Source organism: Bradyrhizobium sp. 76 (assembly GCF_023073025.1).
Taxonomy (GTDB): domain Bacteria; phylum Pseudomonadota; class Alphaproteobacteria; order Rhizobiales; family Xanthobacteraceae; genus Bradyrhizobium.
The window spans coordinates 391,300-448,970 of sequence record NZ_JADPIS010000059.1; the positions used below are offsets into that span (position 1 = coordinate 391,300).

Below are 57,671 nucleotides of genomic sequence, written 5' to 3' on the forward strand. Positions count from 1 at the left end.
CGTAAAACCGCTGCGCAGGGAAGGCCGGACGTTTTGGCTTCACCTGTATGCCGCTGTGCAGATTTTCTTACTGCAACTTCGCACAGTGGACCGCGGGTGCCAGCCGGCGCCCGGTCTTCCCTGCGCCCTCTTTCTCAAGAGGGCAAGGCGATGAAGAGCAAAGCTCGGGCGAAAACAAGCCGCGAGGATGCGAAGGTGTGTCTACGAAGAAAGCGCGAGCCGAAGGAGCGACAGTGCTACCCAGAAACGCCGTCATTGCGAGCGCAGCGAAACAATCCAGAGTCTTTCCGCGGTGGGATTCTGGATTGCTTCGCTGCGCTCGCAATGACGATGTTGAAGCAGGTGTGCCCGAAAACTCGGTCTCGTGCCCCGGACGCAGCGTAGCGCTACTTCAGCGGTGCGCTGCAGAGCCGGGGCCCATGTTGCAGCGATGGCTGTGGCTTCCTGGCTCCCGGCTCTGCGCAGCAACGCGAAGAGGCGTTGCAGCGCGTCCGGGACACGGGCGAAAAGCGCTTACAGATACCGCGTCAGCTCTGCTTTGGCCTGGCCGTAGACCGCGTCCTCGATCTGGCTGCGCGTGATCCCGATGTCGCGCAAGGCGCGGTCATCGAGGTCGTTCAGCGTCTTGACGGCGGAGCGTTGCTCCAGGCGGTCGAACAGCGCATAGGCGCCGTTGGCCAGCTTGCGGAAAAATCCGTCCGACGAGGATGAGCGTAAACTCCGCCCGGCGGTCTGCGAGATCGTGGTCATTGTCCTTCTCCGGCCTGTTGTCCACGCGGCGAAGCGGATGCCGTTGGCGCACGCGCCCGAGCGCCTGCACCTCATTTGCCTCGGATTGCTCTCGCTCTCCTCAGCTCAATCGTGAAGCTTGATGGAACTTAAATGCTCCACTACACTACTCGGAGCAAGTGAAACATTGCTCTCGGTGCAATAATGTCCAAGTTCGAATACGTGAAGCTTGCCGATGCCATTGCTCTCGATATCTCTAACGGCACGTTAAGACCGGGCGATCGGCTGCCGCCGCAGCGCAATTTTGCCTATGACCGTGGCATCGCGGTCTCGACCGCGAGCCGGGTTTATACGGAGTTGCTCCGCCGCGGCCTCGTCGTCGGCGAAGTCGGCCGCGGCACCTTCATCTCCGGCGCCATCAGGCGCGAGGTCGAGGCGCTGAGCGAGCCGCGCGACGCGCGGATCGATTTCGAGGTCAATTACCCGCTGCTGCCGCAGCAATGGGCGATGATCGCCAAGAGCCTTGCGGGCCTCGAGCGCGTCGACGCGCTCGAATCCGCGCTGCGCGTCTCCACCAGCACCGGGACCAAGAGCGCGCGCAATGCAGCCGCCGCCTATCTCGCGCGCAAGGATTTCGCCCCGCAGGCCGAGCAGATCGTCTTCACCGCCAACGGCAAGCAGTCGCTCGCGGCCGCCCTCGCAGCCCTCGTTCCCACCGGCGGCCGCTGCGGCGTCGAGGCGCTGACCTATCCTTACGTCAAGAGCATCGCCGCGCGGCTCGGCGTGACGCTGGTCCCGATACCGATCGACGAATTTGGCGCGCGCCCCGACGCCATCCAGAAGGCGCATCGCGAGGCGCATCTGTCGGCGCTGTATCTCCAGCCCATCATCCAAAACCCGCTCGGCGTCACCATGAACGCGACACGGCGCGCGGACATCATGCGCGTCGCCGAGAAACTCGATCTCACCATCATCGAGGACGCCGTCTACGGCTTCCTGGCCGACGACACGCCGCTGGCCGCGCTTGGCCCCGACCGCTGCATCGTGATCGACAGCCTGTCCAAGAAGGTCGCGCCGGGCCTCGCGCTCGGCATCCTGGTCGCGCCGCCACGACTGCGTGAGAGCGTGATGAGCGCGGTCCGCACCGGCGGCTGGATCGCGTCCGGCCATGCGCTGGCGTCCGGGCAGCGGCTGATGGCAGACGGCACCGTCGCCGAGCTGACGCGGCTGAAACGCGTCGACGCCGCGCGCCGCCAGCAGGCTGCGGCAAGGCTGCTCGCCGGCTACCAGCTCGCCGCCGATCCGCGCTCCTATCACCTCTGGCTCACGCTGCCGGCACACTGGCGCTCGCAGACCTTCGTCGCCGCAGCAGCCCGGCGCGGCATCGCGCTGACACCGTCCTCGACCTTCGCGATCGCCCATGGCCACGCACCGAACGCGGTGCGGCTCGCGCTCGCCCCGCCCTCGTTCGAGCAGCTCGATTCCGGCCTGCGCACGATCGCATCGCTGCTCGGCACCAAGGAAGAGGATTTCGACTCGACGGAGTAGCTAAAGCATTCTCGAGCGAAGTGGGTACCGGTTCGCGTCAAGAAAACGCGTCAAGCAATAATCTGATGCCGTTCCCCCGCTCAGGCCTCCGGCCATTCCGCGATGAAGCCCTTCGCCTTGTAAGGCTCGATCTTGTCCCATTCGTGCAGCATGCGGCGGCAAAATTCGGGATCGGTGTGCCAGAGCGCGCGCGGCGTCGCAAAGCTGTCGACAGTGAGCAGCATTTTCTCGACCTCCGGCCAGTGCCGGTGCAGCGTCATCGGATAGCGCCGCGCGGTCCAGGTGTTGCCGAGGCAGATCACGCTGCGGACATTGTGCAGCCCGAGCGCCGCGTCAATGATCGGCAGCGAGAGGATCACGTTCTCGCCGGTGTTTTGGGCACGATGTTCCTCGAGAATTCGGTCGGCCGGAATGCCCGCCGCGACCATCGCCGCCTTGATGATCATGCACTCGGATTGCTCCGAGCCCGCCGTCACGCCGCCGCTGACAATCGACCAGCGGAAATAGCCCTGGCGCCATAGTCGCGCCGCCGTATCGGCCCGCAGCGTGACGTCCTCTCGGGTGCCGAACATGAACAGGAGGTCCGCCGGCTGCAGCGGCGCATCGATCAGATGTGCGCGGTTGATCTCGGAGATCTCATCCGCCGAAGGCCTACGCGTGCCGCGGTCCATGGTTGACATGGCAGCACGATGCGACACCGGGGCAACGGCACGAAGTCACGTTTGGTTGCGGCCCATTGCACCCAAGGCAGCAAGGCCATTTAGGGCAGCAAGGCGCGCGGCACGCGATCGAAGCTGTAGCTCCGCGGCTGGTTGCGCCGGACGAACCCGCCGATCTGCCAGGCGAACAGCGCGGCAAAGCCGATGATGAACAGCGCCCCGGCGAATTCGCCGATCGCGAGCGCGCGGATCAGGAGCCCCGTCATCGCCACTGCAAGCACCGCAAGAAAAGCCAGCATTGTCGCGTAAGTCCTTCGGCCGAGGCCCGCGGTCAACTCGGCGTGGCTGCCGGCCTGCGCCATGCGCGCGTGCAACGCGACGATGAAGTCGCGAAAACCATTGTCCTGCGGCGCCATTAGGGCCGCGGTTTCCCAGCTCGTCGAGAGGATCGCCATGCGGCCGCCACCGGTGTGGCTGACATCGGCGCGAAAGCGGTGCTGCTGCATCGACACCGGGCGGAACGACAGCCGGATTGCACTGATCTCGTCATAACGCCACAGGGCCGAACGGCCGCCGATGTGCCAGGACAGCCCCTCCTCCGTCAGTTCGAAGCGATGCGCCGAGCCGATCAGCGACGCCTTGTAGGCGTAGCTCGCGCCCGCAGCCGCCTCAGCTCCCGAATCCTGCATCTTCACAATCGATCCAATCCGGGCGATCCCATCTGCGATCCGCTTGCGTGAGCGCCCTGCCCCATCCTACAAGCGGGACATGGCTGAGACGATTTTTTTTCCGCGCCGTCTGATTCTCGGCGCCGCCGTGATCTCGGGCGTGCTGCTCGCGCTCGCCGTGCACATGCTGGGCGCGCGCTACGGGCTCGACCTCGGCGGCCTCTGGCACTCGGATACGCACGAGTTCATACCGGCGGGCGCGGCGATCGCCTGGTGGCTGATCGCCTCCGTCGGCTTCTCCGGCGGCTATTTCACGGCGACATTGATGCAGAGCGCCGTCTCGGGCCAGATCCCGCAACGGATGCGGCAATTCCTGATCGCGGTCGGCGTGCTGCTGCTTGCGGGCGCAGGCCAGGTGGCCTCGGCGCCGAGCCCGGTGCCGACGGTCTCGGGCGTGCTGGCGGGGATTGCCGCGCTAGGCCTCGGTGCCGTGATGGCGTTCTGCGGCGCGCATTTCGCACTGCGCCGCGGCTAACCTCAGGCGGTCGCGCGCAACGGCGGTCGGTCCAGCATGATCGCGACATCCGCAGCGGGCCGCGGCTTGCTGAACAGATAGCCCTGCGCCTGGGTGCAGCCTTCGCGCCGGAGCAGCTCGAGCTGCGCGTCGTTCTCCACCCCCTCTGCCGTGGTGACGATGCCGAGGCTCCGGCCCAGCCCGGTCACGGCGCGGATGATCGCCATGGAATCCTCACGCGTCGCAAGTTCCGACACGAAGGAGCGGTCGATCTTGATCTTGTCGAAGGGGAAGCTGCGCAGATAACTCAGCGATGAATAGCCGGTGCCGAAATCGTCGAGCGAGATGCGTACGCCCATGGCGCGGAGGTCGTGCAGCGTGGCCAGCGTCGCCTCGCTGTTCTGGAGCAGCACGGATTCGGTGATCTCGAGCTCGAGACGGCGCGCGTCGAGTCCGGACGCGACCAGCGCCTCGGTCACGGATGCGATCAGGTTCGGATTCTTGAACTGCACCGGCGACAGGTTGACGGCGACGTCGACATCGTCGGGCCAGGTGGCCGCGTCGGTGCAGGCGGAGCGCAGCACGAACTCGCCGAGCTGGATGATCAGTCCGGTCTCTTCGGCCAGCGGAATGAAGTTCATCGGCGCGATCAGGCCGCGCTCCGGATGGTTCCAGCGCAGCAGCGCCTCGAACGCGACGACGCGACCGCTGACGACGTCGCGGATCGGCTGATAGTAAGCCTCGAACTCGTCGCGTTGCAGGGCGGCGCGCAGGTCCATCTCCAGCAGACGCCGCGCCTGCGCGCGCGCATCCATGCCGGTCTCGAAGAACCGATAGGTGCCGCGGCCGTCAGCCTTGGCGCGATACAGCGCGAGGTCGGCGTTCTTCAACAGCTCGTCGGGATTGCTGCCGTCCTGCGGCGACAGCGAGATGCCGATCGAGACGCCGATGATGATCTGATGGTCGTCGATCTCGTAGGGCGCCGAGATCACCTCGACCAGGCGGCCGGCAAGGGATCTTGCCGCGGTTTCCTCCGAACGTCCGATCTGGACCACGGCGAACTCGTCGCCCCCGAGCCGCGCCACCGTGTCGCTCTCGCCGACGGTGGCCTTCAGCCTGCGCCCGACCTCCTTGAGCAGCGCGTCGCCGATGGGATGGCCGAGGGAGTCGTTGATGTCCTTGAAGTGATCGAGATCGAGACAAAGCACCGCGAGCTGGTCGCCCGATCTGGTCCGGCGCAGTCCCTGCACGAGCTGCTCGTGGAACAGCACACGGTTCGGCAGGCTGGTCAGCGCGTCATGGCGGGCCATGTGCGAGATCTTGGCCTGGGCCTCCAGCCATTCGGTGATGTCCTCGAAGGTCGCGACCCATCCGCCGCCCTGCATCGGCTGGTTCACGACCCGGATGGAGCGGCCGAACCTGGTCACGACGTCCGTCGTGGTGCGGCTCTCGCGCGCGTCGGCGACGAGGCGGGCGAAGAATTCGCCGGCATCGCCCTGCCACTGACCCTTGGCCTGCTCCTCTCGCAGCACGTCGACCAGCAGCCGGCCGGTGAGCAGGATGTCGGTGCGGCCGAGCATCGCGGCATAACGCTCGTTGAACAGGATGATCTTGCCGTCCGCATCGAACATGCACAGTCCCTGCGACATGTTCTCGAGCGCCGTGTCCAGCACGATCCGCTGGCGGCCCAATTCGCCCTTGGCGCGGCGGTCGAGCAGCGCGGCCACGAGCGCAATCGCGATGATCGCGACCGCGGCACCCGCTGTGAAGAAGGACAACGAGGCCGCCGGGATCGATAACCCGCTGGTCGCGAGCGTCGGATCCGGCGTCAGAACGACGGCGCCCATTGCGGTGAAATGATGTGCGACGATGGCGACCGTCAGCAGGGTGCTCGCGGTTAGCGCATGGAACAGGTCGTCGCGCCGCGCAGCGACAAACAGCGCGAGCGCCGCAAAGACAATTCCGAACAGCACCGAGGCGGCAACCGTGCTCCCGATCCAGTCGACGCGTGCCGGCATCTCCAGCGCCGCCATGCCGGTATAATGCATCGTCGCGACCGCGGTGCCGACGATGGCGCCGCCGAGCACGATCCACGGCGCGCGCGCGGAGGATGCCGCCAGACTCAGCCCCACGAAGGTTAAGGAGATCGCGAAGATCAGCGAAAGGATCGTCACCGGGATGTTGTAGGCGCCGGCGCCGCCCGGCCCGTAGGCGAGCATCGCAATGAAATGCGTCGCCCAGATGCCGCATCCGCTGACGGCGGCATCCAGGGCGATCCAGACCAGGCGCCCGGAGCCGTGTGTCGCGCGCGCCCGGTGAAACAGGCTGATCGCCGCCGCGCTTGCGAGCAGGCACACCGCGCCGCCAAGCGCGACGAGCCGCCAGTCGTGCTCCTCGGTAAGACAGTAGAGAACTTGATACATTGCGGGCCCCTATCGACCCGCACTTGAACCGACAGAGATGGACAGTCGGTAACCGGCTACGCGCCTGTTTCGGGGATGGTGAACGGAAGCTGTGTGCATTCGCTCGGATTGTTCATCCGCGCGCCGGCGCGCCGAGGCCGATCACGGCGGCGGCGAGCAGGAGCACGGCCGCCGACACGACCAGCGACAGGTGCAGGCCCGTCATGAACGCGCCCTCCGAGGCCACCAGCGAGCCGAACAGCGCGACGCCGAGCACGCTCCCGGTTTGTCGCGTCGCGTTCAGCACGCCCGCAGCGATACCGGAGCGTGCCTTCTCGACGCTGCCCAACAAGGTCGAGGTCAGCGGCGGCACCAGCAGCCCAAGTCCGCTGCTGATCGCGATCATCTGCGCAAAGATCGCCCAATAGCTCGTGCCGGCTTCGATCCAGAGCAGGCCGACGCAACCGAGCCCCGAGACGCAGGCGCCGACGACGATGGTCGGGCACGGGCCGATACGCTCGGCGAGGCGCGGCGCCAGCAGATTGACCGGCAGCACCACGCCCATCATCGGCACGAAGGCGAGACCGGTCCACCATGCCGACAGCCCGTTGATCCTCTGGAAATACAGGCTGAGCACGAAGATCAGGCCGTAGATCGCGATGTTGACGAGCAGGCCGACGAGCGAGGTCAGCGCGAACAGCCGGTGGCTGAACAGCGACAGCGGCAACATCGGCTGTGCCGCACGGCTCTCGCGCCAGACGAAGAGCACGGCGAGAATTGCGGCTGCGACGAAGGCCGCGACCACGGCTGGATGGTCCCAGCCAAGCGCGCCACCTTCGATGATCGCGCCGGCGAGCGCCCCCAGCGCACCAATTGCCGCGAGCTGGCCCGGCAGATCGATCTCGCGCGAGCGAGCCCGCGTGGTTTCGCTGGCGTAACGCCAGCTCAGCCACAGGCCAATGAGTCCGACCGGCAGATTGACCAGGAAGATCGCGCGCCAGCCGACCAGCGTGATCAGCGCGCCGCCGACGAAGGGGCCGGCAGTGAGCGCGAGGCTCGCACCGGCGGCCCAGATTGCAACGGCGCGGCCGCGCTCGCGGTCGTCCGGATAGGCATGATTGAGCAGGGCAAGAGAGTTCGGCACCAGGATCGCCGCCGCCAGGCCCTGGACTAGCCGCGCCCCAATCAGCACGGTCGCATTGGGCGACAACGCGCAGGCGAGCGAGGCCACGGTGAAGATGGCAAATCCCGCCATGAAGACGCGCTTGGCGCCGATGCGGTCGCCGAGCGCGCCGGCCGTCAGGATGAATGCGGCAAATGCAATGGTGTAGGCGCTGACCACCCATTGCAGCTCGGCGACGCCGCCTCCGAGCGTCCTGCCCATCGCATCGAGCGCGGTGTTGACGATGGTGACGTCAAGCTGCACCACGCCATAACCAAGGCTCATCGCGGCAAGGGTGAGGGATGTCGCAAGGCGCGAGCCGGCATGCGGCGCGCCGGCTCCGAAGGCTTCGTATTTGACGGTGCTTACTCGCATGCTGCCATCTCGGTTGCAGCCCCATGCGAACGATACGCATCCAACCCGCCGTCATGTTACGACAACGATCGAATGATGGATGCATGATGGGATGTGATGCGCGAGCGTCGCGCGGACGGCCGCGCGACGCTCTGTCCTGATCCAGGCCGCGCCTGGCCCTAGCTCGCCGCGCGCAGGTTCACCTTGCTCTCGGCGAGAGTGGTCAGCTTCTTGTCGGTCGCTTTCTCTTCTTCCAACGTCTTGGCGAGCACGCTGGCGCAGTCGTTGCGGCCGAGTTGCTTCGCCCAGGCGATCAGACTGCCGTAGCGGACGATCTCGTAATGCTCCGCCGCCTGTGCCGCGTTGATCAGCGCCGCGTCGAGCACCGCCTTGTCGGCCACTTCGCCGGCGGTCTCGTCGGCTTCCTCGATGATGCCGTCGATCGCCGGGCAATCGACCGCCGTCACCTGCGCACCGTGCATCTTGAACACTTCCTCAAGGCGCTTCACGTGCTCTCTGGTTTCTTCGAGGTGCGTCAAAAAGCCCTGCTTCAGCTGCGGATCGGTCGCCTTATCCGCCATTTTCGGCAGAGCCTTGGTGAGCTGCTGCTCGGCGTAATAGATGTCCTGGAGTTGATGAACGAACAGGTCGTTCATGGTTTTGATGTCTTTTGTGAACAATCCCATCGGTCCGATCCTCTCGGGTTGTGGGAACACAGAGGCGCCGGCTTGCAGGAGAAGCCGGTTATTCCGCCATGTTCGATTGCTGATGCGGCACTAACCAGCGCAGGGCATCGTCGTTCCAAAAAAGCCCGCATCCCTTGCGCTGGAACAATGTTGGCCGTGCAGGATCTGAGACCATGTCACAGACGGACGCGACCGATCCCACGACTCATATGCTTAACGCGCGTCCGATGTGAACCGCGTATGACAAAGTGGCTGGTCCAAGCTGGTCCAAGGCAGAACCTATCCTTGTCAAGGGCTGCACAAGTCACTGTTTTTGCCTTAAATGAGCTACATCATGCCTAGCGATCCAAGCCCACATCGGGCACTGATCGCATCCGACTGGCCAATGTCTGGCCTGGTCGGTCTTGCCCCCCGCCGGGAGGATGAATGCACGGACTGCTGACCGCGCTGAAGCGCGGCTTCAAGAGATGGATCGGCTGGCGGCGCCTCGGCGTTGCGGCGAGCGTCTTCATCATTGCGTTCGCGATCACCACGCTGGTACGGACGCTCAAGGGCATCGACACCGGGGTCATCCTGACCGCGTTGACCGAGATCCCCCGCGGTAACATCGGGCTGGCGGCGATCTGCGTATGCTTCGCGTTCTGTACGCTGACCTTCTACGATTTTTTTGCACTGCGAACGATCGGCAAGAAGCACGTGCCCTATCGCATCGCAGCGCTCTCCAGCTTCACATCGTATTCGATCGGCCACAATATCGGCGCAACCGTCTTTACTGGTGGCGCGATCCGCTTCCGGATCTATTCGGATTACGGGCTGAATGCGATCGATGTCGCAAAAATCTGCTTCCTGTCGGGCCTGACCTTCTGGCTCGGTAACATCTTCGTGCTCTCGATCGGCATGGCCATCCATCCGGATGCCGCCTCCTACATGGATCAGCTGCCGTCGTCGATCAACCGGCTGATTGCGCTCAGCGGCCTCGCCTCGATCGGCGCGTATCTGGTCTGGCTGTGCATGGGCGAGAAGCGCCGCGAGCTGGGCCAGAAGGGCTGGAAGGTGGTGCTGCCGTCAGCGCCGCTGACGCTGGTGCAGATCCTGATCGGCGTCGTCGATCTCGGATTCTGCGCGCTGGCGATGTACCTTCTGGTGCCGGCCACGCCGCAGATCGACTTCCTTTCGCTCTCCGTGGTGTTCATTTTGGCGACATTGCTCGGCTTTGCCAGCCACGCCCCCGGTTCGCTCGGCGTGTTCGACGCCGCCATGCTGGTGGCGCTGCCGGAGTTCGGCCGCGAGCAGCTTCTGGCCACGCTCCTTGTCTTCCGCATTCTCTATTTCGTGATCCCGTTCGGACTGGCCATCTCCATCATGGGCACACGCGAGCTCTGGATGAATGTGGTGGAGCCCTGGCAGGAGCGCCGACGGCTGGCGGAGGCCTGCGCGCAGGCCAACCTGCCCAAGCAGGTGGCAGCGATGGAGCGCGAGCGGTCGCTGCGGCAGGCCAGCAAGCGCTGAGCATGATCCGAAAAAGTGCGAAGCGGTTTTCCGGAAAGATCATGCTCCAACGATAGTCCGCTAGACGCCGGCCAGCAAAACCGTCAGACCGATGTTGCAGGCGGAGAGCAGCTCTCTTATTTCCGCCTCAACTTTGCCGTTGAAAATGCGGGCCATGACCCCTGTATCCCTTCGCCGTTTCCTCGCTGGTGCCCTGCTGCTCGCCGGGCTCCTCACCGCCCTGCCGCTGGAGCGGGCGGCCGCGCAGGACGCGGGCGCCATGCAGATCAGCTGGGAGGTGCGCAACCGCTTCCGGCTGTTCCGCGAAGAGCGCGACTTCCTGCTCCATGTCGAGAACGCACGTAACCGCAGCATCCTCGCCGCCGAGCAATCGCTGGAGCTCCAGAGCGAGGGCCGCGGCTGGGCCCGCAACATGGTCAACCGGCTCTGCATCGACCTCCAGGGCCGGGTCAACCAGCCCTGCACCCGCGACAACACGAAGGAAAACTATCTCACCCCCCTCGACCATCCCGTCACCGTGCGTCTCGCCGGCGCGGTGCCGGTCGGCGCCACCTGCGCCTGGTCGTTCGACGACGGCGACGGGCCGCAACAATCCACCTTCGACTGCGCCGAGCCGATCAATCTGCGGGTCCGCTACGGCAAGCAGACGGTCGCGACCGTCGACGTCTCCTCCGGCTCCGATCCAACCCAGCGGGTCCAGACCGAGATCCAGGTCCGCGACATCTTCGTCGCTGGCCTCGGAGACAGCATCGCCTCGGGCGAAGGCAATCCGGACCGGCCGCTGGCGCTGTCGGACGAAGGTTTTTGCTTCCGCTCCTATCTCGGCACCGCCGGCGCGCAGTATTACCGGCCGAGCCGCGCCGGCTTCAAGGGCGGCCGCGCCTGCGAAGCGCCGGATACGCTTGCCAACTGGCAGCGCTACAGCGCGCTCTGGTTCAACTCGCCCTGCCATCGATCGCTCTACAGCTACCAGGCCCGCACCGCGCTGGCGCTCGCGGTACGCTACACCCACGTCGCGGTGACGTTTCTGCCGCTCGCCTGCACTGGCGCCAGCATCAGCGACGGGCTGCTCGGCTCGCAGCGTGCCCGTGAATGCCCGCCCGGCAAGACCGGCGTCTGCAACGTCAGCGTGAACGCACAGGTCGCCGAGCTGCGCGAGGCGCTCACCGCTGCCAGGAAACGGCAGCCAGAGCGCACGCTCGACCTCGTGCTGCTCTCGGTCGGCGCCAACGACGTCTATTTCTCCGGCCTCGTCGCCGACGTGATCGTCGAGACCGCAACCGAGCGCGCGATATTCCGGCGCTCCGGCGTGATGGCGAGCGTCGATGATTCCCGAGATGCGCTGGCGCGCGAACTGCCGCAGAATTTCGTCAAGCTACGCGAGGCGCTGAAGCCGCTGGTCGGTGGCGACCTCTCGCATGTGGTCTACGTCTCCTACGCCAACCCGGCGCTCGCCGATGGCGGCGTGCCTTGCCGCGGCGGCCGCGCCGGCTTCGACATCCATCCGTCCTTCAACGCCGATCCGCAGCGCCTCGCCCGCGTGTCGACCTTCGTCGACACCGAATTCCTGCCGCAACTGAAGGGGCTCGCCACCTGCACCCGCGGCGCGCTGTGCCGCGATCCCGAGGCCGACCGCATGACCTTCGTGGATTCGCATCAGGCGGCGTTCGCCGATCACGGCTTCTGCGCGCATTCGGGCAACGATCCCGAATTCGACCGCACCTGCTTTGCCGAGAACGGCCAGAGCTTCAATCCTGACATCGTGAGCGCGGCGAGCCAGCCGATGCTGTGCGGCCGCGGCGCCTCCGAATTCCGCGCCTATCTGCCGCGCGCGCGCTGGATCCGCGACGCCAATGACAGCTATTTCGCCGCGATGACCTATCCGCAAGGCTTGCCGGCAGCAAGCCAGCCGACCGACATCCACGACGCGACTTGGGGCGTGCTCTCCGCCGTCTATGGCGGCGCCGTGCATCCGAGCGCCGAAGGCCACGCCGCGATGGCGGACGCGGCACTGCCGGCCGCAAGCGCCGTGCTGGGGCTGGATGCGGCACCGCCGGGCGTGACACGCGGGCTGCTCGCGCCGCTGCCGGCGGCGCAGCAGTAGGCATCTGCGCCAAAATGGCGCAGGCGACCTCTCCGGCCTAAATTGAATGCACGACTTCGCCAATGCACGCTAAAGTTGGGCGCAGGGGCTTGGGTCAGACCAAATGCTCGCACGCCCGCCTACGTCACACGGAGGAGGCTGCCTTGGCGAAGCGATCAGCGAGAGGTCCGGCCAAGAAGCGACCGCGAGGTCCCACGCAGCGTAGCAGATCGGCGACCCAAGCTTCGCGAGGCCGGGATCAGGAATCACCGCGTCTGTCCGAGGACACTTGGCGAAGCCTCATTTTCAGGACATTTGGTCACCAGCGCTTCACGCAAGATAGCCCCATCCTGCCGGACGTGTGGCTGGCCTACGCCAAGGCCGACAAGGGGGTGCGCGTCGACATCATCCTAACTCCCAAGACGGGACACGCGCCCGGTGCCATTGCGCAGTCGCTTGAGCAGCGATTGCTGCGCTATCACAGGAACTCCGGCAGAACGACCAGCACGCTCAAAAGCGAGACGATGATCGCGTACAGCAGGTCCTCGGTCGTAGCCAAGCTGACATTTGCAGAGCTGATGCGCGTCGTCATTCCCATGACGAACTGGTGGCGTGACCTTCCCATGCAATTGCGATCTTTCCAGGAGGTCGAAGAGCGGCTGTCGCAACTGGAAACGCAGCGAACGAAGTTCAAGACCGTCGTCAATACCAGCCAACAATGGGATTACTTCCGCTTCATTGTCTTGGCTGGGTTCATCGACAGTTGGCGCGAGCGTCCCGATCCCGAAGACCTGGCCGAAGTTCTGCAAACCGACGCCAATAATTTTCGGGATATCAGGAGCATCACGGAAGGATTTCTGAGCCAATTCCGCCGGTTCAAGCAAATTCCCGGCGACGAGGACGGAAAGCTGATTTGGAGCATATCACTCAATCGCCGCACGACTGTGTCGCTGTTTCAGTCCCGGCAAGCCGTGAAGGCGGACGCGGCACACAACTTGTTCAAGATCAATACGAAGGGGATCGCCTGGGCCGTCATCGACTGCGGCATCGACGCCACCCATGTTGCTTTTCTTGACCGCGCTAAGAGCAAGTATTCAGAGCCCGGACAGGGCATTCTGCCCGAGCACTCGAGGATCAAGAAAACATATGACTTCACATACTTGCGAACGTTGCTCGCGCTTCAAAGTGGCCGCTTCAAGACCTCGGGCGGGCGACAAGTCGTCGTCACCCAACAGCAACAGCAGGAGCTTGTGGATCTTACGCGCCGGGTCAACCTTGGCCGGGAAATTGATTGGGACATGTTGCTGCCACTGATTACGGTCCCTTACGACAGGTACGAGCCACCCTCGCAAGAGCACGGCACACACGTTGCCGGCATTCTGGCGGGAAACTGGCCCGAGCAGGACAATGACGATAACGGTCCTCTCTTCGGAATCTGCCCCGACCTTACCCTTTACGATTTTCGTGTCTTTGACCAGAACGGTGAGGCGGAAGAGTTCGTGATCATGGCGGCCCTGCAGGTCGTTGCGCATCTCAATCGCTTTCGCGCAAATCCGGTCATCCATGGCGTCAACTTAAGCCTCTCGATACGGCACGAGGTCATGAGTTACGCCTGTGGACGTACTCCGATCTGCGACGAATGCTCCAGACTTGTCGGCGACGGGGTGGTGGTGGTCGCGGCGGCCGGGAATCAGGGATTCAACCAGCATCCCGAAACAGGCGGCGGCGACTTTGGAAGCTACCGCGTCGCGAGCATCACGGATCCGGGGAATGCAGACGCCGTGATTACGGTAGGTTCAACTCATCGCAGCGAGCCCCACACATACGGCGTGAGCTACTTCTCGAGTAGAGGGCCGACCGGAGACGGACGGCGCAAGCCGGATCTGGTCGCTCCTGGAGAGAAGATCACGGCTCCCATACCGAATCTCGGTTCAAAGCGCATGGATGGGACAAGCATGGCAGCGCCGCATGTGAGCGGCGCAGCGGCATTGCTGATGGCGCGCCACCGCGAGCTGATCGGCAGGCCAACCATGATCAAGCAAATCCTCTGCAAGACGGCCACTGATCTCGGCCGCGAAGTTAGCTTCCAGGGGGCAGGCATGCTCGACGTGCTACGCGCGCTGCAATCCGTCTAGGAGCCGTCATGATCCGATTTGAGGCCTTGAATGCAAAGCACGGCGATGCCCTGCTTATTCAATACTCCTGGAAGAACAGGAAGCGTCTCTGGATCATCGACGGCGGGCCGAAGGGAGTTTGGAAACAGACATTGAAACCGCGATTGGAAGAGTTGCGAGGCGACGATTCCGAACTGGCGGTCGATCTTGCCATGCTGAGCCATGTCGACGAAGACCACGTCACTGGAATCTTGCAGATGACCAAAGGGCTCGCCGAACAGGAGGACGGCGCCGCGGACTTTCTCGAAATCAAGCGATTTTGGCATAACAGCTTCCGTGACATCGTCGGCAGTTCCGCCAGCTTGCAGGCAGGTATGACGTCTCTCGCCGGCACGCAAGCGAAGGCTGAGGCGGCGATGACCAGTGCCGATCCCCAACTCAACATAGGCAACGGCTCGCTCGACCAGCGCGCGGTTGCCGTTCTTGCCAGCATCGGCCAGGGCCGTGAGCTGCGGGACTATCTGACTAAACTTCAGCTCAGCGGAAACGACCCGTTCGGTGGCACCTTATCCTCGAAGAGCGGGAGCAAGGTCGTGGACGGCGCCAAGGTCACGCTCGTAGGACCGATTAAATCGCGGCTGGACGCATTTCGACAAAAATGGAAGAGCGAATCCGGCAACGCCGCAGCGCTCGCTGCGTTGTTCCGCGACGATCTTGACGAGTCGCCAACAAACCTGTCGAGCCTCGTGATGCTGGTCGAAATCGCCAAACGTAAGATCTTGCTGACCGGCGACGCGCGCGGGGACGACATCGTCGACGGCTTCAAGGACGCAGGTTTAGATCTGCCTTCGAAGCTCGACATCTTGAAGATGCCGCACCATGGTAGCGACCGCAACATCACCGAGAAGTTCCTCAGGTCGTTTCCCGCAAAGCACTACGTGATCTCGGCTGACGGCAAGTACGGGAACCCGGATAGCGATACGATAGAGAACATCGTGAGTGTCCGAGGCGACGGCGACTATACGCTGCACTTCACAAATGATGTGAAGGGCCTCAAGACGCAACTGACGAAGTTGCAGAAAACGCGGTCATTCGAGTTCGAAATCCGCGCAAAGAGCGCTCCATCCCTCGCTATAGAACTCGGATGACGTCGACTCCCGTTCCATCAATCCAAAATCGGCATCGATCGATACTGCCTTGAACTTGGACACTTTGCCGCGCGCACCTCTAGGAGTCGCAGTGGGGAAACGTTTCGAGTTCTAAGGAGGCGCGCAATGAGCGCAGTGATGTCCGCAGCGGACGTGAGAAGGTCTCGCGTCAGGCTGTTCATCGTGACCATGTTGTTCCTGGTCACGACCGTCAATTATGCCGACCGCGCCACGCTGTCGATCGCGGGCCCCGCGCTCTCCAAGGAGCTACATCTCGACCCCGTCGCGATGGGCTACATCTTCTCGGCGTTCGGATGGTCCTATGTGATCGCACAGGTGCCGGGCGGCTGGCTGCTCGACCGCTACGGCTCCCGCCTCGTCTATGCGTTCAGCATCATCGTCTGGTCGCTGTTCACGACGCTGCAGGGCTGGGTCGGATTCTTCAGCGCCGGCACCGCGATCGTCGTGCTGTTCGGCTTGCGCTTCCTCGTCGGTATCGCCGAAGCGCCCTCGTTCCCCGCCAATGCTCGCATCGTCGCGGCCTGGTTTCCGAGCAACGAGCGCGGCACCGCCTCTGCGTTCTTCAATTCCGGGCAGTATTTCGCCACCGTGATCTTCGCGCCGCTGATGGGCTGGATCGCGCACGGCTACGGCTGGCGCTACGTGTTCTTCGTGATGGGTGCGCTCGGAATCATCATGGGCATGGTCTGGATCAAGACCGTCTACGGGCCGAAAGAGCACCCCGGCGTCAACGAGGCCGAATTCGACTACATCAAGGCAGGTGGTGCGCTGGTCGACCTCGACGCTCCCAAGGACGACCTGAAGCATGAACGCGCGGCCGCTTCCGGTCCGGGATGGGACCATATCCGCCAGCTGCTCTCCAACCGCATGATGCTCGGCGTCTATCTCGGCCAGTACTGCATCAACACGCTGACCTATTTCTTCCTGACCTGGTTCCCGGTCTATCTCGTCAAGGAGCGCGGCCTCTCGATCCTGCAAGCCGGCTTCGTCGCGACGCTGCCGGCGCTGTGCGGCTTCATCGGCGGCGTGCTCGGCGGCGTCATCTCCGACGCGATCCTGCGCAAGACCGGCTCGTTGACGATGGCGCGCAAGATCCCGATCGTCGGCGGCATGCTGCTGTCGATGTCGATCATCGCCTGCAACTATGTCGACGGCCAGGCGCTGGTGGTCGGCTTCATGGCGCTCGCCTTCTTCGGCAAGGGCATCGGCGCGCTCGGCTGGGCTGTCGTCTCCGACACCTCGCCGAAGGAAGCCGGCGGCGTCTCGGGCGGCCTGTTCAACACCTTCGGCAATCTCTCCTCGATCAGCACTCCGATCGTGATCGGCTACATCCTGGCCGCGACCGGCTCCTTCAACGGAGCGCTGATATTCGTCGGCGCCAATGCGCTGGTGGCCGCATTCGCCTATCTCGTGGTCGTCGGCAAGATCGAGCGCGTGGTGCTCAAACGTTCCTCCTGAGGGCCCCCATGGGAGCTTGACCAGGCAACTTAACGGCGGCTTCACGGCCGCCGTCTTTGTTTTGGGAGTAATCGATGCTAGAAGCGCCGGGGAAACGCCTTATCCATCTAAGGCATGTATCGATGTTCGACCTCAACCAGCTCCGCTGTTTCGTCACGGTGGCGGAGGAGTTGCATTTCGGCCGCGCCGCCGCGCGGCTGAACATGACCCAGCCGCCGCTGTCCCGGCAGATCCAGGTGCTCGAGCACATCATCGATGCGCCGCTGCTGGAGCGTACCAGCCGCTCGGTGCGTCTGACGCCGGCCGGGCGCAGCTTCCTGCCGGAAGCGCGGCGCATCCTGAAGCTTGCGGAAAGCGCCTCGCAGGTCGCCCGCCGTATCGCGCTCGGCAAGTCCGGCTCGCTGAAGATCGGCTTCACCGCGGCCGCTGCCTACGGCTTCCTCCCCGAGCTCGTCGCCGCCTGCCGCGCCAAGCTGCCCGAGGTGGACTTCTCGCTGAAGGAGATGGTCTCGGGCGACCAGTTCGAGGCGCTGACCTCGGGCCAGATCGATGCCGGCCTGCTCAGGCCCCCGATCGCGCGCCCCGAAATCGCCAGCCGCCGCGTCGTCGCCGAGCCCCTGCTCGCCGCGATCCCGAAAAAGCATCCGCTGGCGAATGCCGAGACCATCACGATCAAGGATTTCGACAACCAGCCCTTCGTGATGTATTCGCCCTATGAGAGCCGCTACTTCCACGACGTACTGGTGGCGCTGTTCACCCGCGCCGACATCCTGCCGCGCTATGTCCAGCACCTGAGCCAGATCCACTCGATCCTCGCCATGGTGCGCGCCGGCCTCGGCCTTGCCATCGTGCCGGCGGCGGCGGCGAGCCTGAAGATCGCGGACGTCCGCCTGCGGCCGCTGAAGCTGCGCACCCGCGTCCCGGTCGAGCTGTTCATGGTCTGGCGCCGCGACGACGAGAATCCGCTGCTGTCGGCGCTCGTCAAAATCGCGAGCGAATTGTCCTCGGCGGAGGTGATGGAAGATTGATGCTGAATTCGCATCGGTCGATATAGGCTTTGGCTTGGACCCGCATCGAACGGTCTCCTAAACCACGGCGCATGGACGCGCAGCCTTTGCGTCCTCCACAACATGAGACCAGGGAGCAGCGCCCATGAGCAAGATGACCCCGCAGGAAATGGCCCAGAAGATCGGATCCGGCCTGCTGTCTTTCCCCGTCACGCCGTTCAAGGCGGACTACTCCTTCGACGAGACGACCTACCGCGCCAACATGGACTGGCTCTGCGGCTATGACGTCGCAGGCCTGTTCGCCGCCGGCGGCACCGGCGAGTTCTTCTCGCTGACGGCCGCCGAGGTTCCGCAGGTGGTCAAGATCGCCGTGGACGAGACCAAGGGCCGCGTGCCCGTCCTCGCCGGCACCGGCTACGGCACCGCCACCGCGCGCGAGATCGCGATCGGCGCGGAGAAGGCCGGCGCCGACGGCTTGTTGCTGCTGCCGCCCTATCTCACCCATGCGGAGCAGGATGGCCTTGCTGCCCACGTGGAAGCGATATGCGCCTCCGTGAAGATCGGCGTCATCGTCTACAACCGCGACAACGCCATCCTCCAGCCCGATACGCTCGCCCGCCTCGCCGAACGCTGCCCGAACCTCGTCGGCTACAAGGACGGCATCGGCGACATCGAGCTGATGACCCGGGTCTACACCAAGCTCGGCGACCGCCTGACCTATATCGGCGGCCTGCCGACCGCGGAGACCTTCGCGCTGCCCTATCTCGACATGGGCGTGACCACCTACTCCTCGGCGGTGTTCAACTTCGTTCCGGAATTCGCCACCAACTTCTATGCCGCCGTGCGCAAGCGCGACCACGCGACGATCCACGCCGGCTTGAAGGACTTCATCCTGCCGCTGATCGCGATCCGCAACCGTAAGAAGGGCTATGCGGTCTCGATCATCAAGGCCGGCATGAAGGTGATCGGCCGTGATTCCGGCCCGGTCCGACCGCCGCTGACCGACCTCACCGAGCAGGAGATCGCGGAAGTCACGGCGCTGGTGAAAAATCTCCCCGCCATCCGATCGTCACAACAGGCTGCAGAATAACAGACGACAACAGGGAGAAGCCTGCGATGGCCAAGACCGAGATCACTGGCGCACCGGTCGTCACCGCGATGCAGGTGATCCCGGTCGCAGGCCGTGACAGCATGCTCCTCAATCTGAGCGGCGCGCATGCGCCGTTCTTCACCCGCAACATCGTCATCCTCACCGACAATGCCGGTCACACCGGCGTCGGCGAGGTGCCTGGCGGCCAGAGGATCTGGCAGACGCTGCAGGACGCCCGTGATCTCGTGATCGGCAAGACCGTCGGCGCGATGAACAACATCCTCGCCGATATCAGGACCGCATTCGCCGATCGCGATGCCGGCGGCCGCGGCAAGCAGACTTTCGATCTCCGCGTCATGATCCACGCCGTCACGGCCGTGGAGTCGGCGCTGCTCGATCTGCTCGGTCAGCATCTCAACCTGCCCGTCGCAGCCCTGCTCGGCGAGGGCCAGCAGCGCAACAGCGTCGAGACTCTCGGCTATCTCTTCTTCGTCGGCGACATCAGTAAAACCAAGCTCGACTATGTCAGCGGCGAGACCGGCAAGGCCGAATGGTTCAACCTCCGCCATCAGGAGGCGATGACGCCGGAAACCGTGGTGCGGCTCGCGGAAGCCACCCACGACCATTACGGCTTCGCCGATTTCAAGCTCAAGGGTGGCGTGCTGCGCGGCGAGCAGGAGATCGAGGCCGTCACCGCGATCGCCAAGCGCTTTCCGAATGCGCGCGTGACCCTGGATCCGAACGGCGCATGGTCGCTCGACGAGGCTGTCAGCCTCTGCAAGGACATGCACGGCATCCTTGCCTATGCCGAGGACCCCTGCGGCGCCGAAGGTGGCTTCTCCGGTCGTGAGATCATGGCCGAGTTCCGCCGTGCGACCGGCCTGCCGACCGCGACCAACATGATCGCGACCGACTGGCGGCAATTGTCCCATGCGCTGCGCCTCGGCGCGGTGGACATTCCGCTGGCCGATCCCCATTTCTGGACCATGCAAGGCTCGGTGCGCGTGGCCCAGACCTGCCGCGACAACGGCTTGACCTGGGGTTCGCACTCCAACAACCATTTCGACATCTCGCTCGCCATGTTCACCCATGTCGGCGCCGCCGCCCCCGGCAAGGTCACCGCGATCGACACGCACTGGATCTGGCAGGACGGCCAGGCCCTGACCAAGGAGCCACTCCAGATCAAGGGCGGCAAGATCGTCGTGCCTGAGAGGCCGGGCCTGGGTATCGAAATCGACAGGGCCGCCATCGACGCCGCGCATGACCTCTACAAGCAGCATGGACTCGGCGCCCGCGATGACGCTATTGCCATGCAGGACCTGATCCCCGGCTGGACCTTCGACGACAAGCGTCCCTGCCTCGTGCGTTAGAAAATTCGGAGGAAGAGATATGACTGCGATCCTGAAGAACTTCATCGGCGGCGAATGGGTCGATGGCTCCGCCGTCACCAAGAACATCAACCCCTCCAACACGAACGACGTCGTCGGCGAATACGCCAAGGCCGACAAGGCACAGACCGAGAAGGCCATCGCAGCCGCCAAGGCCGCCTTCCCCGCCTGGGCGCAGTCGACGCCGCAGGCGCGCTACGACGCGCTGAACAAGATTTCGCTCGAGATCATCGCCCGCAAGGAAGAGCTCGGCCGCCTGCTCGCCCGCGAGGAAGGCAAGACGCTGCCGGAAGGTATCGGCGAGGTCGCCCGCGCCGGCCAGATCTTCGCATTCTTCGCCGGCGAGGCGCTGCGCATGATCGGCGAGAAGGGTGCCTCGGTGCGTCCCGGCATCGACGTCGAGCTCACCCGTGAGCCGATGGGCGTCGTCGGCATGATCACGCCCTGGAATTTCCCGATCGCGATCCCCGCCTGGAAGATCGCCCCGGCGCTCTGCTACGGCAACACCGTGGTGTTCAAGCCTGCCGAGCTGGTGCCGGGCTCGGCGCATGCGCTGTCCGAGATCATCACCCGCTCCGGCATCCCGTCCGGCGTGTTCAACCTCGTTGTCGGCTCGGGCTCCGTGGTCGGCCAGACCCTGATCGAGCATCCCGACGTCGCCGCGATCACCTTCACCGGCTCGGTGCAGACCGGCCGCAAGATCGCGCAGGCCTGCGTGACCTCGAGCAACATGAAGAAATTCCAGCTCGAGATGGGCGGCAAGAACCCACTGGTGGTGCTCGACGACGCCGACCTCAAGACCGCCGTCGAAGTCGCCGTTAACGGCGCCTATTTCTCCACCGGCCAGCGCTGCACGGCGTCCTCACGCCTGATCGTCACCGAAGGCATCCACGACCGTTTTGTTGCGGCGGTGACCGAGCGCCTGAAAGGCCTCACGGTGGACGACGCGCTCAAGGCCGGCGTGCATATCGGCCCGGTGGTCGACCAGAGCCAGCTCGACCAGGACCTGCGCTACATCAAGATCGGCCAGGACGAGGGTGCCAAGCTCGCCTGGGGTGGCGAGTTGCTCAAGCGCGAAACGCCCGGCCACTACCTGCAGCCGGCGCTGTTCACCGAGGCCAACAACAACATGCGCATTTCGCGCGAGGAGGTCTTCGGCCCGGTCGCCGCCGTCATTCGCGCCAAGAACTACGAGGAGGCGCTGGCGATCTCCAACGACACCGAGTTCGGCCTTGCCTCCGGCATCTGCACCACCAGCCTGAAATACGCCTCACACTACAAGCGCAACAGCGAGTCCGGCATGGTGATGGTCAATCTGCCGACCGCCGGCGTCGACTATCACGTGCCGTTCGGCGGCCGGAAGGGTTCGAGCTACGGCGCCCGCGAACAGGGCTCCTATGCCCGCGAGTTCTACACGACGGTGAAGACCGCCTATACCTTTCCCGGCTAACCACGGGCAAGATATCGTAGGGTGGGCAAAGCGAAGTGTGCCCACCGCCTTACGTTCGGTGTGAAGATGGTGGGCACGGCGCGTTGCGCCTTTGCCCACCCTACGGCTTCGGAGGCAAGCGCAGATGGACCAGTCAGTCGCAGCGAAAGAACAGCCTCGCTACATCAAGCTCAACGAGCGCGACAACGTCGCGATCGTGGTCAATGATTTCGGGCTTCCCGCCGGCTCCCGCTTCGCCAGCGGGTTGACGCTGCGCGCCTTCGTGCCGCAAGGCCACAAGACGGCACTGGTCGACATCCCGCAGGCCGCCCCGATCATCCGCTATGGCGAGGTGATCGGCCATGCGCTCGCGCCGATCCTGGCCGGCGAATGGGTGGACGAAGCCCGCATCCGCATGCCGGACGCCCCTGCCCTCGACAAGCTGGAAATCTCGACCGCTGTGCCCGCGCCGCTGCCGCCGCTGGAAGGTTTTACGTTCGAGGGCTTTCGCAATTCCGACGGCTCCGTTGGAACGAAAAACATCCTCGGCATCTCCTCATCCGTGCAATGCGTCAAGGGCACGATGGAATATGCGGTGAAGCGCATCCGCGCCGAGCTGCTGCCGCAATACCCGAACGTCGACGACGTCGTGCCGCTGACGCATGCCTATGGCTGTGGCGTCGCCATCAACGCGCCCGACGCCGTGATTCCGATCCGCACGCTGCAAAACATCGCGCAGAACCCGAACTTCGGCGGCGAGATCCTGGTCATCAGCCTCGGTTGCGAGAAGCTCGCGCCCGAGCGTCTGGTGCCGGAAGGCGTCAGCAACGCCATCGTGCGCATGCAGGACGAAGCCTTCGACGGTTTTGGCGCCATCGTCGACGCGATCATGACCCAGGCCGAAGCCCGCCTGAAGATCCTCAACAAGCGCACCCGCGAGACCTGCCCGGCCGCCGATCTCGTCATCGGCCTGCAATGCGGTGGCAGCGACGCCTTCTCCGGCGTCACCGCCAATCCTGCCGTCGGCTTCGCCGCCGACCTGCTGGTGCGCGCCGGCGCCACCGTGATGTTCTCGGAAGTCACCGAAGTGCGCGACGCGATCCAGTTGCTCACCCGCCGCGCCATCAACGAGGACGTCGGCCGCGCGCTGGTCCGCGAGATGGCCTGGTACGATTCCTATCTGGCCCGGGGCGGCGCGGACCGCAGCGCCAACACCACGCCGGGCAACAAGAAGGGCGGCTTGGCGAATATCGTCGAGAAGTCATTGGGCTCAATCGTCAAGTCCGGATCGTCCGCAATCACCGGCGTACTCTCGCCCGGCGAGAAGGCGACGCAGAAGGGCATGCTGTTTGCGGCAACGCCGGCGTCCGACTTCATCTGCGGCACGCTCCAGCTCGCCTCCGGCATGACGCTGCAGGTGTTCACCACAGGCCGCGGTACGCCCTATGGCCTTGCGGCTGCGCCCGTCATCAAGGTCGCGACCCGCACCGAGCTGGCCCGACGCTGGAAGGACCTGATCGATTTCGATGCCGGCGGCATCGCCACCGGCGACAAGACCATCGAGGAGACCGGCTGGGACCTGTTCCGCCTGATCCTCGACGTCGCCAGCGGCCGCACGCAACCCTGGTCGGATCGCTGGGGCATCCACAACGATTTGACGCTGTTCAATCCGGCGCCGGTGACCTGAGCGCTGGGCGCGGACGCTGTCTCGCCGCGCGGATGCGTTGGTGCGAGAGCCTCGTTTCGGCGCTACGCATCGCCTGGGATGACGCTTCCGTTTACGTCATGCTGCCCGGCATGAAGCAGCGCACGCGTGGATGGCCGTCGATATAGTGCTTCCACACCATGGTGCGGCCGATCTTGTTCGGCTCGGTGATGACGGCGCCTTCGGGCACGACGACCCATTCGCCCTCGAGATGCACGCGATAGCGGCCCCTGTCGGATTCCCAGTCGACATCCGCGACCACATAGCCGTCGGCATCCGAGCAGCATTGGCCGTATTCGCTGTGCAGGCTCTCGAACCAGGGCTTTAACGGCGAGTTGGCGTAGCGGCCGTCATCACGCGCCATCGTCGGGGCGGTCAGCAGCACCGTCAGAACCAGCAGCATGGCGGCACGCGGTATTGCACGTCTCATGTCGTCTCCGCGGATCGAGGTCATCGCCGCGGGGCGATAGTTGCCGTCCGCCTCCGCGACTTGGCGAAGGCGTCAAGGATGGCGACTCATTCCCCCAACAGCTTTGCGCATAGCTATGCAAATCCGGCGCCACCGCGCATTCCGGGGAACTACTGGCGCGCGTCCGGCACGCATTGGTCTTTCGACGGGTATGACCGCTGCTCGCGCGCCAAGGTCTCCGCTGTCTCAGCCGGCCGCATCCGCGATTGCGCACGGGGGCCACGGACACCGCGCAAGAACACGGAGAGGCTGCGGCGGACTGGAGTCCCCCGCCTTCGCGAGCAATGACGGCGGTGTGTGGAGCTACGGAAGTCCAGACGGCACAGTGCGCGACGTAGACCCTACTGCTTCGGCGTCGGCGCCATCATCGCGCCGCCCTTCTTCGCCGGCGCCGCAGGCATCGGCTTGGTCGCGGCGGTCGCTTGCGCCGGAAGATATTTCGCGACGATGGCGGGATCGACCTGCGCGATGTTGGTGTCGGGAAGACGCGTCCAGGTTTCGTCCTTGCCGAACAGGGAAATGCCGAGGAAGCCGCGCATCGTCAGGGTCTGCCCATCCGGGCTGACCGTCATCTTGGCCTTCCAGATGTTGCCGTCGCGCGGATTGACCACGTTGCCGCCGTCATACTTCAAGCCGTCGCGCTTCATATCGCGGATAAAGGAGAGCCCGAGCACCGGCGCGTTCTTGCGATCGTCCGTGCATTTCGCGCAGATCTCGTTCGGGTCGTCGCCGGGCCGCGGGAAGGTTTTTGCGATGACACCTTCGAAGATGCCGTTGTGGTCGATGAAGAGGAACCATCCCACCGTCTTGCCGTCTTCGACCTTCTGCCAGAGACCCGCGGCGGTCGGCTGCTGCACTTGCGCCGCAACGGGGCTCACCGCACCGAGCGACATCGCGAGCGCGAGGAGCGAGAACAGCCGAAAGCTGGAAAAGAAAGTCCGCATTATGATCACCTTGCTGAGCCAATCGCCTTGCCAAGCCGCCTACCGCAATGGCCGCAGACTACGGCGATTTCGCGAACTGTTCCAGCACCAGAAACATGGGGCATCGCCCGCCGCCGTCAGTTGACGCCGAGCTTCTTTTGCAGGCTGGAGGACGAGGTCGTGTACTGGAACACGAGCCGCTTCTCCGGATAGACGTAGCGATGGGCTTTTTGCGACATCAGCGCGCCCTCGTGGAAGCCGCACAGGATCAGCTTGATCTTGCCGGGATAGGTGTTGATGTCGCCGATCGCGAAGATGCCTGGCACGTTGGTCTCGAACGCGGACGTCTCGACCGGCACCAGATTGTTCTCCAGCGCGATGCCCCAGTTCGCCACCGGACCGAGCTTCATGGTCAAGCCGAAGAACGGCAGCATGGTGTCGCAGGTGATTTCGGTCACGCTGTTGTCGTTGCCCTTGACGGTGGCGCCGCTCAGCTTGCCCTCGCTGCCCGACAGCGCGGTGACCTGGCCGAGGCGCAGATCCATCTTGCCGGCGGCGACCAGCGCGCGCATCTGCTCCACGCTGTGGGGCGCGGCGCGAAAATCGTCGCGACGGTGCAAGAGCGTGATGCGCTTGGCGATCGGATGCAGATTGAGCGTCCAGTCGAGCGCGGAATCGCCGCCGCCCACGATCAGCACGTTCTTGTCGCGGAACGTTTCCATCTTGCGCACGGCGTAGTGCACCGAGCTTCCTTCATAGGCTTCGATCCCCGGCACCGGTGGACGCTTGGGCTGAAACGAGCCGCCGCCGGCCGCGATCACCAGCACCTTGCATTCGAACACCTTGCCGGCGTCCGTGGTGCAGCGGAACAGGGGATCGCCGATCTTCTCCACGGTCTCGATCATCTCGCCGAGATGGAAGGTCGGATGGAACGGCTTGATCTGCTCCATCAGCGCGTCGGTGAGGCCCTGCCCCGAAACCTGCGGAATGCCGGGAATGTCGTAGATCGGCTTTTCCGGATAGAGTTCTGCGCACTGGCCGCCGACCTTGTCGAGGATGTCGACGAAATGCGTCTTCATGTCGAGAAGGCCCAGTTCGAAAGCGGCGAACAGACCGCAGGGGCCGGCGCCAATAATCAACACATCGGTTTTGATCGCGTCGCTCATGTCGTCTCTTTATCGGTCGATATCGGTGGGACGGCGCCCTGTGGGCCGAGGTGACCCTGCCTGTCTAGCCAACGGGGATGGATCAGGGAAGGCATAAAAGCGGGAGCGCCCCGCAGCCGGCCCCACTTGCCGGGTCAGGATAACTGGGCTGTAACCAGCAACGATATGACGGAGATCAATCGGTGAACGCACCAAGCCGCCTCGATACGACGCCGCGCCTGGAGGACTATCCTTTTCGCCTCAGCGACAACGTCCGCTTCGGCGATCTCGACCCCAATCAGCACGTCAACAACGCGGTCTACGCCACCTATTTCGAAACCGGCCGCGTCACGCTGATGAAGCTCCCGGAATACGGCCTGACGCCGCCCGGACTTGCCTGGATCATGGTGCGGCTCGACATCCATTTTCGCGCGGAGCTGCACTGGCCGAACACGATCGAGCTCGGCCTCGGCGTCGCGAAGCTGGGACGAACGTCGGTGACGTTCGAGCAGGTGGTGTTTTCGGAAGGGAAGTGCATTGCATCGGCGACATCGGTCGCCGTGATGATCGACGAGGCGTCGCGCCGGCCAACGCCACTGATCGCGGAAGTGCTCGAGAAGCTCAGGCCCTGGCACAAGCGCGGCATCGAGGTCGCGCCGCCGAGCACATGAATAGCTAAGAGAGTTAGGCCTGGCGTTCCGGCGTCGCCACCACGAGGCCGTCGAGATCGTCGGAGACCTTGATCTGGCAGGACAGGCGCGAGTTCGGGCGCACGTCGAAGCCGAAGTCGAGCATGTCCTCTTCCATCGGCGTCGGGCTGCCGACCTTCTCGCGCCACGCTTCGTCGACATAGACATGGCAGGTGGCGCAGGCGCAGGCGCCGCCGCATTCGGCCTCGATGCCGGGAATGCTGTTGCGGATGGCGGCTTCCATCACAGTCGCGCCGTTCTCGACGTCCACCGTACGGGTTTCGCCCTTGTGATCGACAAAGTGAATTTTGGCCATGTGTGCTCGTGCTGCCGCGATCTAGGGAATGAAGGAGGGTCCGGGCTGTCCTATAACGGGTCGGTCAGCCCGGCGCCATAGCGTTTTGTTGAAGTCGAGAATACCGCTTCGCGGGAAGAAAACCCGTCAAAACAAAAGACTAGAGCAGGGGTCTGGCCCTGTCGCCCTAAGGGTTGAGGATTGCCTCGATGGCGACGCGCGCCTCGGTCACCGCCTCTTTCAGCGCGGCGAAGGCGTGAGGCCGGCCTTGGCCGGTCTGAATCGCAGTCTCCAGGCTGGCTGCGGCATCCGCCACCGCAAAGGCGCCGATCCCGCGCGCCGAGCCCTTGAGCTTGTGGGCGAGTGCGCCAGCCTCGGCCGGCAGCGCTGCCATTGCCGCGATCAGGCGCACCGCCTGCTCGGCAAACATCGTCAGCACTTCCTGTTCCAGCTCGGAATCGCCGAGCGTCATGCGGGAGAGATGATCGAGGTCGAGCGGGCTGTCGATGGGTGCAAGCGGGGGCGAGGGCATCCAGTCCATCCGTTGCAGTTCAGGCGTCATGGCGCAGGCCCCGGCATCGCGCGATGTCCGCCGGTCTGGCGGTCAAGTTCCCTCCACCCAAGCACGGAAATGGTTAACGAAATGTTCCGGCTGCTTTACGCAAATCTGCCTGCTTGTTGACGAAAAGTTGCCGCAATCCGCCGAGTTCGGTGGAGAATTGCATTTATTGCTAAGGCCTTACGGCACGTTCCTGTTAACGATGATTAAGAATGTCTTAATCGCGGGCATTTCATTCGCGACGCTCTGCCAATAGGATGTTGGAGAAATTGGCGGACAAGCCGTCCGGGTGGGGATGGCTCGGAGATCCGCGCAAGCGGCATGATCCGGACTGTGGGCTTGCGTAGCGCGCAGAGCTCGCGGGGGGACGCGTACAAGTAACGAGGGCTCGGACTGAACATGGCAAACACTCCGAAAAAGGTCAAAGACCCCACAGAAGATGCGCTTTCTGCAATCCAGGAAGCCCTGAACATCAGCGACACGGCCGCGGACACCAGCCGCAACGCCTCGATGCGCAGCGAAACGTCGCCCCCCGTCGCGCCACCGGCGCCCCCGATGTTCGACGAACCGAGCTTCGACGCGCGCCCCGCCGCGAACGAACGCGCGATGTTCGACCAGATCGAGGAGCCGCGCTCCTCGCGCCGCGCCGCCAATGACGACCGTGCGACCATCGGCCAGCTCTTGCAGACGTTGCAGACGGGACGCCCGACCCGCAACATCTACACCGGCGCGACAATCTTCACCGTCATCTGGCTGGCGGCCTGCGCCGCGCTGACGGTCGGCTTCCTGCCTTCGATCCAGGCGGCGATGGGCCAGAGCGGCGGCGTGTTGGCCATTGCCGGCCTCGTCACGATGTTCTTCGCGCCGATCATGCTGTTCTTCTTCCTGGCGAGCCTCGTCTGGCGCGGCCAGCAAATGAGCTCGGTCGCGCAGGCTATGGCCCAGGTTGCGATCCGCTTCTCCGAGCCGGAAGGCTCGGCTTCGGATTCCATGGTGACCGTCGGCCAGGCCATCCGCCGCGAGGTTGCGGCGATGGGCGACGGCATCGAGCGCGCCATCGCGCGCGCCGGCGAGCTCGAGACGCTGGTCGCCAACGAGGTCGCGGCGCTCGAACGCGCCTATTCCGACAACGAAGTGCGCATCCGCGCCCTGCTCCAGGACATCGCGCATCAGCGCGACAATCTGGTCGGCCAGGCCGAGCAGGTCCGCAGCGCCATCTCCGGCGTGCAGATCGATTTGCGCCATGACATCGCGCTGATCTCGGACGCGATCGCCTCGCGCGTCGACGAGGTCGCCAAGTCCATCACCGGCGCGCTCGAAGAGCGCGGCGCCCACATCACCGGTGCGCTCAGCAACGCCGGCGACAACATGATCCTCGCGCTCGGCGAGCGCGGCGGCGACCTGCTCGACCGCCTCGAGGAGGCCAGCAACGAGACCACGCGCGCCGTGCTCGACGCCAGCGAGCGGCTGACTACCAGCCTCAATTTCAAGACCGGCCACGTTCACGACGAGTTCGTCGATCTCGCCGACCGCGTCCACGAAATGCTGAACGAGCGCATCGACCGCATCACCGGCGAGTTCGAGCAGCGCTCCGCCGCGATCGTCGACGGCATCTCCGAGCGCACCGAGCAGGTGCACGACAGCCTGAAGAATTCGTCGGACTCGCTGCTGCTCGAGCTCGAGCTGCGCTCCAACGACCTCTCCGCCAAGATCGACGACGCCGGCAACCGCCTCGCCGGCCACATCATGACCTCCGGCGACAAGGCCAGCGAAGCGCTCGACGCCACTGTCAACACGCTGGTCGCCAAGGTCGTCAGCCAGACCGAGACCGCGCACGACTCGCTCTCGCTCCAGATGAGCGCCTTCGATGAGCTGGTGAAGAACCAGGGCACCGAGCTGGTCGAGAAGTTCGCCCGCGACTCCGGCACGCTGGGCGCGCTGATCACCCGCCACATCTCCGAGTTCGACCGCACCGTGAAGACCTTCGGCGGCGAGATCGTCGATCGGATGGGCCAGCGCACGCAGGACATCCATGAGTCGCTGAAGACCTATGTCGACAATTTCGACACCCGCTTCACCTCCAACGGCGGCGCGATCACGGCTGTGCTCGACCAGCGCCTGGTGCAGTTCGAGACCACGATCGGCGAACGTGTCACCAACCTCGACGCCTCGCTGAACGGCAAGATCTCCAGCCTCGATTCTACGATCGACGGTCACATCAAGACCTTCGACGAGCAGCTCGTCGGCCGCGTCGCCGCGCTCGAACAGTCGTTCGATACCCGCGCGAAGTCGGTCACCGAGACCATCGACGGACGGCTCAACACCCTCGCCTCGTCGCTGACCGACGGTGCCGCGCAGGCGATCCAGTCGATCGACTCCCGCCTCACCCACCTCACTTCCTCGCTGACCGATGGCGCGTCTCAGGCGATCGAGACCATCGACAACCGCCTCAACCACCTCACGATCTCGCTGACCGATGGCGCATCGCAGACCATCCAGTCGATCGACACGCGCCTCACGCATCTGACGACCACCCTCACCGGCGGCGCGTCGCAGGCGCTCGAATCCATCGACACGCGCCTCACCTACCTGACCACCGCGGTGACGAACGGCGCCTCGCAGGCCGTGCAGTCGATCGATACCCGCCTCACCCTCCTGACCTCGACACTCACGGACGGCACCGCCCAGGCGGTCGAGGCGGTCGACCGCCGCATCACCGGCGTCACCGAGATCATCGACGGCCGCAGCATGCACCTGACCGACACGGTCACTGCGCGCTTCCAGGACATCCAGCAGGCCATCGAGACCAAGGTCGGCTCGGTCGCCAGCGACATCGACGTGCGCGTGGCGCAGTTCGAGGACCTGCTCGGCTCGCGCGTCGAGGCCGTCGCCGGCCGCATCGAGAGCAGCGGACGCCAGGCCAGCGAGGACATGATGTCCCGCGCCGAGATGATCTCGACCGCGATCCGCTCGCATGTCGAGGACGCCGAGCGCTCGCTCACCAATCTCGTGGTCAACACCAGCGAGACCATCCAGACCGGTGCGCGCACCGCGCAGCAGTCGCTGATGACGGTCTCCTCCGACGTCAACGCCCAGCTCAAGATGACCTCCGCCGAGGTCGAGCGCGCGCTGACCGCGGTCGGCACCGGTGCCGCGAACTCGATCCTGACCAGCGCCCGCGAAGCGCAGTCGACGCTGGTCGCGGCCTCGGGCGATGCCTCCAACCAGATCAAGGGGCTCGCGGCCGACGTCGAACGCACGCTGTCGTCGGCAGGCTCGGCGACCGCCGCCTCGATCCTGGCCGGTGCCCGCGAGGTGCAGACCACGCTCGTCACGGCGTCCTCGGACGCGGCCAACCACGTCAAGACCCTCACCGCCGACGTGCAGCGTTCGCTGTCCATGGCCGGGACCACCACGGCGGAATCGATCACCGCCGGCGCCCGCGATGCGCAGAGCACGCTGATCGCGGCCTCGAGTGAGACCGCCAACCAGATCAAGGCGCTGTCCTCGGACGTGCAGCGCTCGCTCTCGATGGCTGGCACCGCGACGGCAGAGACCATCATGACCGGCGCCCGCGAAGCCCAGAGCACGCTCGTCAACGCGTCCTCGGATGCGGCGAGCCAGGTCAAGTCCCTCGCCGCCGAAGTGCATCGCTCGCTCTCGCAGGTCGGTCAGTCGACCGCCGAGACGATCACGACCAGCGCCCGCGATGCCCAGAGCACCCTGCTGGCGGTCTCCGCCGAACAGACCGGCCAGGTTCGTTCGCTGGCGGCCGAGATGCAGCGCGCGCTGGCGACCGCCGGCGGCGCCACCATCGAGGCGCTCACGAGCGGCGTACGCGAAGCCCAGGGCACGCTGATCTCCGCCTCGACAGACGCTGCAAGCCAGATCAAGTCGCTGACCATAGACATCGAGCGCACGCTGACCTCGGTCGGCGCCGACACCGCCTCGACCATCCTCAACAGCGCGCGTGAGGCGCAGACCTCGCTGACCTCGACCTCGGCGGATGCCGCAAGCCAGATCCGCACGATCTCGAGCGAGATCGAGCGTACGCTGAGCACGGCCACCGCGAACGCGACCAACGACATCCAGACCAGCGCACTCAACGCCCAGAACGCGTTGATCAACGCCTCCAACGAGGCGAGCTCGCGCGTCAAGTCGAGCTCGGCGGATGTCGAGCGCTCGGTGCTCGCCGCCAGCAGCAGCTTCGGCCAGGCCATGACCGGCAAGACCGACGAGATCGTCACCTACGTGCAGCAGCAGTCCGACCGTCTCGCCAACATGATCGACGCCAAGCGCGGCTCGCTCGTGGACGCGATCGGCTCGAAGACCAGCCAGCTCACGCTCGACATCGACCGCGTCACGTCCGACGCGCTGAAGTCGATCGAGACGCGCGGACATGCGTTCTCGCAGACGATGATGGGCAACGGCTCCGAGGTGGCGCGGACCATCAACTCGGCGAGCGAGATGGCGACGGGTGCCGTCAACAAGTCGCTCAAGGACCTCGAGCAGGCCTCCCGCGCGGCAATCGACCAGTCGCGCCAGGTCTCGATCGCGGCCGTCACCGAGATGCAGGAGACCAGCAAGATCCTGCGCACCGACACGGTCGCCCTGTTCGAGCGCCTGCGCGAAGGCAACATCCTGCTCCAGGAGGTGCTGACCGGTGCGCACGACAACCTCAACTCGCTCGAGCGGGCGCTGGTGACGCGCGTCGCCGACTTCGTCTCGGCGATGAACGACGTCACTTCGCGCAACGGCGCTGCGACGCAGAACCTGGAAGACCAGCTCAACGTCTTCAACAGCAAGACCACGCGGGCACTTCAGGATCTCGGCGAGCTGTCGACCCAGTTCGACGCGCACGGCAAGGCACTGGTCGAGGCCGCGCAGGTCGTCGAGCAGAGCAACAAGAACACCACCGCCTCGCTCGCCGAACGCAAGGAGGCGTTGGAATCGCTCGTCACCACGATCGACCTGCGCACCGCCGATCTCGACCAGCGCCTGTCGCGCTTCACCGGCCTGCTCGATGAATCGCTGGCGGCCGCCGAAGAGCGGGCCCGCGACATCGCCCGCGTCGTCGCGGAGACCGCCGGCGCCGGTTCCGCCGCGATCACCCGCCAGTTCGAGGCGGTGCGGTCGGCCTCCGAAGAAGAGCACCGGCAGACCGTCGAGGCCATGCACGACATCTACCGCCAGACCACCGACGAGGCGGATGCGATGTTCAAGCAGTCGACCGAGAAGTTCACCAACCTCGTCTCCAGCATGAAGCAGATGGCGTTCGAGATGCACAACGAGCTCGAAGCCACCCGCAACGAGCTGCGCCGCGGCGTGCTCGAGATGCCGCAGGAGGCCGCCGAGAGCACTGCGCAGATGCGCAAGGTGATCGTCGACCAGATCGAGGCCCTCGCCGAGCTCAACCGCATCGTGGCCCAGCACGGCCGTGGTCTCGACGTCTCCACGACGGGCCGCGCCAGCGTGCAGCGGCAGGAAGAGCCGATGCTGGCGGCCGTCGGCGCGCGCAGCACCGAGACGCGCATGCGCGAGAGCGCCAGCGCCTCGACGCTGCCGCCGCCGGACCTCGGCATGCCGGCCTCCTCGCGCCGCACCGAAGCGCCGCCGGTGGCGCCGGCCGGCAACGACCAGGGCCGCGACGGCTGGTTGTCGGACCTCTTGAGCCGCACGGACGCCAACCAGGGTGCGCCTGCCGGACGTGAGCCGCAGCGCGGCCGCCAGGCTGCACCGGCTCCGCAGCCGCAGGCTCCGCAAGGTGGCGGCAATCCGCTGGAATCCTTGTCGCTCGACATCGGCCGGCTGATGGACCGCAACCTCGCCTCCGAGATGTGGGACCGCTACCAGCGCGGCGAGAACAAGGCCTTCACCAAGCGCCTCTACACGCCCGCCGGCCAGAAGGCCTTTGACGAGGTCGCCCGCAAGTATCGCTCCGACCGCAACTTCAAGGCCACGGTCGACCGCTATGTCGCCGAGTTCGAACGCCTGCTCGACGAAGTCGCCCGCGACGGCCGCGGCCCGCAGGAGCTGCGCAACCATCTGACCTCCGAGACGGGCCTGGTGTACACGCTGCTCGCGCACGCAGCGGGCCGGCTGGGGTAAGCGGTTCGCAGCGATAGCGAACAGCGAATGAAAAACGGAGCCCTCGCGGGCTCCGTTTTGTTTTGGGGAACGTCGCTGCGCCTCTACTCGTCATTGCGAGGAGCTCTTGCGACGAAGCAATCCAGACTGCTTCTGCGAGGCAGTCTGGATTGCTTCGCTTCGCTCGCAATGACGAAGGAGAGGGTCGAGTGCAACGCGCCTACTACCGCCTGCGCTCCGGCACGGCGGGCTTCGGCGGCTCGGGCGGCGGTGGCGGCGCGGCTGGCGGCGCGTTGTTGCTGGCGCCGAACAGGACGCGGGTCGGGTTGCGGTCGAAATTGTTGACGGCGCGGCTGATGTCGCCGAGCGTGCGGCGGCCGTCGGTCATCAATGCGCCGGAGCGCTTGTCGAAATCGTCGGCCAGTTCGCGGATCGACTTCACCGCCAGAAACAGCTCGCCGCCGTCCTTGCCGCCGGCGAGCGTGTTGAGGCCGAGCATGAGGCTGTCGGCCTTGAGCATGACGCCGTCGACCTTGGCCATCACGCCGTCGATCTTCTCCGAATTGCGGGCGAGCGAGTTGGTGAAGGTCTCGAGATTCTTCAGCGAGTTCTTCACCGACTCCTGATTGTCGGCGACGATCTTGTTGATGTTCTGGAGCGTGCCGCGGATCGCCTCGGTGACGTCCTGGAGCTTGTTGGGATCGGCCGTCAGCGTGGGGATGCCGTCCTCGTCGAGCGGCGGCGACGGCGCGGCCTCCTCGCCGCCCTTGAGCGAGATCGCGGCGACGCCGGTCAGGCCCTGGAATTCGAGGCCGACCAGGGTGTCCTTGCGGATCGGGGCGTTGTTCTCGACCATGGCGAGTGCGACAACCCGCCGCGGGTTGTCGAGCTTCACCGAGACCACCTCGCCCACCCGGATACCGTTGAAATTGACACTGCCGCCGTTGCGCAGGCCCGCAGCCGGGCCCTCGAACACGACGCGCAGGGGGCTGCGCTGCTTGGTCGTGTGCAACGACTGAAACCACAGCACGAAGCCGATCGCGGCGGCGATCACCGCCAGCGTGAACGACCCGATCAGCACGTAATTTGCGCGCGTTTCCATCAGCTACTCCGGCACCTCAGCCCATCACCGCGCGAGCGCGCTTGCCATGGAAATATTGCCTCAGCCAGGGATGCTGCGAGGCCTGCATGTCGGCGATCGACCCTGCCGCAATGATCTTACCGTTGCCTAAAACGGCGATGCGGTCACATGCTGTGTAAAGGCTATCGAGGTCGTGGGTTACCATGAAAACGGTCAGCCCCAAAGTCCGCTGCAACGTCCTGACCAGCTCGTCGAAGTCGCCGGCGCCGATCGGGTCCAGGCCCGAGGTCGGCTCGTCCAGGAAGACGAGATCCGGGTCGAGCGACAGCGCGCGCGCCAGCGCCACGCGCTTGATCATGCCGCCCGACAGTTCAGAGGGAAAGCGATCGGCGACCTCAGGCTTGAGACCCACCATGGTGAGCTTGGCGATGGTGATCTCGTCCATCAGCCGCTGCGACACCCGCAGATATTCGCGCATCGGAAACTGGATGTTCTGCCGCACCGTGAGCGAGGAGAACAGCGCGCCCTGCTGGAACAGCACGCCCCAGCGCCGCTCCACATTGCGACGCTGCGACGTATTGGAGGCATCAAGGTCGACGCCGAACACCTCGATGCTGCCTGCGACCTTCGGCACGAGGCCGATGATCGTGCGTGTGAGCACGGACTTGCCCGCGCCGGACGGGCCGACGAAGCCAAGAATCTCGCCGCGCTTGACGTCGAGGTCGAGCCCGTCGAGCACGCGCGTCGCGCCGAATTGCACGGTGATGTCGCGGACGCGAATGATCGGGTTCTGAATTTCGGGAGCCATCGTTACATCCCGATCGCGGCGAAGAAGATGGCGAACACGCCGTCCATGACGATGACGAAAAAAATGCCTTTCACGACAGACGACGTCGTGTGCTGCCCGAGCGATTCCGCGCTGCCCTGCACCGCGAGCCCCTCGACGCAGGCGACGATGCCGATCACCGCGGCCATGACAGGTGCCTTGACGATGCCAACGATGAAATGGTCGATCGAGATGGCGTCGCGCAGCCGCAGCAGGAAAGCCTCCGGCTGCACGCCGCCATAGAGCCACGCGACCAGACCGCCGCCATAGAGCGCGGCCATCGCGCCGAGAAAGGCCAGGATCGGCAGCGCGAGAACGAGCGCGAGCATGCGCGGCAGCACCAGCACCTCGATCGGATCGAAACCCATGGTGCGCAGCGCGTCGATCTCCTCGCGCATCTTCATCGAGCCGAGTTCGGCGGTGTAGGCGCTGCCCGAGCGGCCCGCGACCATGATCGCGACCAGCAGCACGCCGATCTCGCGCAGCACCAGCACGCCGAGCATGTCGACGACGAACAGGTCGGCGCCGAACCTGCGGAAATGGAAGATGCCCTGCTGGGCGATGATGCAGCCGATCAGGAAGGTGATCAGCACCACGATCGGCACGGCGCGCCAGCAGACCTGCTCGAGATGATGCACGGTCGAGGTCAGGCGGAACGAGCGCGGATGAATTAGGGTGCGCGCGACCGCCGCGAGCACCGCGCCGAGCATGTCGATCAGGCCTGCGACCGTGCCGGCAACACCGGCCACGGCCCGGCCGATCTGCTCCAGCATGCCGGTGATGGTGATCGTGCTGGCGTCGATGACGGGTGTCGCCCTGACCCGTCGCACCTCGTCCACGAGGCTCGAATAATTGGCGGACAGCCCCGCGATCTGCGCCTCGACGGCGCCCTGCGTCAGGCTGCGGCGCAGCCGCTCGATCAGCCAGGCACCAAAGGTGTCGAGCTTGGAGACCTCGGAAACGTCGATGAAGATGCTTTGTGGGCCGCCGGCAAGCTTCTCGGCGTCAGCCACCATCCGCTCCAGGACCGGCGCGAAGCTCGCGGTCCAGGTTCCGGTGGCGCAGAGTGCCAGCGCATTGCCCTTCGCAATCCGTTCCAGCTTCGGATCGCCGTTCAAGATGTCCGCTCCCGTGCCGGGGCGCGAGAAACGGATGAAATCAGATGGTTGCGCACGCGCCCTTACCCAGAGAAGGTATCCCCAACTGGTTAACCTTAGTTGCTAGAGGTAACCAGCAGGTTCAGATTTCGCCAGAGTTCAAAATGACTTCCAGCAAAGTTCCTGCCCTTGCCGCGCGAATCGAGCGCTTTCCCATCGCGGGCAGTTTCACCATCAGCCGGGGCGCCAAGACCGAGGCCGTGACGGTCGTGGCAGAGGTCAGCCGGGACGGCCTGACCGGCCGCGGCGAATGCGTGCCCTATTCCCGCTATGGCGAGACGCCCGAGGCGACCCTTGCCGCCGTCCAGGCCATGCAGGCGGCCGTGGCCCGCGGCCTCACCCGCCAGGCCCTGCAAGCCGCCATGCCGCCTGGAGCGGCCCGCAATGCCCTGGATTGTGCCCTGATCGATCTGGAAGCCAAGACGGCCGGCGTGCGGGCCTGGAGCCTGCTCGACCGCCCGGCGCCGGGGGAGCGCACCACGGCCTACACGATCTCGCTGGGCACGCCCGAGGCCATGGCGGCGGCGACCGCCAAAGCGGCGCACCGGCCGCTGCTCAAGATCAAGCTCGGCGGCGACGGCGATCCGGAGCGGATCACGGCGGTGCGCGAGGCGGCGCCCGAATCCGAGTTGATCGTGGATGCCAACGAGGCCTGGACCGAGGCCAATCTGGAGCACAATCTTGCCGCCTGCGAGGCCGTCGGCGTCACCTTGGTCGAGCAACCGTTACCCGCCGGCAAAGACGACGCGCTGGCGCGGATCAAGCGGCCGCTCGTGGTCTGCGCCGACGAAAGCGTGCACGACCGCAACTCGCTCGCAGCCTTGCGCGAGCGCTACGACGCCGTGAACATCAAGCTCGACAAGACCGGCGGCCTCACCGAAGCGCTGGCGATGGCCGATGCCGCTCAGGCGCTCGGCTTCGAGATCATGATCGGCTGCATGGTCGCGACCTCGCTGTCGATGGCGCCTGCGATGCTGGTGACGCCGCAAGCGCGCTTCGTCGATCTCGACGGCCCGCTGCTGCTGGCGCACGACCGCGATCATGGCCTGCGTTATGATGACAGCCTGGTCTATCCGCCGGACTCGTCGCTCTGGGGCTGAGCTTTCAGCCGGTGCCGCGCCGACCAGATCACAAGCGCGCCGCCGGCGGCCATCGCCGCCATGACGTAATAGAGGCCGTCGCCAATGCGGGCGTAGATCGCGCCTGACACGATCGAGGTGGTCGCACCCAGCAGCCCGTTGCACGCGGCGTAATAGCCCTGCCCCCGCGCGATCTGATGCGACGGCACGCGCTGCACCAACAGGCTCATCGTGCCGAGAATGGTCATCCCGAAGGTCAGGCCGTGGCCGAGTTGCACGACCGCCAGCAGCGCAAGCGGCGGATCATGCGCGGTGACGACCCAGCGCACGACCGCGCTCGCGCCTCCGATCGCCATGAGCGCGGACGGATGCAGCGAGAAGCGCGGCGACAGCGCGAACACGATGATCTCGGCGATCACCCCCAACGTCCAGAGGCCCGCGATCGTCAGCCCGCCGAGGCCCTGGACCTGCCAGTTAATGGCCGAGAACGTATAATACGCGACGTGACTGCCCTGGATCAGCGCGGCCGAAACGATGATGGCCCAGAAGCCGGCATCGCGCAGCAGCGCCTTGCTGGCGTGGACCGCCGTCGTCCTTCGCCTGACATCGTCGAGCGGCTGCAGCAGCATGCCGGCGGCGACCGCAACAACAGCCCAGGCGACGATGATCCAGATCAGATCGCGCGCCGCGATATGGTCCACGAGATAGCCGCAGGCGAGCGAGCCGGCCGCGAAGGCTGCCGAACCCCACAGCCGTACCGGCCCGTAATCGAGCCCGTAGCGGGCGACGCCACGCAGCGCATAGGCGTCGGTTAGCGGCATGGTCGGCGTCCACATCATGCAGGTCAGCGCATAGATCAGGAACAGCGCCAGCGGCTGCTGCTGCAAGCCGACCGCCGTGAACCCGATCGCCGTCGCCAGCACGGAGATCATCATGCCGGCGCGAATCGCATGTCGCTTTTCGGCAAAGGCGGTGATCTGCGGCAGCGTGGTGAAGCGTGTCATCGCCGGCAGCGCGTTGATGAGGCCGATCCAGGCCGCGTCGATACCGATCGCCTTCAGCCATACGGGAAAGAACGGCAGATGCGTTCCCGACACCGCGAACACCGCCGAATAGAACAGCGCGAGGCTGACGGCGAATCGCCGCTTCCGAGATGCTGCGATGGGGATTTGTGATTCGCCTGCCATCAAACCAATTGCGATTCGGCCGATATCGTGGTGATCGTTACAGTAACGCGTACTGATTTGCGCGACGAGATTGACATGGCCAACGAAGCATTCGCCCTCTCGCCTATGTCTGCCCGTGCGGCCGAGCCGAACGAGCAGGATTACGACGCGATCCGCGAAGCCTTCATGGAGACCGCGCGCGGCCGCTGGTTCCTTGGCGAATATGCCAAGCGCAACCGCAATGCGGATACCCGCATGGTGCTCGACGCGGTCGCGAAAATCGAAGAAACCCTTGCGGCACAGCGCCAACCCGTCGTCGAGGATCGGCTGCCCGAGGCGCTGGTCGCGATCCGGCACGCGATCCGCGAAGCCGAGACGATCGCGATCGCGGCGTTCGATCCCGGGGCGATCGAGGCGAGCCTCGCGCCGATCCCGCGCGGCCTGCGCATCATCAAGGAGATCTCCTGGCGCTGGCGCGAGATCGGCGCCGACGGGCGAATCTGCGACCTGATTGATTCGCAGCTCGCCTCCATCGAGGCGGCCTGCGCGCAGGTTTCGACCATCGACCCCCGCGCCGACCTCAAGGCCGCATTCGATCTGCTCAAGGAGCGGATCGACCAGACCGACGCCGACGCAACGCCGCAGCCCGCGCGCCCCTCGCCGGCTCCGGTGCAGGAGGCACCCTCGCCCGTTGCGGAAGCTCCGCCTGCGGAGGCCGTGCCTGCGGCGATGGCCAGCGAAGCAGCCGTGGCTTTTGCGGAGGCGCCGCAGGACATCGCAGAGGCGATCGAGCCCGAAGCAGCCGTGGAGACGGCTGGCGTGGCTGACACCTTCTCTATTGCCGAGCAGGCGACGGACGCCGCCCTGGAGCAGGCGACCCTCGCCGAGAGCCGGATCGCGCCTGAAGACATCGCTTTTGAAGAGCCGGCCACTGAGGCCTTCGCGGAAGTGACGGACGAATTTTCGCTCGATGCCGCCGCCGAAGCCGAGGACGAAGCCATCCTCGAGGCCATCGCGCTGGAGATGGCCGCGCCAGATCCGGAATTCGACGAGATCATCGAACCGGTCGAGATGGAAGCGACGGTTCCGGAGCCGGTCGTTGCGGAGGCCGCAGCGCCCATCGCAGCCGAGATACCGGAGCCGATCGCACCCGAGCCAGTCGCCGCCGCAGCGATCGTGGAGGAGCCTGTAGAGGAAGCGCCGATCGCGATGGAATCGCTGGCGCGCCTCACCAACGCCATTGCGGAAGCCGCCGCCGAAGTGATGGAGCAGCCGGCGCCGGTGATGGTCGCCACCGCGACATTCGGCGCGGCGCAGGCCACGACGCTGCCGATGCCCTCGCCGGTTCCGGAAGCCTCGCTCGGCGCCACCATCCTCGCCAGCGGCATCCTGCAAAAGCCCCGCGCCGCCGCCAACGACCCCATGGCGCCCATCCGCCGCATGACCCAGGCCGAGAAGATCGCGTTCTTCTCGTAAGGGGGACGCCTGCTCGAGTATCCCGGACGAGCGAAGCGCAGACCCGGGACCCAGGAGCCACAGCCTCCGTCGCAACATGTGCCCCGGCTCTGCAGCGCACCGTCGAAGAGACGCTGCGCTGCGTCCAGGGCACAAGAGCGGGTGAGGAAAACACTCTCTCCTCGACGTCATTGCGAGCGCAGCGAAGCAATCCAGAATTTGTCCGCGGAGGCACTCTGGATTGCTTCGCTACGCTCGCAATGACGGAGGCTCAGCCCATCATCCGCAATTCCACACCGCACCGATCGGCGTCCGCGTCCAGCATGGCCCAAAACTGCCGCCATTGTAGCGGCCGCCGCCGAAGCCGGGCCGGCCGAAATAGCGCCACTCACCATCCCAGCCGTAATATTGCGGGACCGGATCGATGTACCAATGGCGCCGGTCGCTAGGCGACATCCGCCGCATCGCTTCCTTCTGCTTGTAGAGCGGAATGCTGTTGCTCAGCGGCTGGCGATAGCCGGGCAGGAAGCCATAGCCATGCCAGGCTTGCTTGGGACGCTTTTGGATCGAAGCAGCCGGCGCGACAGCCGGCAGCAGCGACAGGACAATAGCGACAGATAGACACATAAGGCGCGACATGGACCGACCATAAACAGTCGGATGCCGGCAGGCCATTCAAATTCGGGTGGGCGATGTAACAAAGCCCATCCCGAAACCGAAGAGATCGAGAACGGAAATCCATCACCGAGGGTCAAGGAAACATGATTGGTGAAGTGATTGTCATTGGCGATCTGCAATTGCGTGACGGCGCCTCTGTCGGCGAACACGACCGACTCGGCGAGCGCATGTACGACATCGTCAGCCGTCTTCCCGGCTTTCTGTCGGTCAAGTCGTTCAAAGCCGACGACGGCGAGGAGCTCACCGTGTTCCGTTTTGCCTCGGAGGAAGCGCTCGAAGCCTGGCGCACCCACCCCGAACATGTCGAGACGATGAAGCGGGGACATGCCGAGTTCTACGCCAGCGGCTTCCTGCAAATCTGCAAGGTGATCCGCGAGGTCGGACCGTTCGAGCACGCGTGACGCAGTCTCGCATCGTTCGATCGTGCGCTTCTAGCTGATCACACCCTTCCTGATCAGGAAGCATCCGTAACTGCTGCTGTCGCCGACCTGCACGACGCCAAAGCTCGCCGCCGCCGCGCGATAAAAATCCGGCCGGGAGAGTTTTCCGGGCGTGACCGGCCGGCCGGCGGCGCGTTCGATCTCGGCGAGCACCGCGCGCTGCACGTCGGGGACGCGATCGGGATCGTCGACCGGCATCATCACGCGCACCGGATCGGGATCGAAATCGTCGAGCGGATAGACCGACATGATGGCGCGGATCGCGGTCTCCATGCTCATGCCCGGCAACTGGATCAGGCGCCGCGAGTGCGTGCTCTGCGCGATGCGTGCCGCCGGGTGATTGGCATCGACGAAAACGAGGTCGTCGCCATGGCCCATCGAAGCCAGCAGCCAGAGCAGGTCGGGCGTGAGGATCGGATCGATCGATTTCAGCATGTGACGACTGTCCTCCCATCGTGCACCCACCCCGGCGGGTTCCAAGCGTGATTCAGATCACGCAGCCTACCATGGTGATGGCGATCACGGACCTCAAACTCGAACGCGGCCAAGCTCCCGGGCAACCAATCTCGTATCGAGATCAGTGCCAAAGGAGCACGCCATGTTCCGCCTAAAACCTTTCCTGATGACGGCCAGCCTGCTGGGAAGCCTGTTCGGCTTCGCCTGCGGCCCTGTTTCCGCGCAAGTCGCTCCGGTCGAGCCGGCCCCCACCGCGCTGCAAGGCCCGGAACAGCGCGTGGCGCTGGTGATCGGCAATTCGAACTACCAGAACGCGCCGCAGCTCGCCAACCCCGACAATGACGCGGAGTCCATGGCGAAATTCCTGAATTCGGCCGGGTTCGAAGTGGTCGCCGCGACCGACCTGACCCAGAACGACATGCTTCGCGTGGTGCAGGACTTCTCCGCCAAAGTGTCGGCGCGCGGTCCGAACACGGTGGCGATGGTCTACTACGCCGGTCACGGCGTGCAGCTCGCCGGCGAGAATTACCTCGTTCCCGTCGACGCCAAGGTCTCGAGCCAGACCGAGCTCGTCAACAACTCCGTCCGTCTGGTCGACGTGATGTCGACGCTGGAGACGATCCCGAGCCGCATGCGCATCGTCATTCTCGATGCCTGCCGCAACAACCCGTTCCCGAACGTGAATGATGCCGGCCGTGGTTTGGCCATCGTCGATGCCCCGAACGGTTCGATCGTCGGTTACTCGACTGCGCCGGGCGCGGAAGCGCAGGATGGCACCGGCGGCCACAGCCCCTACACGCAGGCCTTCCTGAACGTCGCGCGCGAGCCCAATGTGCCAATCGAGCAGCTGTTCAAGCGCGTGCGCCTCGAAGTGAACCAGACCACCAGCGGCGCGCAGATCCCGTGGGAGAGCTCGTCGCTGACGTCCGACTTCACCTTCTTCGGCGACACCGCCGTTGCCGCCAACCGCGCGCCGGTGAATGCGCCTGTGGTGCAGATGGCCTCCAACCTGCCGAGCCGCTCGACCCGCCAGGCCTATGACTACGTGGTGTCCGAAGCCCGCCCGGAGTACTATCAGGAGTTCATCACGATGTATCCGCACGACCCGCTGTGCGATCACGTCCGCTGGCTGCTCAACAACCTGCTGCTCACGCAGGCCTGGCACAAGACGGTGCTCGCGAACTCGCCGGTCGCCTACAAGAACTTCTACGACAGCTACGGCAACACGCCCTATGCGCAGGTCGCGCTGAAGCTCCAGATGCAGCCGAAACAGATCCCCTTGATGCAGGCGACCAAGTTCCTGGCGCCGCAGAATATCGCCCCGACCGTCAAGATCGGCAATCTCGGCCAGCCCAAATACATGCCGCTGCAGCAGGGTAATGGCGGCGCGCAAGTGAACGGCAATTTGTCGATCGTGCAGAAGTCGGGCGACAACAACGGCATCGGCAAGCTCGGCAATGGCGGCCAGATCGTCAACCTGCCGGCGGGCAACAACCAGCCGAACGGCACGCCGTCGCAGACCCCGGGCAAGATCGTGACCCTGCCCGCGCCGACCAACACCACCAACAACAATGGCGGCGTCGGCAAGATCGTGACGCTGCCTGCGACCAACAAGACGCCGAACGGTACTGCTAACGGCACGACCAATGGCACGACCAATGGCACGACCAATGGCACTCCTGGCAAGATCGTGAGCATGCCGGTGAATGTCGGCAAGGGTGGCACGAGCATCGATACGAAGCCCGTCAAGGTTCAGACGCAGAACAACCCGATCCGCATCGACAACGGCGCGAAGATCAACAACAACCCCGTGAACAAGGTGCAGGTGCAGAACAACACCCGCCCGCAGTTCAACACGACCAACCGGATCGTCAATAATAGCGGCAGCAACAACTTCCGGCAGTCGATGAACCAGAGCCCGGGCGGTAACGGCGGCAACAACCACCGCGGCTTCATGCACTGATCGCGGTCGGCCACACACGATAAAGGGCAGAGCGGTGACGCTCTGCCCTTCTTCATGTCAGAAGATTGGATTATCAGGCCACCAGCTCGGCAAACAGATCGGCGTCGACATTGCCGCCGGAGAGCACGATGACGACGTTCTTGCCGGCAACTTCGAGTCGCCCCGCAAGCAGCGCGGCCAGGCCGACCGCTCCGCCCGGCTCCACCACGAGCTTCAGCTCGCGATAGGCAAACGCGACGGCCGCGCCGACTTCCTTGTCCGAGGCGGTCACGCCGCGCGCGAGCAGCTTGCTGTTGATCGCGAACGTCATCTCGCCGGGGATCAGGGCCATCAGCGCATCGCAGATAGTGCGGCCTGCCGGCCCGTGCGGCTCGCGATGACCTGCGGTCAGCGACAGGCCGTGATCGTCGAAAGCCTCGGGTTCGGCGACGACGATTTGCGCCAGCGGATAGCGCGCCTTCACGGCCGTCGCGACGCCCGCGATCAGACCACCGCCGGAGGCCGGCGCCACCACGATGTCAGGGGCGAGACCAAGTGCCGCCATGTCCTCGGCGATCTCGCGGCCGGCGGTGCCTTGGCCGGCGATCACGAAGGGATCGTCATAGGGCCTGACCAGCGTTGCGCCGCGCTTCTCGGCGATGCCGCGCGAGATCGCCTCGCGGTCGTCGCGGTCGCGGTCGTACAGCACGACCTCGGCACCGTAGGATTTGGTGCGCTCGCGCTTCGACAACGGCGCATCCGCGGGCATCACGATGGTCGCCTGCATGTCGAGGATCTTGGCCGCCGCCGCCACGCCCTGGGCGTGATTGCCGGAGGAGAACGCCACCACGCCGCCGGCGCGCTTGTGCTGCGGGATCGAGGCGACCTTGTTGAAGGCGCCGCGGAACTTGAACGAGCCGGTGCGCTGAAGCATCTCCGGCTTGAGATAGACCTTTGCGCCGACGCGTTCGTTGAGCACGGGAAAGGACAACAGCGGCGTACGGACGGCGAAGGGTGCGATCACGCGCGCTGCGGCATCGATATCGGCAGGGCCGATCGGGAGGAGCTGTTCTGTCATGCCTGATGTTATCGCGGCGGAGGAGGCGCGGGCAAGGCATCTCCGCGCGAGCATTCTGGGCTCTCAGGCGACGAATCGCGCCGGCTCCGCCCCGTTCCGGCCCGGCAGCACCGCGCCGACCGCCAAAATGCTGTCGATAAAGGCCCGGGCCGAGGCCTCCCAGGTGTAGTTGGCGGCGAATTCGACACAGTCCTGCCGGGAGATGTCCAGCGCGGCGAAGCAGGCGCTGCGCAGATCGTGATCGAGCGCGCCGACCGGCGCATCGCCGATCACGTCGCGGGGCCCCTTCACCGGAAGCGCCGCGACCGGCAGGCCGCTCGCCAGCGCTTCGAGCAGGACCAGGCCGAAGGTGTCGGTTTTGCTCGGAAACACGAAGACATCGGCGGCAGCGTAAATGTCCGCCAGTTCCTCGCCGTGCTTTTCGCCGAGGAAGATCGCGTCCGGATGGGCCTCCTCCAGCGCGACACGCGCCGGACCATCGCCGACGATCACCTTGGTGCCGGGCAGGTCGAGGTCGAGGAAGGCCTCGAGATTCTTCTCCACCGCGACCCGGCCCACCGAGAGGAACACCGGCGCCGGCAGGCAGAGATCAATCGCACGGGGATGGAACAAATGGGTGTCGACGCCGCGAGGCCACAGCACGACATTGTCGAAGCCGCGCTCGGTCAGCTCGCTGGCGAGCGCCGGCGTTGCCGCCATCACGGCGCGGCTGGGGCTGTGGAATCGGCGCAGCGCCCGCCAGATCAGCGAGCCCGGCACCGGCACGCGAGCGCGGACATATTCGGGAAAGCGGGTGTGTAAGCTGGTCGTGAAGGGCAGCTTGCGCTGGCGGCAATAGCGGCGGACCATGAGGCCGATCGGCCCCTCCGTCGCGATGTGGATGCTGTCCGCCTGCGCCTCTTCGATCAGCTTCGCGATTCTGCCCGGCCGCGGCATGGCCAGCCGCACGTCCCGATAGCTCGGCATCGCAAAGGTGCGGAACGATTGCGGTGTCAGGTACGAGAATTCGACGTCGAGGCTTTTGGCACCGTCAGCAAGTTTGGTCAGCGTCCGAACCACACCGTTGACTTGCGGGTGCCAGGCGTCGGTCGCGACCAGGATGCGCATCAGGCTGCCTTTGTCATGCAGCTCTGGCTGCAACCTGCGGGACCTGCGCCGGCTTCTCGGCCTGGTCCGCCCAGGTGATGATCTCGAAACGGCCGTCATCGTGCTCGACCAGCGCCGTGCAGCTCTCGACCCAGTCGCCGCAATTCATGTAGCGGATGCCGCCCTCGTCGCGGATCACCGCGTAATGGATGTGGCCGCAGATCACGCCGTCGGCGTCGTGGCGCCGCGCCTCGGCGGCGAGCGCCTGCTCGAATGCGCCGATATAGTTGACGGCGTTCTTGACCTTCTGCTTGGCCCATTGCGACAGCGACCAATAGGGCACCTTGAACATGCGCCGGAAGAAGTTGACGAAGCGATTGAGCTGGATCGCGAAGTCGTAGGCCTTGTCGCCGAGATGGGCGAGCCAGCGTGCGTTCTGCACAACGAGGTCGAAGATGTCGCCGTGGATGACGAGATAGCGCTTGCCGTCCGCGCCGGTGTGGACGGTATTCTCGACCACGTCGATGCCGCCGAAATGCGTGCCGTAATAGTTGCGCAGGAACTCGTCGTGATTGCCGGGGATGTAGATCACCTTGGCGCCCTTGCGCGCCTTGCGCAAAAGCTTCTGGACGAGATCGTTATGCGATTGCGGCCAATGCCAGCTCGATTTCAGCGCCCAGCCGTCGACGATATCGCCGACGAGATAGATCGTGTCGGCATCATGGAAACGCAGGAAATCGAGCAGAAGGTCGGCTTGAGAACCGCGGGCTCCGAGATGAACGTCGGAGATGAACAACGTGCGAAAGCGCCGCTCCGGGCTCTCGTCACTCACATCGTAACTTCCCATGCGCCAGCCTGTAACAATGTCCCGTGACAGGGGGATGACCAATTGAACCTTTGAGGCACCTTCGGAACCGAATCGCGCTTGCCTCGCCCACCCCGCGAATATCAGTCGCATGCGACAATCAGGCGACATGGCGTCGCAGCGGCCTCCGCAAGAACCCGGAGCTGCGGCGCGCTCGCGACCGGCGTCAGTAGAATTTGTGGAAATGATGGATCGGGCCGTGGCCGTGGCCGACGCTGAAGCGATCGGCGGCCGCGATCGCCGCGCTGATCCAGGCCTTGGCTTTGCGCACGGCGCGCTCGAGATCCTCGCCCCTGGCGAGCCCGGCGGCGACCGCCGAGGACAGCGAGCAGCCGGTGCCATGGGTGTTGCGAGTGGCAACGCGCGGCGCGGCCAGCGCGATCGTGGTGCTGGCATCGACTAGATAGTCGATGCTCTCGGCGCCCTCGCCGTGCCCGCCCTTGATCAGGACCGCCCTGCAGCCGAGCGCCAGCAGCCGGCGCCCCTGGCTCTCGATTTCGGCCTCGCTGGCCGCGACCGGTTCGCCGAGCAGAGCCGCGGCCTCGGGCAGATTGGGTGTGATCACCGAGGCCAGCGGCATCAGCTTGATGCGCAGGGCGTCGACGGCTTCGGAGGCGAGCAGGCGATCACCCGATGTCGCCACCATCACGGGATCGAGCACGATATGCCGGGGCGCCCAGCGCGACAGCGCGGCCGCGATCGCATCGATGCTGGCGGCTTGCGCCACCATGCCGATCTTGACCGCGCCGACCTCGAGATCGGAAAACACCGCATCGATCTGCGCGGTGACGAATTCGGCGGGCACCGCGTGAATGCCGGTGACGCCGCGGGTGTTCTGCGCGGTCAGCGCCGTGATGGCGGACGCGCCAAAAACCCCCAGCGCGGCAAAGGTCTTCAGGTCGGCCTGGATGCCGGCGCCGCCGCTCGAATCGGAGCCGGCAATGGTCAGCGCGACGGGCGTTGTCATGGGGCGATCTTCAGCGTTTTCGAAGCCATGGACCGTCCTAGCGCGCCTCCCTCGGCCCAGCAAGTTCGCTTGCTAAATCCGGCCGGGTTTGGCCTATTAGCCGCCAGATATGCTTTCGGAGAGACCGCGATGGTTCCCTTTTTCGTCCAGATCAAATGCAAGCTCGGCCAATCCTATGTAGTCGCCAATGCGCTTGCCGAAGCCGAGATCGCCTCCGAGATCTATTCCACGGCCGGTCAATACGACCTGCTGGTGAAGTTCTACGTCGACAACGACACCGATATCGGCCACTTCGTCAACGAGAAGGTGCAGGTGCTGCCCGGCATCCAGGACACCCTCACCATCATCACCTTCAAGGCGTTTGGCGCGAGTTGACCGTCGAGAAAACGGCGGCCCTGATCAGGCGCCGCCCTCCTTGCGCTTGGGGCGCCGCGGACCGTCCACCGGCGGCAGCGATTTGAGATAGTCCGCCATCGCCGCGAGATCGTCGTCCGGCAATTGCGAGGTGTTCTTGATCACCCGCGTCATCGCGCCCCCGACGCTGTCGCCGTCGGGCAATTCGCCGGTCTTCAGGAAATAGGCAATATCCTTCGCGCTCCACTCGCCGAGGCCCTTCTGGGTGATGTTGGGCACCCATCCCTCGCCTTCCGGATTGGGGCCTCCCGCGAAGCGTTGTCCGGCGATGATGCCGCCAAGCGCGTTGCGTGGGCTGTGGCACTCCGCGCAATGGCCAAAGCTGCTGACGAGATAGGCGCCGCGATTCCACTGCGGCGACTTCGCGCCGTCGGCGACGAAGGGCTTGCCGTCCAGAAATAAGAATTTCCAGATGCCGACGTTGCGGCGGATATTGAACGGAAAGCGCACGTCGTGGTCGCGCATCTTGCCTGCAACGGCCGGCAGCGTTTTCAGGTACGCAAAGAGATCGAGCACGTCCTCGCGCCTGGCGTGCTGATAGGACGTGTAGGGAAAGGCCGGAAAATAATGCCGGCCGTCCGGCGAGACCCCGTGCATCACAGCATTGACGAATTCGGCCTCGCTCCATTTGCCGATGCCGTCGGTCGGGTCGGACGAGATGTTCGGCGCATAGAACGTTCCGAACGGCGACTTGATCGCAACGCCGCCGCCGAGCCTGAGACGATCGGGCTGGTCGGGGACGGCATGGCATGAGGCGCAGCCGCCGGCTTTAAATATCACCTGGCCATTGGCAAGATCAGGGGCGCGGGCGGGCGCGGTGCCAGCGGCCGCCACCACCGGCGCGCTGAGCCACCAATAAACGCCGGCTCCGGCGAGTGCGGCGAGCAGCGCCACGGAGGTTGTTCGTCGCAACATGCGGTCCTTTCGTCGTCGCGGCGAAGCTTATGACCGATGCCCTCGCGGCTCCAGCCACGAAGAATTTAGCCCACCGCGGCCTGGAACGGGAATAAACTGAAATGCCGGCTGTTGGAAGTTTGGCGGCCCAAACGGGTTCAGCAGGGAGAAAAATCATGAACAAGATCGTCATTGCCATGTCAGTGCTTGGCGCCGTTGCTTTTGCGGGTTCGGCCAGCGCCGAAAAGCTGAAAGCAACGCTCGACGCCAAGTCCGAGGTCCCCGCAACGACCAGCAGCGGCACTGGAACGGCCGATCTGGATTACGACGCCGCCAGCAAGAAGCTGTCCTGGAAGGTCACCTATTCCGGCCTGTCCGGCCCCGCCACCGCCGCGCATTTCCACGGACCCGCCGAGGCCGGCAAGAACGCCGGTGTCGCGGTCGCGATTCCCAATGCGACGTCCAGCCCGGTCGAGGGCTCGGCGACATTGACCGACGCGCAGGCCGCCGATCTGCTCGGCGGCAAGCTCTACGTCAACATCCACACCGCGGCCAATCCGGGCGGCGAGATCCGCGGTCAGGTGACGAAGTAAACTTCGCACAGACCAGCAAAAAAGGGCGGCTGCCATCGCAGCCGCCCTTTTCGATTCCCGTAGCGCCGGCGCGGGCGTCACACCTCAGGTTCGGCCGCGTTCAGCGCCTGCGCGAGGTCGGCGATCAGGTCCGACGGGTGTTCGATGCCGATCGACAGCCGGATCGTGGAATCGAGCACGCCGATCTTGCGGCGGATGTCGGCGGGAACGCCGGAGTGGGTCATGGTGGCAGGCAGGCTCGCAAGCGACTCCGTTCCACCGAGGCTCACCGCCAGCTTGAGGATCTGCAGCGCGTTGAGGAATTTCATGGCGGCAGCCTTGCCGCCGACGATGTCGAACGAGAACGTGGATCCCGCCCCTGTGCATTGCCGCGCAAACACAAGTCCGTCCGGCGACGCCGCCTCGTGATGACCGAGATAGTGCACCTTGGCCACTTTGGGATGATCGCGCAGATAGTCCGCCACGAGGCGCGCATTCGCATCGGCCTTTTCCATGCGCAGGCTCAGCGTCTCGAGCGACCGGTTGATCATCCAGCAGGAATGCGGATCGAGCTGAGTGCCGATGGCGCCCCGCAGCGCCTTGATGCCTTTCACGACCGCCTTCGCGCCGAGCGCGGCGCCCGCGATCAGGTCTGAATGACCGCCGACATATTTCGTGAGCGAGTACAGGGAAACATCGGCGCCGTGCTCGATCGGCCGCTGAAACACCGGCCCGAGCAGGGTATTGTCGCAGGCGATGATCGGAACGTGGCCTTGGGTCTTTCCGATGGTGTCGGCGACACGGCGCATCATCGCGATGTCCACCAGCCCGTTGGTCGGGTTGGCCGGGGTTTCGATCAGGATCATCGAAACGCGGCCCTTGCGCATGGCCTCCTCCGCGGCCTGGCTGACCACGGCTTCGTCAACGCCATCGGCGAAGCCGACGGCGCCGATCGACAGACGCGCAAGCGTATTCGTCAGCAGCGTTTCCGTGCCGCCATAAAGCGGCTGGGAGTGCAGAATGACATCGCCGGGGCGGACGAACGCCAGGATCGTGGTTGCGATGGCCGCCATGCCGGACGAGAACAGCGCGCAGCTCTCGGTGCGCTCGTAGATCGCGAGCCTGTCCTCGACGATTTCGCTGTTGGGGTGATTGAAGCGCGAATAGACCAGGCCCGCGCCCATCCCTTCCGGCGGCTCGCGCCGGCCGGAGACGAAATCGAAGAAGTCCTGCCCGTCCTCGGCCGTCTTGAACACGAAGGTCGAGGTCAGGAACACCGGAGGCTTGACGGCGCCTTCCGACAATTGCGGATCATAGCCATAGGTCAGCATCAGCGTTTCCGGATGCAGCATATGGTTGCCAATGTGCGTCTTCGACGGGAACGGTTTGACCATGGCTTGTCTCGCTGTTGCTGATTGAGCTGCTCGCCGCGGGTTGGAACTCCTGATGTCGCAACGCGGTCAGGAGCGAGATGCGTCGGCGTCAAAAGCTCACGCCAATGCCGCGGCGGCTGGAGCCAAGATAGCTGCTCCGGCAGCGATCCGTCAGGCCTTGCAGACAGAATTTCCAGTGCTGCGCGCCAACATGAAAAAAGCGGCTGCTGTCGCAACCGCTTTTTCCCGATTCCCAGTAGCCCGGATGGAGCGCAGCGCAATCCGGGCTACGAATCTTTTTCTTCCGTCAACCGTTCTTCACGCGAAACGTCTCGTGGCAGCCGCCGCATTCCTTGCCGACCGCGGGGAAATTCGCCTTGAGCGAGTCCAAATCCTTGATCTTGCCCTTGGCCTCGCCGACGACCTTGGCGAAGCTCGCGACCTTGGCATCGAAGCCGGCCTTGTCCTCCCACACCTTCGGCGAGGCGCTGTAGTCGCCCTCGGGCTTCATGCCCTTGGCGCTCGCCGGAAACAGGTTCGGCAGCTTCTTGGCGGTATCCTCGAACTGCGCCAGCGCGCTGTCCACCGTGGCCTGGTCGTAGGGCTTCTCGCCCTTGACCATCGCTGCCACTGCGCCGGCGTTCTTGCCATTGCCCTTCATCAGGGTCTGGACCTCCTTGACGGAGTCCTGTTGTGCCCAAACCGCGCCCATACCTAGCAGGAGCGCGCCCCCAACAACCAACACTCGCTTCATTCGCAAAGTCCCTTTCCTTGATGCAGGATTGCCTTGATGCAAATCGCCGTGCTGCACGATCGTGCTGACCCCTCAATGGGGCCAACACCGCTCGGCAGACTTCATTCCCGTGGAAGATTGTCACAGGCTGTGACGGCGATGGTGCTCGTTGACGGCGATCCACACCCGCTCCGGGGTCGCCGGCATGTCGATGTGGTCGATCTTGTACTCGCGCCAGAGCCCGTCGACGATGGCGTTGACGACGGCCGGGCAGGACCCGATCGCGCCGGCCTCGCCCGCGCCCTTCACCCCCAGCGGATTGGTCTTGCAGGGAACGTTGGCGGTCTCGAACACGAAGTCCGGCCCGTCCGCCGCGCGCGGCAACGCGTAGTCCATGAAGGTCGCGGTGACGAGCTGGCCGTCGCCCGCGCCATAGACGACCTGCTCCATCAACGCCTGGCCGATGCCCTGCATGGCGCCGCCATGGACCTGGCCAGCCAGCAGCAGCGGATTGAGCGTCATGCCGAAATCGTCGACGATCACGTAGTTGACGATTTTGATGATGCCGGTGGCCGGATCGATCTCGACCTCCGCGACATGGGTGCCGTTCGGATAGGTGCCGTCGGCGCTGGCAAAGGTCGCGCTCGCATTGAGCTTCGACGGATCCGCGCCGGGTCGCTTGGCGAGATCGGCGAACGAAATCGAACGGTCGGTGCCGGCGATGCGCACGATGCCGTCGGTGATCTCGAGGTCGCCGGCGCTGGCTTCCAGCGCCTGGGCCGCGATTTCCTTCAGCTTCTGCCCGAGTTCGCGGGTCGCGCGCTCGACGCTGACACCGCCCGACGGGATCGAAGCCGAGCCGCCGGTGCCGAGGCCCGTGGCGATCATGTCGGTGTCGCCCTGGTGGACGTGCACGCGCTCGGGCGCCACGCCGAACTGCTCGGCAACGATCTGCGCATAGGCCGTCTGGTGGCCCTGCCCGCTCGACTGGGTCCCGATCAGGACCGTGATATCGCCATTGGGGTCCATCCGCACATTGGCGGTCTCCTCGCCCATGGTGCCGCAGACCTCGACATAGCTCGCAAGTCCGATGCCGCGGATCAGGCCATTCTTCTTGGCCGCCTTGGCGCGCTTGCCAAACTCTTTCCACTCGGCGATCTCCATCGCGCGCTTCAGATGCGCGGCGAAGTCGCCGGAATCGTAAACCTTGCCGGTCGCGGTCTTGTAGGGCAGCGCTTTCGGCTGAATGAAATTCTTGCGGCGGATGGCATCCACCGTCATGTCGAGTTTTCGCGCGCAGGCGTCCACGAGACGTTCGATAACGTAAGCCGCTTCGGGCCGCCCGGCACCGCGATAGGCATCGACCGGCACGCTGTTGGTGAAGATGGTGCGCACCCGGCAGTGGAACGCCTGGATGTCGTAGAGGCCCGGCAGCATGCCGGCGCCGCCATGCGGGATATAGGGCCCGAAGGTCGACAGATAGGCGCCCATGTCGCCCATCAGGTCGCAATCCATCGCGAGGAACTTGCCGTCCTCGGCCAGCGCCATCTTCGCGGTGGTGACGTTGTCGCGGCCCTGCGCGTCGCCCATAAAGTGCTCGGTGCGGTCGGCCGCCCATTTCACCGCCTTCTTCAGCTTTCGCGCGGCGACCGCCAGGAGGGCGTATTCCCGATAGGGAAACAGCTTTGTGCCGAAGCCGCCGCCGACGTCGGGGCAGATCACCCGCATCTTGTCGGTCGGAATGTTGAGCACGTTTTGGCAGAGGATGTCGCGCAGGCGATGGCTGCCTTGGCTGCCGACCGTCAGCGTCAGATGGTCGCGCTTGGCGTCGTATTCGCACACCGCCGCGCGCGTCTCCATGAAGTTCGCCACGACGCGCGGATTGACGATCGAGATCTCGGCCACCGCATGCGCTTTGGCAAAGGCCGCTTCGGTCGCTTTCTTGTCACCGATCGAGACGTCGAACAGCACGTTGCCGGGCTTGTCCGGCCAGACCAAGGCTGCGCCCTTCTTCACGGCGTTGACGACGCCGGTCACCGCCGGCAGCGGGCTCCATTTGACCTCGATCGCCTCGATCGCGTCGCGGGCCTGGTCGATGGTCTCGGCGACCACGAAGGCGATGGAATCGCCGACATGGCGTACCTCGTCCTTGGCGAGGATCGGGTAAGGCGGCCCGGTGAAGGGATCGGTCTCGAGATTGAACAGGCAGGGCAGATTGCCGAGATCCCCAACGTCATCGGCGGTCAGGATCAGCGCGACGCCGGGAAGAGTGCGGGCTCGGCTCGCATCGATGGTGTATTTGGCATGCGCATGCGGCGAGCGCAGCATCAGGCAGCGAAGCGCGGCCTGCGGCGCATAATCGTCGGTATAGCGGCCCTTGCCGCGGATGAGCGCGTCATCCTCCTTGCGCAATACGCTTTGGCCAACGCCGAACTTGATGGGAGCCGCCATTTTCTCGTCCCGTTTCTCATGGTTGTTTTGCCGGCATATTGCCGTGGAAAAACTGGCAAGGCAAACGGGTTTAGCCATGCGAAAACCGTCCAGCGCCCTCACCTGTCAGAGCAGGATGGAACGGGAGCGCCGCAGCTCGGTCATTTCGCTGTGAGGATCGGTCCGCTTGATGGCATGATAGTTGCCGAACCCGCCCGCAGTGCACGCCTGAGAACAAGCAGCCGTGCCGACGGCTGCTTGCTCACAAAGCGCATCTCCGCTTCGGATGGCTCATCAGTTACATCCCCCCGCGGCTCCATAGATCTCTGGCGTGATCCCTCAGCCTATCGATAGCCCGTTCCGGCGAGATGTAGTCGACCTCGCCACGCGTTATGCCGATATCCATCAGCTCCCTGTCACTCAGGTCCTGCAAGGCGAGGTGTGGACCCTGCCGCCAGCGCCAGTCCTGGAGCGCACGCCAGTATTGCGCGAGCAAGCCTGGGATGCTCCACGTCGAGGCAAGTTCGAGAGGGAGCCTCTCGGTCTCGGATGTCATGTTCGTCTGTTGGGGTCGCATCGGCCGCTCCTGCTGTTGTGCCGGCAGGAAGCGTGGCCAAACAAAAGACCCCGTCCGATGCCGGCGGGGCCTGGTGAAAAGATGTCGTCGTCGAATTCCTAGCGCACGACTCCTTCCACGGCCCAGCCGAAGCGGGTCATGTGATTGCGGTTGAGTTTGCGCGACGATTTGATCATGCGCTGCGATTACCACAGCAATCGCGCAAAATCAAGAGATGTGTAGAGGTTCGCTGCATCCTGGAGGCGAGTCCCTTACTCTGGCGCTTTCTTGCCCCTACACACGCCCTCAGGACTTCGTCTGCTTCGCTTCTACGTATCGTGCGAAGTTGTCGAGGATTGCCTGCCAACCGCCTTGCTGCTGCTCGACCGAATGCGTCGATTCGCCATCGAAGACCACGCGGACGAGAATGCCCTTTGGGCCGGGCACAAACTCGACTTCGGCTTTTCGCTCGCCGAACGCGTATTCGATCCGCTTATGCTCGATGATTTTCGTGTAGGTACCGGCGAAGTCAAAGCCCATGCTGCCGTCCTTGGCCTCCATGCGCGATGAGAAGACACCGCCTTCTCGCAGGTCGACGGTCGCCTTGGTCGTATGCCAGTCGTCGGACGCGGCGTTCCACTTCATGATGTCGGCCGGCGTCGTATAAGCGCGCCAGACCTGATCGATGGGGGCTGCTACGTTGGTTTCGACGGTGATCCTCATAAACAGTGCTCCTGGTTCGATTTTTGCCGGCTCAAGGTGACGGCATCACGTCAATTGTGCGGGGTCATCCGCCGCACTTCCGAGATGTGTCGATCCAAGGACGATCGAGACTGGCCCATGCCGACAAGGTCGAGCCGTCAATGCGTTGAAAATATGAAAAAGCTAGCCCCGCACCAGCGAGACCAGCCAGCGCCGGCCGAACAGGGCGAGGATGGCGAGCGCATAGACGATCGTGCCCCCGACGGCCAGCAGAAGCAGCGTCAATTCGTCCCGGAAGGGCATCGCGTCCAACGAAGGACCGCCAAAGCGCGCGATGAGCCAGAAGGCTGCCGCCAGGATGATCCCGGTCAGCAGGAATTTGGCGAGCGACAACAGCCAGACGCGGTCCAGCACGAGAAAGCCTCGCCGCACCGCGAAGAACAGCACCAGCAGCAGGTTGGTCCACACGCCGACGGCAGTGGCCAGCGCTAGCCCGATCTGTGCCAACGATCCCATCAAGGCGACCTTGAGCGCGACGTTGACCGCGATGCCGGTCAGGGAGGCGCGAACCGGCGTTGCCGTGTCCTTGCGCGCATAGAAGGTCGCGACCGCGCTGCGGATCAACACGAAGGGGATCAGGCCGATGGCATAGGCCGCGAGCGTGGCGCCGGCGGCGGCGGCATCGGCTTTCGAGAACGCACCGCGAGCGAACAGCGCGCGCATGATCGCGTCGGGCACAGAGAGGAAGGCGGCGACGAACGGCACCGAGAACAACAGCGTGAAATCGAAGGCGCGGCGCTGAGCCTTCATCGCGCCGTCATGGTCGTTGGCCGTGATCCGCCGCGACATCTCCGGCAGCAGCACCGTGCCGATGGCAATGCCGATCACGCCGATCGGGAGCTGGTTGAGGCGGTCGGCGTAATACAGCGCCGACAGCGCGCCCGCAGGCAGGAAGGTCGCGATGATGGTGTCGGCAAACAGCGCCAGCTGCGTGCCCATCGAGCCCAGCGTCGCAGGCCCGAGTGCCCTAAAGAATGCGCGGACGTCTTCGTCGAGCTTGAGTGGCGCAAAGCGCGGCAGGCCGCCGTGGCGGGCGAGATCGCCGGCGAGCAAGAAATACTGCAAAAAGCCGGAGATCAGGACGCCCCAGGCGGCGGCGTGGCCCGCGCTGGGAAACCAGGCGGCAAGCGCCAGCGTCATCATCATCGAGACGTTGAGGAAGATCGACGCGGCTGCGGCGCTCGCGAAGCGCTGCATCACGTTGAGCATGCCGCCATAGAGCGTCACCAGCGTGATCAGCAGCAGATAGGGAAAGGTGATCCGGGTCAGCTCGATCGCGAGCTTGCGCTGCTCGGCGTCCTCGGAAAAGCCGGGGGCCAGAAGGCTCATGGCTTGCGGCATGAACAGCCAGGCGACGATCAGCAGCACCACCTGCGAGGCCAGCAGCAGCGTGAAGATGCGGTCGGCGAACAATCTTGCCGCCCCCTCCCCGCGCTCGCCATGGACGTGCGCATAGGCCGGCACCCAGGCCGCGTTGAAGGCGCCCTCGGCAAAGATCGCACGGAAATGGTTGGGCAGCCGCAGCGCCACGAAAAAGGCGTCGGCCACGGGGCCGGCGCCGAGAATCGCCGCAAGCATGATGTCGCGGGCAAATCCCGTCAGCCGCGAGAGCAGCGTGTAACCACCAACCGTGAAGATACGTCCGAGCATCGTTCCCTTCTAAAGGAAGAGCTCGCGCAGCAAAACGGCGAATTCAGGTTGAAAGCGCGCCGCGCACGGCCGCGATGATTCGCTCCTGATCGGCTTCGGTCAGGTAGGCGTGCATCGGCAGGCTGATGACGTCCTGCGACAGGCTCTCGCAGCCCGGCAGGCCGCCCTCG

48 protein-coding genes (1 of these 48 running past the window's edge) are annotated in these 57,671 nt (G+C 64.9%); 20 read left to right on the top strand and 28 right to left on the bottom strand.

Features of this window, described 5'->3' with window-relative positions; translation table 11 throughout:
• Positions 1-513: 513 nt before the first annotated feature.
• Entirely contained in the window at positions 514-750 is a 237-nt protein-coding gene (locus IVB48_RS14300; RefSeq protein ID WP_027566875.1) for a DUF1127 domain-containing protein, read from the bottom strand.
• A gap of 183 nt (positions 751-933) precedes the next feature.
• Here IVB48_RS14300 and IVB48_RS14305 point away from each other — a divergent pair, with 183 nt between their 5' ends.
• The gene (locus IVB48_RS14305; protein ID WP_247287368.1) at positions 934-2,277 is read left to right on the top strand and encodes a PLP-dependent aminotransferase family protein; all 1,344 of its coding nucleotides are present in this window, start codon (positions 934-936) and stop codon (positions 2,275-2,277) included.
• Between the two features lie 80 nt (positions 2,278-2,357).
• Here the strand turns inward: IVB48_RS14305 and IVB48_RS14310 are convergent, their stop codons facing one another.
• Together IVB48_RS14310 and IVB48_RS14315 are read right to left on the bottom strand one after the other, a co-directional pair.
• Positions 2,358-2,957 carry a YdcF family protein gene (locus tag IVB48_RS14310; protein WP_247400467.1) on the bottom strand — a complete coding sequence of 200 codons (600 nt, stop codon included), beginning with the start codon at positions 2,955-2,957 and terminating at the stop codon, positions 2,358-2,360.
• An 80-nt stretch (positions 2,958-3,037) separates the two neighbouring features.
• Positions 3,038-3,625: a hypothetical protein gene (locus tag IVB48_RS14315; protein ID WP_247400468.1), complete on the bottom strand. Its 588-nt coding sequence runs from the start codon at positions 3,623-3,625 to the stop codon at positions 3,038-3,040.
• Between the two features lie 79 nt (positions 3,626-3,704).
• Between IVB48_RS14315 and IVB48_RS14320 the strand changes: the two genes are divergently transcribed.
• Positions 3,705-4,139 (top strand): hypothetical protein, encoded by a 435-nt coding sequence (locus tag IVB48_RS14320; RefSeq protein ID WP_027566871.1) that lies wholly within the window; start codon positions 3,705-3,707, stop codon positions 4,137-4,139.
• A gap of 2 nt (positions 4,140-4,141) precedes the next feature.
• Here the strand turns inward: IVB48_RS14320 and IVB48_RS14325 are convergent, their stop codons facing one another.
• The 3 genes from IVB48_RS14325 to IVB48_RS14335 all read right to left on the bottom strand — a co-directional run bounded on the left by IVB48_RS14325 (position 4,142) and on the right by IVB48_RS14335 (position 8,722).
• Entirely contained in the window at positions 4,142-6,541 is a 2,400-nt protein-coding gene (locus tag IVB48_RS14325; RefSeq protein ID WP_027566870.1) for an EAL domain-containing protein, read from the bottom strand.
• 112 nt (positions 6,542-6,653) lie between these two features.
• Positions 6,654-8,057, bottom strand: coding sequence for an MFS transporter (locus IVB48_RS14330; protein WP_247400470.1), 1,404 nt, complete (start codon positions 8,055-8,057; stop codon positions 6,654-6,656).
• A 158-nt stretch (positions 8,058-8,215) separates the two neighbouring features.
• A complete protein-coding gene (locus tag IVB48_RS14335; protein ID WP_247400472.1) occupies positions 8,216-8,722 on the bottom strand; it encodes a ferritin-like domain-containing protein in 507 nt (168 codons plus the stop codon).
• Positions 8,723-9,148: 426 nt separating this feature from the next.
• On the opposite strand from IVB48_RS14335, the gene IVB48_RS14340 reads away from it, so the two are divergent.
• From IVB48_RS14340 to garD, 10 genes are all read left to right on the top strand, one after another.
• Positions 9,149-10,231, top strand: coding sequence for a YbhN family protein (locus IVB48_RS14340; protein ID WP_247400474.1), 1,083 nt, complete (start codon positions 9,149-9,151; stop codon positions 10,229-10,231).
• A 154-nt stretch (positions 10,232-10,385) separates the two neighbouring features.
• Positions 10,386-12,335, top strand: coding sequence for a hypothetical protein (locus tag IVB48_RS14345; RefSeq protein WP_247400475.1), 1,950 nt, complete (start codon positions 10,386-10,388; stop codon positions 12,333-12,335).
• A gap of 338 nt (positions 12,336-12,673) precedes the next feature.
• Positions 12,674-14,449 (top strand): S8 family serine peptidase, encoded by a 1,776-nt coding sequence (locus IVB48_RS14350; RefSeq protein ID WP_247400476.1) that lies wholly within the window; start codon positions 12,674-12,676, stop codon positions 14,447-14,449.
• 8 nt (positions 14,450-14,457) lie between these two features.
• Entirely contained in the window at positions 14,458-15,576 is a 1,119-nt protein-coding gene (locus tag IVB48_RS14355) for a hypothetical protein (RefSeq protein WP_247400477.1), read from the top strand.
• Positions 15,577-15,702: 126 nt separating this feature from the next.
• Entirely contained in the window at positions 15,703-17,055 is a 1,353-nt protein-coding gene (locus tag IVB48_RS14360; protein ID WP_247287384.1) for an MFS transporter, read from the top strand.
• Between the two features lie 122 nt (positions 17,056-17,177).
• Positions 17,178-18,083 carry a LysR substrate-binding domain-containing protein gene (locus IVB48_RS14365; protein WP_027518955.1) on the top strand — a complete coding sequence of 302 codons (906 nt, stop codon included), beginning with the start codon at positions 17,178-17,180 and terminating at the stop codon, positions 18,081-18,083.
• Positions 18,084-18,207: 124 nt separating this feature from the next.
• Complete coding sequence (gene kdgD, locus IVB48_RS14370; RefSeq protein ID WP_027518956.1) at positions 18,208-19,152, top strand: 5-dehydro-4-deoxyglucarate dehydratase; 945 nt, start codon at positions 18,208-18,210, stop codon at positions 19,150-19,152.
• Between the two features lie 26 nt (positions 19,153-19,178).
• The gene (gudD, locus tag IVB48_RS14375; RefSeq protein ID WP_247287386.1) at positions 19,179-20,522 is read left to right on the top strand and encodes a glucarate dehydratase; all 1,344 of its coding nucleotides are present in this window, start codon (positions 19,179-19,181) and stop codon (positions 20,520-20,522) included.
• Positions 20,523-20,541: 19 nt separating this feature from the next.
• Entirely contained in the window at positions 20,542-21,990 is a 1,449-nt protein-coding gene (locus IVB48_RS14380) for an aldehyde dehydrogenase family protein (RefSeq protein WP_247287388.1), read from the top strand.
• A gap of 124 nt (positions 21,991-22,114) precedes the next feature.
• A complete protein-coding gene (gene garD / locus IVB48_RS14385) occupies positions 22,115-23,656 on the top strand; it encodes a galactarate dehydratase (protein WP_247400478.1) in 1,542 nt (513 codons plus the stop codon).
• Positions 23,657-23,747: 91 nt separating this feature from the next.
• Here garD and IVB48_RS14390 read toward each other — a convergent pair whose 3' ends face one another.
• From IVB48_RS14390 to IVB48_RS14400, 3 genes are all read right to left on the bottom strand, one after another.
• Entirely contained in the window at positions 23,748-24,077 is a 330-nt protein-coding gene (locus tag IVB48_RS14390) for a hypothetical protein (RefSeq protein ID WP_197031123.1), read from the bottom strand.
• A 407-nt stretch (positions 24,078-24,484) separates the two neighbouring features.
• Positions 24,485-25,087 (bottom strand): DUF2147 domain-containing protein, encoded by a 603-nt coding sequence (locus tag IVB48_RS14395; protein WP_247400479.1) that lies wholly within the window; start codon positions 25,085-25,087, stop codon positions 24,485-24,487.
• Positions 25,088-25,203: 116 nt separating this feature from the next.
• Positions 25,204-26,232, bottom strand: coding sequence for an NAD(P)/FAD-dependent oxidoreductase (locus IVB48_RS14400; protein WP_247287394.1), 1,029 nt, complete (start codon positions 26,230-26,232; stop codon positions 25,204-25,206).
• A 182-nt stretch (positions 26,233-26,414) separates the two neighbouring features.
• On the opposite strand from IVB48_RS14400, the gene IVB48_RS14405 reads away from it, so the two are divergent.
• Entirely contained in the window at positions 26,415-26,882 is a 468-nt protein-coding gene (locus tag IVB48_RS14405; RefSeq protein ID WP_007602045.1) for a thioesterase family protein, read from the top strand.
• Positions 26,883-26,895: 13 nt separating this feature from the next.
• Here IVB48_RS14405 and IVB48_RS14410 read toward each other — a convergent pair whose 3' ends face one another.
• Both IVB48_RS14410 and IVB48_RS14415 read right to left on the bottom strand, forming a co-directional pair.
• The gene (locus IVB48_RS14410) at positions 26,896-27,216 is read right to left on the bottom strand and encodes a 2Fe-2S iron-sulfur cluster-binding protein (RefSeq protein ID WP_007602043.1); all 321 of its coding nucleotides are present in this window, start codon (positions 27,214-27,216) and stop codon (positions 26,896-26,898) included.
• 166 nt (positions 27,217-27,382) lie between these two features.
• Positions 27,383-27,757 (bottom strand): Hpt domain-containing protein, encoded by a 375-nt coding sequence (locus IVB48_RS14415; RefSeq protein WP_027566855.1) that lies wholly within the window; start codon positions 27,755-27,757, stop codon positions 27,383-27,385.
• Positions 27,758-28,153: 396 nt separating this feature from the next.
• Here IVB48_RS14415 and IVB48_RS14420 point away from each other — a divergent pair, with 396 nt between their 5' ends.
• Positions 28,154-33,862 carry a negative regulator of septation ring formation gene (locus IVB48_RS14420; RefSeq protein ID WP_247400480.1) on the top strand — a complete coding sequence of 1,903 codons (5,709 nt, stop codon included), beginning with the start codon at positions 28,154-28,156 and terminating at the stop codon, positions 33,860-33,862.
• A gap of 202 nt (positions 33,863-34,064) precedes the next feature.
• On the opposite strand, the gene IVB48_RS14425 is transcribed toward IVB48_RS14420, so the two are convergent.
• From IVB48_RS14425 to IVB48_RS14435, 3 genes are read right to left on the bottom strand one after another with little or no spacing between them, the layout of a single operon-like run.
• Positions 34,065-34,943: an MlaD family protein gene (locus IVB48_RS14425; RefSeq protein ID WP_027566853.1), complete on the bottom strand. Its 879-nt coding sequence runs from the start codon at positions 34,941-34,943 to the stop codon at positions 34,065-34,067.
• Positions 34,944-34,959: 16 nt separating this feature from the next.
• A complete protein-coding gene (locus tag IVB48_RS14430; RefSeq protein ID WP_247400481.1) occupies positions 34,960-35,730 on the bottom strand; it encodes an ABC transporter ATP-binding protein in 771 nt (256 codons plus the stop codon).
• Positions 35,731-35,732: 2 nt separating this feature from the next.
• Complete coding sequence (locus IVB48_RS14435; protein ID WP_247287397.1) at positions 35,733-36,866, bottom strand: ABC transporter permease; 1,134 nt, start codon at positions 36,864-36,866, stop codon at positions 35,733-35,735.
• 143 nt (positions 36,867-37,009) lie between these two features.
• Here IVB48_RS14435 and dgcA point away from each other — a divergent pair, with 143 nt between their 5' ends.
• Positions 37,010-38,005 (top strand): N-acetyl-D-Glu racemase DgcA, encoded by a 996-nt coding sequence (gene dgcA, locus IVB48_RS14440; protein ID WP_247400482.1) that lies wholly within the window; start codon positions 37,010-37,012, stop codon positions 38,003-38,005.
• Here the strand turns inward: dgcA and IVB48_RS14445 are convergent.
• Complete coding sequence (locus tag IVB48_RS14445; RefSeq protein ID WP_247400483.1) at positions 37,975-39,171, bottom strand: MFS transporter; 1,197 nt, start codon at positions 39,169-39,171, stop codon at positions 37,975-37,977. The genes dgcA and IVB48_RS14445 overlap by 31 nt on opposite strands.
• A gap of 75 nt (positions 39,172-39,246) precedes the next feature.
• On the opposite strand from IVB48_RS14445, the gene IVB48_RS14450 reads away from it, so the two are divergent.
• Positions 39,247-40,626 (top strand): hypothetical protein, encoded by a 1,380-nt coding sequence (locus IVB48_RS14450; protein WP_247400484.1) that lies wholly within the window; start codon positions 39,247-39,249, stop codon positions 40,624-40,626.
• Between the two features lie 258 nt (positions 40,627-40,884).
• Here the strand turns inward: IVB48_RS14450 and IVB48_RS14455 are convergent, their stop codons facing one another.
• Positions 40,885-41,244, bottom strand: coding sequence for a hypothetical protein (locus IVB48_RS14455; RefSeq protein ID WP_007612410.1), 360 nt, complete (start codon positions 41,242-41,244; stop codon positions 40,885-40,887).
• 122 nt (positions 41,245-41,366) lie between these two features.
• Between IVB48_RS14455 and IVB48_RS14460 the strand changes: the two genes are divergently transcribed.
• Complete coding sequence (locus tag IVB48_RS14460) at positions 41,367-41,684, top strand: antibiotic biosynthesis monooxygenase (protein WP_247287401.1); 318 nt, start codon at positions 41,367-41,369, stop codon at positions 41,682-41,684.
• 30 nt (positions 41,685-41,714) lie between these two features.
• Here IVB48_RS14460 and IVB48_RS14465 read toward each other — a convergent pair whose 3' ends face one another.
• Entirely contained in the window at positions 41,715-42,158 is a 444-nt protein-coding gene (locus IVB48_RS14465; RefSeq protein ID WP_247287402.1) for an RbsD/FucU domain-containing protein, read from the bottom strand.
• A 163-nt stretch (positions 42,159-42,321) separates the two neighbouring features.
• Between IVB48_RS14465 and IVB48_RS14470 the strand changes: the two genes are divergently transcribed.
• A complete protein-coding gene (locus IVB48_RS14470; RefSeq protein ID WP_247287404.1) occupies positions 42,322-44,142 on the top strand; it encodes a caspase family protein in 1,821 nt (606 codons plus the stop codon).
• Positions 44,143-44,215: 73 nt separating this feature from the next.
• On the opposite strand, the gene IVB48_RS14475 is transcribed toward IVB48_RS14470, so the two are convergent.
• From IVB48_RS14475 to thiD, 4 genes are all read right to left on the bottom strand, one after another.
• A complete protein-coding gene (locus tag IVB48_RS14475) occupies positions 44,216-45,199 on the bottom strand; it encodes a threonine/serine dehydratase (protein WP_247287406.1) in 984 nt (327 codons plus the stop codon).
• Between the two features lie 63 nt (positions 45,200-45,262).
• Positions 45,263-46,306, bottom strand: coding sequence for a glycosyltransferase family 1 protein (locus tag IVB48_RS14480; protein WP_247400486.1), 1,044 nt, complete (start codon positions 46,304-46,306; stop codon positions 45,263-45,265).
• Between the two features lie 13 nt (positions 46,307-46,319).
• Entirely contained in the window at positions 46,320-47,132 is an 813-nt protein-coding gene (locus IVB48_RS14485) for a UDP-2,3-diacylglucosamine diphosphatase (RefSeq protein ID WP_247287409.1), read from the bottom strand.
• A gap of 184 nt (positions 47,133-47,316) precedes the next feature.
• Complete coding sequence (thiD, locus tag IVB48_RS14490; RefSeq protein WP_247287411.1) at positions 47,317-48,117, bottom strand: bifunctional hydroxymethylpyrimidine kinase/phosphomethylpyrimidine kinase; 801 nt, start codon at positions 48,115-48,117, stop codon at positions 47,317-47,319.
• Between the two features lie 129 nt (positions 48,118-48,246).
• Between thiD and IVB48_RS14495 the strand changes: the two genes are divergently transcribed.
• Complete coding sequence (locus IVB48_RS14495; protein ID WP_007602021.1) at positions 48,247-48,492, top strand: Lrp/AsnC family transcriptional regulator; 246 nt, start codon at positions 48,247-48,249, stop codon at positions 48,490-48,492.
• A 24-nt stretch (positions 48,493-48,516) separates the two neighbouring features.
• On the opposite strand, the gene IVB48_RS14500 is transcribed toward IVB48_RS14495, so the two are convergent.
• Positions 48,517-49,446 carry a cytochrome c gene (locus IVB48_RS14500; RefSeq protein WP_247400488.1) on the bottom strand — a complete coding sequence of 310 codons (930 nt, stop codon included), beginning with the start codon at positions 49,444-49,446 and terminating at the stop codon, positions 48,517-48,519.
• 155 nt (positions 49,447-49,601) lie between these two features.
• On the opposite strand from IVB48_RS14500, the gene IVB48_RS14505 reads away from it, so the two are divergent.
• The gene (locus tag IVB48_RS14505) at positions 49,602-50,018 is read left to right on the top strand and encodes a CHRD domain-containing protein (RefSeq protein WP_027566840.1); all 417 of its coding nucleotides are present in this window, start codon (positions 49,602-49,604) and stop codon (positions 50,016-50,018) included.
• Positions 50,019-50,095: 77 nt separating this feature from the next.
• On the opposite strand, the gene IVB48_RS14510 is transcribed toward IVB48_RS14505, so the two are convergent.
• The 6 genes from IVB48_RS14510 to IVB48_RS14535 form a co-directional block, all read right to left on the bottom strand.
• A complete protein-coding gene (locus IVB48_RS14510) occupies positions 50,096-51,391 on the bottom strand; it encodes a cystathionine gamma-synthase family protein (protein ID WP_247400489.1) in 1,296 nt (431 codons plus the stop codon).
• A gap of 286 nt (positions 51,392-51,677) precedes the next feature.
• Entirely contained in the window at positions 51,678-52,124 is a 447-nt protein-coding gene (locus IVB48_RS14515) for a cytochrome c (protein ID WP_007602016.1), read from the bottom strand.
• Positions 52,125-52,244: 120 nt separating this feature from the next.
• Positions 52,245-54,554 carry a xanthine dehydrogenase family protein molybdopterin-binding subunit gene (locus IVB48_RS14520; protein ID WP_247400490.1) on the bottom strand — a complete coding sequence of 770 codons (2,310 nt, stop codon included), beginning with the start codon at positions 54,552-54,554 and terminating at the stop codon, positions 52,245-52,247.
• Positions 54,555-55,395: 841 nt separating this feature from the next.
• Positions 55,396-55,812: an SRPBCC family protein gene (locus IVB48_RS14525; RefSeq protein WP_247287415.1), complete on the bottom strand. Its 417-nt coding sequence runs from the start codon at positions 55,810-55,812 to the stop codon at positions 55,396-55,398.
• Between the two features lie 162 nt (positions 55,813-55,974).
• Complete coding sequence (murJ, locus tag IVB48_RS14530; RefSeq protein ID WP_247400492.1) at positions 55,975-57,501, bottom strand: murein biosynthesis integral membrane protein MurJ; 1,527 nt, start codon at positions 57,499-57,501, stop codon at positions 55,975-55,977.
• 43 nt (positions 57,502-57,544) lie between these two features.
• A protein-coding gene (locus tag IVB48_RS14535) for a DegT/DnrJ/EryC1/StrS family aminotransferase (RefSeq protein ID WP_247287458.1) crosses the window boundary here: on the bottom strand, positions 57,545-57,671 show its 3' portion. Its footprint extends 1,025 nt past the window's final position; only the last 127 of its 1,152 coding nucleotides appear in the window; the start codon falls outside the window, past its right edge — the gene reads right to left on this strand; it ends in the stop codon at positions 57,545-57,547.

Bases quoted from the DNA above. Each gene is read 5' to 3' on its own strand.
- IVB48_RS14300 (WP_027566875.1), bottom strand. From the start codon at position 750: ATGACCACGATCTCGCAGACCGCCGGGCGGAGTTTACGCTCATCCTCG.
- IVB48_RS14305 (WP_247287368.1), top strand. From the start codon at position 934: ATGTCCAAGTTCGAATACGTGAAGCTTGCCGATGCCATTGCTCTCGAT.
- IVB48_RS14310 (WP_247400467.1), bottom strand. From the start codon at position 2,957: ATGTCAACCATGGACCGCGGCACGCGTAGGCCTTCGGCGGATGAGATC.
- IVB48_RS14315 (WP_247400468.1), bottom strand. From the start codon at position 3,625: ATGCAGGATTCGGGAGCTGAGGCGGCTGCGGGCGCGAGCTACGCCTAC.
- IVB48_RS14320 (WP_027566871.1), top strand. From the start codon at position 3,705: ATGGCTGAGACGATTTTTTTTCCGCGCCGTCTGATTCTCGGCGCCGCC.
- IVB48_RS14325 (WP_027566870.1), bottom strand. From the start codon at position 6,541: ATGTATCAAGTTCTCTACTGTCTTACCGAGGAGCACGACTGGCGGCTC.
- IVB48_RS14330 (WP_247400470.1), bottom strand. From the start codon at position 8,057: ATGCGAGTAAGCACCGTCAAATACGAAGCCTTCGGAGCCGGCGCGCCG.
- IVB48_RS14335 (WP_247400472.1), bottom strand. From the start codon at position 8,722: ATGGGATTGTTCACAAAAGACATCAAAACCATGAACGACCTGTTCGTT.
- IVB48_RS14340 (WP_247400474.1), top strand. From the start codon at position 9,149: ATGCACGGACTGCTGACCGCGCTGAAGCGCGGCTTCAAGAGATGGATC.
- IVB48_RS14345 (WP_247400475.1), top strand. From the start codon at position 10,386: ATGACCCCTGTATCCCTTCGCCGTTTCCTCGCTGGTGCCCTGCTGCTC.
- IVB48_RS14355 (WP_247400477.1), top strand. From the start codon at position 14,458: ATGATCCGATTTGAGGCCTTGAATGCAAAGCACGGCGATGCCCTGCTT.
- IVB48_RS14360 (WP_247287384.1), top strand. From the start codon at position 15,703: ATGAGCGCAGTGATGTCCGCAGCGGACGTGAGAAGGTCTCGCGTCAGG.
- IVB48_RS14365 (WP_027518955.1), top strand. From the start codon at position 17,178: ATGTTCGACCTCAACCAGCTCCGCTGTTTCGTCACGGTGGCGGAGGAG.
- kdgD (WP_027518956.1), top strand. From the start codon at position 18,208: ATGAGCAAGATGACCCCGCAGGAAATGGCCCAGAAGATCGGATCCGGC.
- gudD (WP_247287386.1), top strand. From the start codon at position 19,179: ATGGCCAAGACCGAGATCACTGGCGCACCGGTCGTCACCGCGATGCAG.
- IVB48_RS14380 (WP_247287388.1), top strand. From the start codon at position 20,542: ATGACTGCGATCCTGAAGAACTTCATCGGCGGCGAATGGGTCGATGGC.
- garD (WP_247400478.1), top strand. From the start codon at position 22,115: ATGGACCAGTCAGTCGCAGCGAAAGAACAGCCTCGCTACATCAAGCTC.
- IVB48_RS14390 (WP_197031123.1), bottom strand. From the start codon at position 24,077: ATGCTGCTGGTTCTGACGGTGCTGCTGACCGCCCCGACGATGGCGCGT.
- IVB48_RS14395 (WP_247400479.1), bottom strand. From the start codon at position 25,087: ATGCGGACTTTCTTTTCCAGCTTTCGGCTGTTCTCGCTCCTCGCGCTC.
- IVB48_RS14400 (WP_247287394.1), bottom strand. From the start codon at position 26,232: ATGAGCGACGCGATCAAAACCGATGTGTTGATTATTGGCGCCGGCCCC.
- IVB48_RS14410 (WP_007602043.1), bottom strand. From the start codon at position 27,216: ATGGCCAAAATTCACTTTGTCGATCACAAGGGCGAAACCCGTACGGTG.
- IVB48_RS14415 (WP_027566855.1), bottom strand. From the start codon at position 27,757: ATGACGCCTGAACTGCAACGGATGGACTGGATGCCCTCGCCCCCGCTT.
- IVB48_RS14420 (WP_247400480.1), top strand. From the start codon at position 28,154: ATGGCAAACACTCCGAAAAAGGTCAAAGACCCCACAGAAGATGCGCTT.
- IVB48_RS14425 (WP_027566853.1), bottom strand. From the start codon at position 34,943: ATGGAAACGCGCGCAAATTACGTGCTGATCGGGTCGTTCACGCTGGCG.
- IVB48_RS14430 (WP_247400481.1), bottom strand. From the start codon at position 35,730: ATGGCTCCCGAAATTCAGAACCCGATCATTCGCGTCCGCGACATCACC.
- dgcA (WP_247400482.1), top strand. From the start codon at position 37,010: ATGACTTCCAGCAAAGTTCCTGCCCTTGCCGCGCGAATCGAGCGCTTT.
- IVB48_RS14445 (WP_247400483.1), bottom strand. From the start codon at position 39,171: ATGGCAGGCGAATCACAAATCCCCATCGCAGCATCTCGGAAGCGGCGA.
- IVB48_RS14450 (WP_247400484.1), top strand. From the start codon at position 39,247: ATGGCCAACGAAGCATTCGCCCTCTCGCCTATGTCTGCCCGTGCGGCC.
- IVB48_RS14455 (WP_007612410.1), bottom strand. From the start codon at position 41,244: ATGTCGCGCCTTATGTGTCTATCTGTCGCTATTGTCCTGTCGCTGCTG.
- IVB48_RS14460 (WP_247287401.1), top strand. From the start codon at position 41,367: ATGATTGGTGAAGTGATTGTCATTGGCGATCTGCAATTGCGTGACGGC.
- IVB48_RS14465 (WP_247287402.1), bottom strand. From the start codon at position 42,158: ATGCTGAAATCGATCGATCCGATCCTCACGCCCGACCTGCTCTGGCTG.
- IVB48_RS14470 (WP_247287404.1), top strand. From the start codon at position 42,322: ATGTTCCGCCTAAAACCTTTCCTGATGACGGCCAGCCTGCTGGGAAGC.
- IVB48_RS14475 (WP_247287406.1), bottom strand. From the start codon at position 45,199: ATGACAGAACAGCTCCTCCCGATCGGCCCTGCCGATATCGATGCCGCA.
- IVB48_RS14480 (WP_247400486.1), bottom strand. From the start codon at position 46,306: ATGCGCATCCTGGTCGCGACCGACGCCTGGCACCCGCAAGTCAACGGT.
- IVB48_RS14485 (WP_247287409.1), bottom strand. From the start codon at position 47,132: ATGGGAAGTTACGATGTGAGTGACGAGAGCCCGGAGCGGCGCTTTCGC.
- thiD (WP_247287411.1), bottom strand. From the start codon at position 48,117: ATGACAACGCCCGTCGCGCTGACCATTGCCGGCTCCGATTCGAGCGGC.
- IVB48_RS14495 (WP_007602021.1), top strand. From the start codon at position 48,247: ATGGTTCCCTTTTTCGTCCAGATCAAATGCAAGCTCGGCCAATCCTAT.
- IVB48_RS14500 (WP_247400488.1), bottom strand. From the start codon at position 49,446: ATGTTGCGACGAACAACCTCCGTGGCGCTGCTCGCCGCACTCGCCGGA.
- IVB48_RS14505 (WP_027566840.1), top strand. From the start codon at position 49,602: ATGAACAAGATCGTCATTGCCATGTCAGTGCTTGGCGCCGTTGCTTTT.
- IVB48_RS14510 (WP_247400489.1), bottom strand. From the start codon at position 51,391: ATGGTCAAACCGTTCCCGTCGAAGACGCACATTGGCAACCATATGCTG.
- IVB48_RS14515 (WP_007602016.1), bottom strand. From the start codon at position 52,124: ATGAAGCGAGTGTTGGTTGTTGGGGGCGCGCTCCTGCTAGGTATGGGC.
- IVB48_RS14520 (WP_247400490.1), bottom strand. From the start codon at position 54,554: ATGGCGGCTCCCATCAAGTTCGGCGTTGGCCAAAGCGTATTGCGCAAG.
- IVB48_RS14525 (WP_247287415.1), bottom strand. From the start codon at position 55,812: ATGAGGATCACCGTCGAAACCAACGTAGCAGCCCCCATCGATCAGGTC.
- murJ (WP_247400492.1), bottom strand. From the start codon at position 57,501: ATGCTCGGACGTATCTTCACGGTTGGTGGTTACACGCTGCTCTCGCGG.